Source organism: Pseudomonas sp. FH1 (assembly GCF_000510895.2).
GTDB lineage: Bacteria > Pseudomonadota > Gammaproteobacteria > Pseudomonadales > Pseudomonadaceae > Aquipseudomonas > Aquipseudomonas azotoformans_A.
Genome location: NZ_AOHM01000059.1, coordinates 1 through 42,545, shown reverse-complemented (window position 1 = coordinate 42,545; position 42,545 = coordinate 1). Strand labels below are relative to the sequence as shown.

36 protein-coding genes and 2 pseudogenes are annotated in these 42,545 nt (G+C 56.4%); 20 read left to right on the top strand and 18 right to left on the bottom strand.

Going from position 1 to position 42,545, the window contains the following annotated elements; genetic code table 11:
* Nucleotides 1-89: 89 nt before the first annotated feature.
* A complete protein-coding gene (pyrE, locus tag H096_RS19970) occupies nucleotides 90-734 on the bottom strand; it encodes an orotate phosphoribosyltransferase (RefSeq protein ID WP_010168197.1) in 645 nt (214 codons plus the stop codon).
* 82 nt (nucleotides 735-816) lie between these two features.
* On the opposite strand from pyrE, the gene H096_RS19965 reads away from it, so the two are divergent.
* A complete protein-coding gene (locus tag H096_RS19965) occupies nucleotides 817-1,596 on the top strand; it encodes an exodeoxyribonuclease III (protein ID WP_003195493.1) in 780 nt (259 codons plus the stop codon).
* A 58-nt stretch (nucleotides 1,597-1,654) separates the two neighbouring features.
* On the opposite strand, the gene H096_RS19960 is transcribed toward H096_RS19965, so the two are convergent.
* Both H096_RS19960 and rph read right to left on the bottom strand, forming a co-directional pair.
* Entirely contained in the window at nucleotides 1,655-2,023 is a 369-nt protein-coding gene (locus H096_RS19960) for a DUF4870 domain-containing protein (RefSeq protein ID WP_033901131.1), read from the bottom strand.
* Between the two features lie 22 nt (nucleotides 2,024-2,045).
* On the bottom strand, nucleotides 2,046-2,768 hold the full coding sequence (gene rph / locus H096_RS19955) for a ribonuclease PH (protein WP_003213280.1): 723 nt from the start codon (nucleotides 2,766-2,768) through the stop codon (nucleotides 2,046-2,048).
* 185 nt (nucleotides 2,769-2,953) lie between these two features.
* Here rph and H096_RS19950 point away from each other — a divergent pair, with 185 nt between their 5' ends.
* From H096_RS19950 to H096_RS19925, 6 genes are all read left to right on the top strand, one after another.
* On the top strand, nucleotides 2,954-3,817 hold the full coding sequence (locus tag H096_RS19950; protein WP_016975929.1) for a YicC/YloC family endoribonuclease: 864 nt from the start codon (nucleotides 2,954-2,956) through the stop codon (nucleotides 3,815-3,817).
* Nucleotides 3,818-3,827: 10 nt separating this feature from the next.
* Entirely contained in the window at nucleotides 3,828-4,448 is a 621-nt protein-coding gene (gmk, locus tag H096_RS19945; RefSeq protein WP_033901130.1) for a guanylate kinase, read from the top strand.
* A 167-nt stretch (nucleotides 4,449-4,615) separates the two neighbouring features.
* Nucleotides 4,616-4,879 carry a DNA-directed RNA polymerase subunit omega gene (gene rpoZ, locus H096_RS19940; protein ID WP_003176920.1) on the top strand — a complete coding sequence of 88 codons (264 nt, stop codon included), beginning with the start codon at nucleotides 4,616-4,618 and terminating at the stop codon, nucleotides 4,877-4,879.
* Between the two features lie 60 nt (nucleotides 4,880-4,939).
* Nucleotides 4,940-7,045 (top strand): bifunctional GTP diphosphokinase/guanosine-3',5'-bis pyrophosphate 3'-pyrophosphohydrolase, encoded by a 2,106-nt coding sequence (gene spoT, locus H096_RS19935; RefSeq protein ID WP_016975931.1) that lies wholly within the window; start codon nucleotides 4,940-4,942, stop codon nucleotides 7,043-7,045.
* Between the two features lie 22 nt (nucleotides 7,046-7,067).
* Nucleotides 7,068-7,448 (top strand): RidA family protein, encoded by a 381-nt coding sequence (locus tag H096_RS19930; protein WP_010566963.1) that lies wholly within the window; start codon nucleotides 7,068-7,070, stop codon nucleotides 7,446-7,448.
* A 56-nt stretch (nucleotides 7,449-7,504) separates the two neighbouring features.
* Nucleotides 7,505-8,248, top strand: coding sequence for a hypothetical protein (locus H096_RS19925; protein WP_033901127.1), 744 nt, complete (start codon nucleotides 7,505-7,507; stop codon nucleotides 8,246-8,248).
* A 31-nt stretch (nucleotides 8,249-8,279) separates the two neighbouring features.
* Here H096_RS19925 and H096_RS19920 read toward each other — a convergent pair whose 3' ends face one another.
* Nucleotides 8,280-9,137, bottom strand: coding sequence for an SDR family oxidoreductase (locus H096_RS19920; RefSeq protein ID WP_033901125.1), 858 nt, complete (start codon nucleotides 9,135-9,137; stop codon nucleotides 8,280-8,282).
* A 187-nt stretch (nucleotides 9,138-9,324) separates the two neighbouring features.
* Here H096_RS19920 and exbB point away from each other — a divergent pair, with 187 nt between their 5' ends.
* The 6 genes from exbB to H096_RS19890 all read left to right on the top strand — a co-directional run bounded on the left by exbB (nucleotide 9,325) and on the right by H096_RS19890 (nucleotide 16,098).
* A complete protein-coding gene (gene exbB, locus H096_RS19915; protein ID WP_033901123.1) occupies nucleotides 9,325-10,293 on the top strand; it encodes a tonB-system energizer ExbB in 969 nt (322 codons plus the stop codon).
* 6 nt (nucleotides 10,294-10,299) lie between these two features.
* Nucleotides 10,300-10,725 (top strand): TonB system transport protein ExbD, encoded by a 426-nt coding sequence (exbD, locus tag H096_RS19910; RefSeq protein ID WP_003195519.1) that lies wholly within the window; start codon nucleotides 10,300-10,302, stop codon nucleotides 10,723-10,725.
* Complete coding sequence (locus H096_RS19905; protein WP_016975935.1) at nucleotides 10,722-11,471, top strand: energy transducer TonB; 750 nt, start codon at nucleotides 10,722-10,724, stop codon at nucleotides 11,469-11,471. Before exbD ends, H096_RS19905 begins: the two co-directional genes overlap by 4 nt.
* A gap of 144 nt (nucleotides 11,472-11,615) precedes the next feature.
* Complete coding sequence (locus tag H096_RS19900) at nucleotides 11,616-12,536, top strand: hydrogen peroxide-inducible genes activator (RefSeq protein ID WP_016975936.1); 921 nt, start codon at nucleotides 11,616-11,618, stop codon at nucleotides 12,534-12,536.
* A gap of 8 nt (nucleotides 12,537-12,544) precedes the next feature.
* Nucleotides 12,545-14,620 (top strand): ATP-dependent DNA helicase RecG, encoded by a 2,076-nt coding sequence (gene recG, locus H096_RS19895; RefSeq protein WP_033901133.1) that lies wholly within the window; start codon nucleotides 12,545-12,547, stop codon nucleotides 14,618-14,620.
* 77 nt (nucleotides 14,621-14,697) lie between these two features.
* Nucleotides 14,698-16,098 carry an aminoacyl-tRNA deacylase and HDOD domain-containing protein gene (locus H096_RS19890; RefSeq protein WP_033901115.1) on the top strand — a complete coding sequence of 467 codons (1,401 nt, stop codon included), beginning with the start codon at nucleotides 14,698-14,700 and terminating at the stop codon, nucleotides 16,096-16,098.
* Nucleotides 16,099-16,229: 131 nt separating this feature from the next.
* Here the strand turns inward: H096_RS19890 and H096_RS19885 are convergent, their stop codons facing one another.
* The 6 genes and pseudogenes from H096_RS19885 to H096_RS19860 form a co-directional block, all read right to left on the bottom strand.
* A complete protein-coding gene (locus H096_RS19885; protein ID WP_010207528.1) occupies nucleotides 16,230-16,604 on the bottom strand; it encodes a hypothetical protein in 375 nt (124 codons plus the stop codon).
* A gap of 124 nt (nucleotides 16,605-16,728) precedes the next feature.
* Nucleotides 16,729-17,658, bottom strand: a complete 930-nt coding sequence (gene tagQ, locus H096_RS19880) for a type VI secretion system-associated lipoprotein TagQ (RefSeq protein WP_033901114.1) — start codon at nucleotides 17,656-17,658, stop codon at nucleotides 16,729-16,731.
* A gap of 84 nt (nucleotides 17,659-17,742) precedes the next feature.
* On the bottom strand, nucleotides 17,743-19,452 hold the full coding sequence (locus H096_RS19875; RefSeq protein WP_033901111.1) for an SUMF1/EgtB/PvdO family nonheme iron enzyme: 1,710 nt from the start codon (nucleotides 19,450-19,452) through the stop codon (nucleotides 17,743-17,745).
* A complete protein-coding gene (locus H096_RS19870) occupies nucleotides 19,445-20,629 on the bottom strand; it encodes an ABC transporter permease (protein ID WP_033901108.1) in 1,185 nt (394 codons plus the stop codon). Before H096_RS19870 ends, H096_RS19875 begins: the two co-directional genes overlap by 8 nt.
* The gene (locus H096_RS19865) at nucleotides 20,629-21,333 is read right to left on the bottom strand and encodes an ABC transporter ATP-binding protein (protein ID WP_033901107.1); all 705 of its coding nucleotides are present in this window, start codon (nucleotides 21,331-21,333) and stop codon (nucleotides 20,629-20,631) included. The genes H096_RS19870 and H096_RS19865 overlap by 1 nt, the downstream gene beginning before the upstream one ends.
* Nucleotides 21,333-23,222 (bottom strand): annotated as a pseudogene (locus tag H096_RS19860) (vWA domain-containing protein); the annotation flags it as partial. The pseudogene H096_RS19860 and the gene H096_RS19865, both read right to left, overlap by 1 nt.
* 112 nt (nucleotides 23,223-23,334) lie before the next feature.
* On the opposite strand from H096_RS19860, the pseudogene H096_RS34565 reads away from it, so the two are divergent.
* The 5 genes and pseudogenes from H096_RS34565 to H096_RS19840 form a co-directional block, all read left to right on the top strand.
* Nucleotides 23,335-23,637: pseudogene (locus tag H096_RS34565) on the top strand (transposase); the annotation flags it as partial.
* Nucleotides 23,638-24,176: 539 nt separating this feature from the next.
* Entirely contained in the window at nucleotides 24,177-25,082 is a 906-nt protein-coding gene (locus H096_RS19855) for a cation diffusion facilitator family transporter (protein ID WP_026136732.1), read from the top strand.
* A 567-nt stretch (nucleotides 25,083-25,649) separates the two neighbouring features.
* Nucleotides 25,650-26,324 (top strand): heavy metal response regulator transcription factor, encoded by a 675-nt coding sequence (locus H096_RS19850; protein WP_017736210.1) that lies wholly within the window; start codon nucleotides 25,650-25,652, stop codon nucleotides 26,322-26,324.
* On the top strand, nucleotides 26,321-27,739 hold the full coding sequence (locus H096_RS19845; RefSeq protein WP_017736209.1) for a heavy metal sensor histidine kinase: 1,419 nt from the start codon (nucleotides 26,321-26,323) through the stop codon (nucleotides 27,737-27,739). Before H096_RS19850 ends, H096_RS19845 begins: the two co-directional genes overlap by 4 nt.
* Nucleotides 27,740-28,474: 735 nt before the next feature.
* Nucleotides 28,475-28,696, top strand: a complete 222-nt coding sequence (locus tag H096_RS19840; protein WP_026136731.1) for a hypothetical protein — start codon at nucleotides 28,475-28,477, stop codon at nucleotides 28,694-28,696.
* Between the two features lie 240 nt (nucleotides 28,697-28,936).
* Here H096_RS19840 and H096_RS19835 read toward each other — a convergent pair whose 3' ends face one another.
* The 7 genes from H096_RS19835 to H096_RS19810 form a co-directional block, all read right to left on the bottom strand.
* Complete coding sequence (locus H096_RS19835) at nucleotides 28,937-30,337, bottom strand: glycosyltransferase family 39 protein (protein ID WP_017736207.1); 1,401 nt, start codon at nucleotides 30,335-30,337, stop codon at nucleotides 28,937-28,939.
* A complete protein-coding gene (locus tag H096_RS19830; RefSeq protein ID WP_026136730.1) occupies nucleotides 30,331-31,314 on the bottom strand; it encodes a glycosyltransferase family 2 protein in 984 nt (327 codons plus the stop codon). Before H096_RS19830 ends, H096_RS19835 begins: the two co-directional genes overlap by 7 nt.
* Entirely contained in the window at nucleotides 31,280-31,699 is a 420-nt protein-coding gene (locus H096_RS33415; RefSeq protein WP_081609224.1) for a GtrA family protein, read from the bottom strand. The genes H096_RS19830 and H096_RS33415 overlap by 35 nt, the downstream gene beginning before the upstream one ends.
* Nucleotides 31,700-32,328: 629 nt before the next feature.
* Nucleotides 32,329-32,655 carry a DUF2790 domain-containing protein gene (locus tag H096_RS19825; RefSeq protein WP_017736204.1) on the bottom strand — a complete coding sequence of 109 codons (327 nt, stop codon included), beginning with the start codon at nucleotides 32,653-32,655 and terminating at the stop codon, nucleotides 32,329-32,331.
* 156 nt (nucleotides 32,656-32,811) lie between these two features.
* Nucleotides 32,812-35,967 (bottom strand): CusA/CzcA family heavy metal efflux RND transporter, encoded by a 3,156-nt coding sequence (locus H096_RS19820; protein WP_017736203.1) that lies wholly within the window; start codon nucleotides 35,965-35,967, stop codon nucleotides 32,812-32,814.
* 24 nt (nucleotides 35,968-35,991) lie between these two features.
* A complete protein-coding gene (locus H096_RS19815; RefSeq protein WP_017736202.1) occupies nucleotides 35,992-37,248 on the bottom strand; it encodes an efflux RND transporter periplasmic adaptor subunit in 1,257 nt (418 codons plus the stop codon).
* A 67-nt stretch (nucleotides 37,249-37,315) separates the two neighbouring features.
* Nucleotides 37,316-38,539, bottom strand: coding sequence for a TolC family protein (locus tag H096_RS19810; RefSeq protein ID WP_218175546.1), 1,224 nt, complete (start codon nucleotides 38,537-38,539; stop codon nucleotides 37,316-37,318).
* A gap of 455 nt (nucleotides 38,540-38,994) precedes the next feature.
* Here H096_RS19810 and H096_RS19805 point away from each other — a divergent pair, with 455 nt between their 5' ends.
* Together H096_RS19805 and H096_RS19800 are read left to right on the top strand one after the other, a co-directional pair.
* Nucleotides 38,995-40,341 carry an OprD family porin gene (locus H096_RS19805; protein ID WP_033901104.1) on the top strand — a complete coding sequence of 449 codons (1,347 nt, stop codon included), beginning with the start codon at nucleotides 38,995-38,997 and terminating at the stop codon, nucleotides 40,339-40,341.
* 497 nt (nucleotides 40,342-40,838) lie between these two features.
* The gene (locus H096_RS19800) at nucleotides 40,839-41,513 is read left to right on the top strand and encodes a heavy metal response regulator transcription factor (RefSeq protein WP_017736199.1); all 675 of its coding nucleotides are present in this window, start codon (nucleotides 40,839-40,841) and stop codon (nucleotides 41,511-41,513) included.
* Nucleotides 41,514-41,770: 257 nt separating this feature from the next.
* Here H096_RS19800 and H096_RS19795 read toward each other — a convergent pair whose 3' ends face one another.
* The gene (locus H096_RS19795; protein ID WP_017736198.1) at nucleotides 41,771-42,007 is read right to left on the bottom strand and encodes a hypothetical protein; all 237 of its coding nucleotides are present in this window, start codon (nucleotides 42,005-42,007) and stop codon (nucleotides 41,771-41,773) included.
* Nucleotides 42,008-42,545 lie beyond the last annotated feature (538 nt).

The following is a 42,545-nucleotide window of genomic DNA, read 5'->3' as shown; positions in this document are numbered from 1 at the left end:
AAAAAGGCCCCGCTCAATCTGATTGAGCGGGGCCTTTTTATTTGTGGCGAGGGAGCTTGCTCCCGCTGGGCTGCGCAGCAGCCCAGAAATCAGACGCCGAACTGCTCGCGGTACGCCTTCACCGCCGGCAGGTGTTGCTTGAGCTGCGGATCATCCTCCAGGAACTGCAGCACCTGGTTCAGCGACACGATGCTCACCACGGGAATGCCGAAATCGCGCTCCACTTCCTGGATGGCCGACAATTCACCGTTGCCGCGTTCCTGGCGGTTCAGCGCAATCAGCACGCCGGCAGCCTTGGCGCCATCCTGGGAGGCGATGATCTGCATCACTTCGCGGATCGCAGTACCAGCGGTGATCACGTCGTCGATGATCAGCACGTCGCCCTTGAGCGGAGCTCCGACGAGGCTGCCGCCTTCGCCGTGGGCCTTGGCTTCTTTGCGGTTGAAGCACCATGGCAGATCCTGGCCATGATGTTCAGCCAGAGCCACGGCCGTCGCGGCCGCCAGGGGGATACCCTTGTAGGCTGGGCCGAACAGCACGTCGAAGGAAATACCGCTTTCAACGATGGCCGCCGCATAGAAACGACCCAGCTGAGCCAGGGCCGAACCCGAGTTGAACAAGCCTGCATTGAAGAAGTACGGGCTGGTGCGCCCGGACTTCAAAGTGAACTCACCGAAGCGCAAAACGCCGCGATCGATGGCAAAACGAATGAAATCGCGTTGATACGCCTGCATGAAAAAAGCCTCAGATACCACGGATTTAGCTAATTAGGTAGACGGCGTGTATCATACACGCACGCGATTTTTGGGGCCATTTATGCGGATCATCAGTGTGAACGTTAATGGTATTCAGGCTGCAGTCGAGCGTGGTTTGCTCAGTTGGCTGCAAGCCCAGAATGCCGACGTCATCTGCCTGCAGGATACCCGCGCCTCCGCCTTTGAACTGGACGACCCAGCCTTCCAACTGGATGGCTACTTCCTTTATGCCTGCGATGCCGAAGTGCCCACCCAAGGTGGCGTGGCTTTGTATTCGCGGTTGCAACCCAAGGCGGTCATCAGCGGCCTCGGCTTCGAGACAGCCGACCGCTACGGGCGCTACCTGCAAGCCGATTTCGATAAGGTCAGCATCGCGACCTTGCTGCTTCCTTCGGGGCAGAACGGCGATGAAGACTTGAACCAGAAGTTCAAGCTAATGGACGATTTCGCCCGTTACCTGGATAAACAGCGACGCAAACGTCGCGAGTACATTTATTGTGGCTCGCTGTACGTGGCGCAACAGAAGCTGGATATCAAGAACTGGCGCGACAGCCAGCAATCCCCGGGTTTCCTGGCGCCGGAACGCGCCTGGATGGACGAGATTGTCGGCAATATGGGCTATGTGGATGCCCTGCGCGAAGTCAGCCGCGAAGGCGACCAGTACAGCTGGTGGCCGGACAACGAACAGGCTGAGATGCTCAACCTGGGCTGGCGTTTCGACTACCAGTTGCTGACTCCAGGTCTGCGCCGGTTCGTGCGCAGTGCACGCCTGCCGCGCCAGCCACGCTTCTCGCAGCACGCGCCGCTGATCGTGGACTACGACTGGACACTGACCATCTGAGGTCTTTTTCCAGGCACAAAAAAACCGACATCGCTGTCGGTTTTTTTGTGGGCGCTCATTATTTGATCACACGCCAGGTCAACGGGTAGCGATAGGCGATCCCTTTGTTGGCCTTGATGCTGCCGATGATGGTCAGCACGATCGTGGCGATCGCCAGGGCAAACATCAGGAAAAACCCAACTATCGTGAACGCCAGTACGATGCAGGCTATCCAGGCGATGGCCACGGTGATCTGGAAGTTCAAGGCTTCCTTGCCCTGATCATCAATGAACGCGTCCTTTTCTTTCTTCATCTGCCACAGGATCAGCGGCCCCACGACACTGCCGAAAGGGAACACAAACCCGAGAAACGCCGCGAGATGGCACAACATCGCCCCCTGCCGTACTTCATAGGAAGGCATCGGCACAAGTTCTTGGTTGTCATTCATGGCGCTTCTCCTTGAGGCGGGCTCAGTCAGCCAGGGCGGCGTTCTGCAGCTCGAAGATTTCAGTCATGCCTTTCTGGGCCAGGGCCAACATGGCGTTCAAGTCGGCCGGCTGGAATGGCGCGCCTTCGGCGGTGCCCTGTACTTCGATGAAACCACCGGTGCTGGTCATGACCACGTTCAGGTCGGTCTCGGCAGCCGAGTCTTCCAGGTAGTCCAGGTCCAGTACAGGTTCGCCCTGGTACATGCCTACCGATACGGCAGCGATCATTTGCTTGAGCGGGTCACCGCCTTTCAGGCCGCCACGCTTCTTGATCACTTTGAGTGCATCAACCAGGGCCACCATGGCGCCGGTGATGGACGCGGTGCGGGTGCCGCCGTCGGCCTGGATCACGTCGCAGTCGACGTACAGGGTCACGTCGCCCAGCTTGGACATGTCCAGGGCTGCACGCAGGGAGCGACCGATCAGGCGCTGGATTTCCAGGGTACGGCCGCCCTGCTTGCCACGGCTGGCTTCACGCTGGTTACGCTCGCCGGTGGCGCGCGGCAGCATGCCGTACTCGGCGGTCAACCAACCCTGGCCCTGGCCTTTGAGGAAACGCGGCACGCCGTTTTCGACGCTGACGGTGCAGATGACCTTGGTATCGCCAAACTCGACCAGTACAGAACCCTCGGCGTGTTTGGTGTAGTTGCGGGTGATGCGGATCGAGCGGAGCTGATCGGCAGCGCGACCACTTGGACGTTTCATAGGGAGACACCTGTACTGAGGACGAAAAACTGCCGAGCATTATAGAGCCGCGAGCCGATTCGGGGCACTGCTAAAAAATCCGGTTACGAATGCTCGGGTTTGGGCGTGTCCGCCCCACTGCGCTACAATCCTGCGCCATCTTAATCATCAGCCCGTGTTTGCGGGCTGCAACGCGAGGTACCTCCATGGTGCACAGCATGACCGCCTTCGCCCGCGTCGAAAAAGCCGGCGTCCAAGGCACCCTGAGCTGGGAATTGCGCTCGGTCAACAGCCGTTACCTGGAGCCGCACCTGCGCCTGCCGGAATCGTTTCGCGACCTCGAAGGCGCCGTGCGTGAAGCGCTGCGCCAGGGCATTTCCCGCGGCAAGCTGGAATGCACCCTGCGTTTTACCGAAGAAACCACCGGCAAGGCCCTGCAGATTGACCGCGACCGCGCCGCGCAACTGGTCGCCGCCGCCGAAACCATCGCCGGTCTGATCAAGCAGCCGGCCGCGCTCAACCCGCTGGAAGTGCTGGCGTGGCCCGGCGTGCTGGTGGCCGATGCCACCGACCCTCAAGCCCTCAACGCCGAAGCCCTCGCCCTGTTCAACCAGGGCTTGAAGGAGCTCAAGGCCGGCCGTGAGCGCGAAGGTGCCGAACTGGCCCGCCTGATCAGCGAGCGCCTGACCGCCATTGAAGAAGACGTGGTCACCCTGCGTGAGCTGGTGCCGCAAATGCTCGCCACCCAGCGCCAGAAGGTGCTCGACCGCTTCACCGACATGAAGGCCGACCTCGATCCGACGCGCCTGGAACAGGAAATGGTCCTGCTCGCGCAGAAGAGCGACGTCGCCGAAGAACTTGATCGCCTGAGCACCCACATCCTCGAAGTGCGCCGCGTGCTCAAGTCCGGCGGTGCCGCCGGTCGGCGTTTGGACTTCCTGATGCAGGAACTCAACCGCGAAGCCAATACACTCGGCTCCAAGGCGTTCGACCCGCGCAGCACCACGGCTGCGGTCAACCTCAAAGTGTTGATCGAGCAGATGCGCGAACAAGTACAGAATATTGAGTAAGGCAACCTCCATGACCCACAGCACCGGCACCCTGTACATCATTTCCGCCCCTTCGGGCGCGGGCAAAAGCAGCCTGGTCAAGGCCCTGACCGACGCTGACGAGCAGATCCGCATTTCGGTCTCCCACACCACCCGCGCCATGCGTCCGGGTGAGGTGAACGGCGAGCACTATCACTTCGTCGAGCGCACCGAGTTCGTCAAGATGATCGAACACGGCGACTTCCTGGAGCGCGCCGAAGTGTTCGGCAACCTCTACGGCACCTCGCAAAGCCACTTGCAGCAGACCCTGGATGAAGGCCACGACCTGATCCTGGAAATCGACTGGCAGGGCGCCGAGCAAGTCCGCAAGCTGATGCCGCAGGCGCGCTCGATCTTCATCCTGCCGCCTTCGCTGGAAGCTTTGCACCAGCGCCTGACCAACCGTGGCCAGGACAGTGACGAGATCATCGAAGGCCGCATGCGTGAAGCCGTCAGCGAAATGAGCCACTACGTCGACTACGACTACCTGATCATCAACGACGATTTTGCCCACGCACTGGACGATTTGAAGGCGATTTTCCGCACCAATCAGCTCCAGCAAAAGCGCCAGCAACAGCGTTTCGGCAAATTACTGGCCGAACTGCTCGGTTGATTGGCTCTTCCCAAAACCGCTGCAAGGGCTTTACATTGGCACTTGTAGCGGTTTTGCGAGGGCCTGCGAAAAATCAGCGCTTCCCTAAACGCTGGTGATTTTTTAAACTGTTTAGTCCGCTCGCCCAACCGGGCAGCGCGCATCTTGCATTCGCTCCGAGGAATACCATGGCCCGCGTAACCGTTGAAGACTGCCTAGAACACGTGGATAACCGCTTTGAGCTGGTCATGCTCTCTACCAAGCGTGCCCGTCAACTGGCCACTGGCGGCAAAGAGCCCCTGGTCCAGTGGGAAAACGACAAGCCTACCGTTGTAGCCCTGCGTGAAATCGCTGAAGGCCTGATGAGCTACGAGTTCATCGCCAACGCCGAAATCGTTGAAGACGAACCGCTGTTTGCAGCGTTCGAGGACGAGTCCAACGAGGCCGTCTAAGCCTATGCCTGGTCGACGTAGCACGGCGCGGGGTCACAGCCAACGGCAGGAGTTCACACTTTGCCGAGCATAGACGCCCTCGCCGATCGCTTATCGGCCTACCTCGGCCCCGACCAGGTCAACCTGGTCCGCCGAGCGTATTTCTACGCCGAACAAGCCCACGACGGCCAGCGCCGCCGCAGTGGCGAGGCGTATGTCACCCATCCTCTTGCGGTGGCAAATATTCTGGCCGACATGCACATGGACCATCAGAGCCTGATGGCCGCGATGCTGCATGACGTGATCGAAGACACCGGCATCGCCAAGGAAGCGCTCAGCGCGCAATTTGGCGAAACCGTGGCCGAACTGGTCGACGGGGTCAGCAAACTGACCCAGATGAACTTCGAGACCAAGGCCGAAGCCCAGGCGGAAAACTTCCAGAAGATGGCCATGGCCATGGCCCGCGATATCCGCGTGATCCTGGTCAAGCTGGCCGACCGGCTGCACAACATGCGCACGCTGGAAGTGCTGTCCGGTGAAAAACGCCGGCGCATCGCCAAGGAAACCCTGGAAATCTACGCGCCCATCGCCAACCGGCTGGGCATGCACGCCATTCGTATCGAATTCGAAGACCTCGGCTTCAAGGCCATGCACCCGATGCGTTCGGCGCGCATCTACCAGGCGGTCAAGCGCGCCAGGGGAAACCGCAAGGAAATCGTCAACAAGATCGAAGAGTCGCTGAGCCATTGCCTGGCGATCGACGAGATCGAAGGCGAGGTCAGCGGCCGGCAGAAGCACATCTACGGCATCTACAAGAAGATGCGCGGCAAGCGTCGGGCCTTCAACGAGATCATGGACGTGTATGCGTTCCGGATCATCGTCGACAAGGTCGACACCTGCTACCGCGTGCTGGGCGCTGTACATAATTTGTACAAACCACTGCCGGGGCGCTTCAAGGATTACATCGCGATTCCCAAGGCCAACGGCTATCAGTCGTTGCACACCACATTGTTTGGTATGCACGGGGTGCCGATCGAGATCCAGATCCGCACCCGCGAAATGGAAGAGATGGCCAACAACGGCATCGCCGCCCATTGGCTGTACAAATCCAGTGGCGACGAACAGCCAAAAGGCACCCATGCCCGCGCCCGCCAGTGGGTCAAGGGCGTGCTGGAAATGCAGCAACGTGCCGGCAACTCCCTCGAATTTATCGAAAGCGTGAAGATCGACCTGTTTCCGGACGAGGTCTACGTGTTCACGCCCAAAGGCCGGATCATGGAGCTGCCCAAAGGCTCCACGGCGGTCGACTTTGCCTACGCCGTGCACACAGACGTGGGCAACAGCTGCATCGCCTGTCGGATCAATCGCCGTCTCGCACCGCTGTCAGAGCCGCTGCAAAGTGGCTCCACGGTCGAGATCGTCAGCGCACCGGGCGCACGCCCGAATCCGGCATGGCTCAATTTTGTGGTCACCGGCAAGGCGCGTACGCACATCCGTCACGCGCTGAAACTACAGCGCCGCTCCGAATCCATCAGCCTGGGCGAACGCCTGCTGAACAAGGTGCTCAACGGTTTCGACAGCGCCTTGGACAAGATTCCTACAGAGCGCGTGCAAGCGATGCTCCACGAATATCGCCAGGAAACCATCGAAGACCTGCTGGAAGACATCGGCCTGGGCAACCGCATGGCCTACGTCGTCGCCCGCCGCCTGCTCGGCGAAGGCGAACAGTTGCCAAGCCCGGAAGGTCCGCTGGCGATTCGTGGCACCGAGGGCCTGGTGCTCAGCTACGCCAAGTGCTGCACGCCGATCCCGGGCGACCCGATTGTCGGCCACTTGTCGGCAGGCAAAGGCATGGTGGTGCACCTGGACAACTGCCGCAACATCACCGAGATCCGCCACAACCCGGAAAAATGCATCCAGCTCTCGTGGGCCAAGGATGTCACCGGCGAATTCAACGTCGAGCTGCGCGTCGAGCTGGAACACCAGCGCGGCCTGATCGCCCTGCTCGCCAGCAGCGTCAACGCGGCCGACGGCAATATCGAGAAGATCAGCATGGACGAGCGCGATGGTCGCATCAGCGTGGTCCAGTTGGTGGTCAGCGTTCACGACCGCGTGCACCTGGCCCGCGTGATCAAGAAACTGCGTGCCTTGACGGGTGTGATCCGCATCACTCGCATGCGCGCCTAAGCCACATTACAAGGAGTCATTCATGACCAAGACTGTTATCACCAGCGATAAAGCCCCGGCCGCCATCGGCACCTACTCCCAGGCGATCAAGGCAGGCAACACCGTCTACATGTCCGGCCAGATTCCACTGAACCCAAAGACCATGGAACTGGTTGAAGGCTTCGAAGCACAGACCGTGCAGGTCTTCGAAAACCTCAAGTCGGTGGCCGAGGCTGCCGGCGGCTCGTTCAAAGACATCGTCAAGCTGAACATCTTCCTCACCGATCTGAGCCACTTCGCCAAGGTCAACGAGATCATGGGCAAGTACTTCGAACAGCCGTACCCAGCCCGCGCCGCCATCGGCGTTGCGGCCCTGCCAAAGGGTGCGCAGGTTGAGATGGACGCGATTCTGGTCATCGAGTAAAACACCCGGCGCAGCCCCCATAGGCTGCGCCGACTTCGTTTTAAAAGGATTTCATGATGCGCAAAGCGCTTGTAGCCTCATCACTGTTCGCCCTGTTGCTTGGCGGCTGCGCAAGCAACCCTGCCGACCGGGATGTGAGTGGCACCTGGATCAACCAGGTCGCCATCGATGCGGCGGCCAAGGGCGGCCCTTTGCGTGAAGCCTTGCAGAGCTTTGGCCCGAACCTCGAATGGGAGGTCAATACCAAGGCCTCGCAGGCACGCTACTACAACGGTTTTGAAGTAGCGGAAGGCAAGTTGCTGGGTGAAAAGTCCGGCGCCTGGAGTGTGGATTTCTACGGCAGCTCCGCCACCGAACTCAAGCGTAAAGGCAAACAGCTGCTGCAAGTGGCCAACGACAACGAGCCTGAACAGCTGTTCGCCCGCCCCAAAGAGCCCGCACCGGAAGGCGCGCCACTGGGCGCAAACTTCGAGCGCGCACTGTACGCCGCTTATATGGGGGGCGACTGGAAGATCCTCGACGGCTTCGGCAGCGGCGCCATCGTGCAATTCCAGGCTAACGGCAAGGTCGCCGGCCTGCCGAATGTCGATCAGTACTCGCTGTGCCTGGCGGGCGATTGCGCGTCCATGAGCGGTGGCTACGACAGCATCTGGCTGCAACTGAACGGCCAGGGCAACCCGTGGATTTTTGTGCGCAAGGGTAAGCAACTGGAGATCTTCCAGGCGATCAATACCGCGCAGGCGGATGAGGTGCCTTCGTTTACGCCAGGGCCTCGCCAGTGGCTGCTGGAAAAACAATGATAAAAAAGGAGCCCTTGGGCTCCTTTTTCATTTAACGCTGGCCTTCGAGGATCGCTGCATAGCCTTCCCGATAACTCGGATACGTCGGCGTCCAGCCTAACGCCTTGGCTCGGGCATTGCTGCATTGCTTGCTGCCAGCACGCCGCACACTCGCGTCATCAGCCCATTCGGTCACGCCCAGGTACTCACGCAACCAATCCACTACCTCGGCCAACGGCGCCGGCGCATCGTCGACGCCGATGTAGACCTTGCCCAGCGAACCGCCCTTTTCCACATGCCGCAACAAAAACGCCAGCAAACCCGCTGCGTCTTCCGCGTGAATGCGGTTGCCATATAAAGGTGGGTCGATTGCCACACGGTAGCCTTGGCGAACCTGAGTCAACAGCCATTCGCGACCCGGCCCATAGATACCCGTCAGACGCACAATGCTCGCCGGAATACCGTTGTTGAGTGCGACTTGCTCGGCTTCCAGCATCACCTGCCCAGAATAACCCTTCGCCTGCGTCTCCGACGTTTCGTCGACCCACTCGCCATTCTGCTGCCCGTAAACGCTGCTGCTGGACACAAACAGCAGGTGTTTCGGCTCCTGGCCGTAATCGCCCAGCCACTCCAGCACATGTTTCAGCCCTTCTACATAAGCAGCGCGATAGCCGGCTTCGTCGTGGTCTGTCGCTGCGGCGCAGTACACCAGGTAATCCACCCCGCCGATCGGCCAGGTGTCGGGGCAGTCCTTGTTGAACAGGTCGCCGGCGATGCCGATCACCCCGTCGGGCAGCCGCGAAATATCGCGGCGCAGGCCATGGACCTCCCATTCAGAGGCGAGCAACTGGCTGGCCAGCCGGCTCCCCACATCGCCACATCCGGCAATCACAACAGAAGGCGCAGACATCACAAAACTCCGTACTGAAAGGTCTAGGTTAGCCTTCGCAGATGACAGACGGCCAGAAAAAGCACAAATAAAGTTACTGTATTACTTCTGTTAACAAGAATTACTTGCAATAATAACCGCCCATTTGTCCTCGACCCTCTGGTCTGGAAGGACGATCACTCATTTTTTTCTCTCAGGTCCGGCCAGCATGACACGTAATACAACCCCCGCTTCGCCAACCAAGCTTCACAGCCCGTCCCGCGCCTGGCGCGCGATTGCTGCGCTGCTGTTCAGCGTACTGCTGGCACCGACCGCCGCATTCGCTGACGCCACCGCACCCGCTACCCCGGCTGCCGCCGAGCAAAACGCCGCGGCACCGGCCGCAGCGCCCGCCGCCGCCGACCCGGCACTGGCAGCTGACCCAGCCGCCGACGACACCGGTGTGGTGCTGGAAGAAGACAACACCCTGGGCATGGCCCATGACCTGTCGCCGTGGGGCATGTACCAGAATGCTGACGTGGTGGTGAAAGCCGTGATGATCGGCCTGGCCATCGCGTCGATCATCACCTGGACCATCTGGATCGCCAAGGGCTTCGAGCTGCTGGGCGCCAAACGTCGTCTGCGTACTGAAATCGTCCACCTGAAAAAGGCCACCACCCTCAAGGAAGCCAGCGAAAGCGCGACCAAGAAGGGCACCCTGGCCAATACCCTGGTGCACGACGCGCTGGAAGAAATGCGCCTGTCCGCCAACACCCGCGAAAAAGAAGGCATCAAGGAACGTGTTGCCTTCCGTCTGGAGCGCCTGGTGGCGGCCTGCGGTCGTAACATGAGCAGCGGCACCGGCGTGCTGGCAACCATCGGTTCCACCGCGCCGTTCGTCGGCCTGTTCGGTACCGTGTGGGGCATCATGAACAGCTTCATCGGCATCGCCAAAACCCAGACCACCAACCTCGCCGTCGTTGCCCCCGGCATCGCCGAAGCCCTGCTGGCGACCGCCCTGGGCCTGGTTGCTGCGATTCCTGCGGTGGTGATCTACAACGTCTTCGCCCGTTCGATTGCCGGCTACAAGGCCCAGGTATCGGACGCGTCGGCAGAAGTCCTGCTGCTGGTCAGCCGCGACCTCGATCACCTGCCTACCGAGCGCAGCTCGCAACCGCACATGGTGAAAGTGGGGTAATCGGCCATGGGCCTGCATTTGAATCAAGGCGACGACGAACTCGTCGAGAACCACGAAATCAACGTCACGCCGTTTATCGACGTGATGCTGGTGCTGCTGATCATCTTCATGGTGGCGGCACCGTTGGCGACCGTGGACATCAAGGTTGACCTGCCCGCGTCCAGCGCAAAACCTGCGCCTCGGCCAGAGAAACCGATCTTCCTCAGCGTCAAGGCGGACCAACGCCTGTTCCTGGGCGAAGAAGAAGTCAAAGCTGAAACCCTGGGGCCGGTGCTCGACGCCAAGACCCAAGGCAAGAAAGACACGACGATCTTCTTCCAGGCTGACAAGGGCGTGGACTACGGCGACCTGATGAGCGTGATGGATGCCCTGCGGGCAGCCGGCTACCTCAAGGTCGGCCTGGTCGGACTTGAGACGGCAGCCAAGAAATGATCACGACGCGCCACAAACTGACGCGTTATGGCACCAGCCTCGCCGTCGTACTGGGCGTGCATGCCGTCGCGATCGCTATCGCGCTTCATTGGTCCGCGCCGCGCACGGTGCAGTTGCCACCGGCTGCCATGGTCATCGACCTGGCACCGATGCCAGCCCCGCCGCCGCCAGCGCCGCCCAAGGTGGTAACGCCGCCGCAACCGCCTGCACCGGTGGAAGAGCTGCCCCTGCCGAAACTGGCCGAGGCGCCCAAGCCAACGATCCAGGTGCCCAAGCCGGTCAAGCCCAAGCCGAAACCGCAGCCGCCAAAACCGGTGGAGAAGAAGATCGAGCCGCCCAAGGAGAAACCCTCCGAGGACCCGCCGAGCGACGCTCCGCCGACCCAGGCACCGGCTGAAAAATCGGCCCAGCCTGTTCCAGGCCCGTCTCCGCAGCAGATCGCAGCGAAGGCTTCCTGGGAAGGCACCCTGCTGGCGCACTTGCAGAAGTACAAGAAGTACCCGCCAGGCGCCCAGGCCCGTGGCAAGGAAGGTTTGAACCGCCTGAAGTTCGTGGTGGATGCCGAAGGCAACGTGCTGTCCTACGAGTTGGTGGGCCGCTCCGGCAACGCCGACCTGGACCGCGCCACGCTGGACATGATCCGTCGTGCCCAGCCGCTGCCCAAGCCGCCGGCAGACATGCTCAAAGGCGGCAGCATCGAGATCGTTGCACCGTTCGTGTACAACATCGAGAAGCGTCGTCGCTGAAAAATGAAGGTGGTGAGGGGGCAACCCTCACCACCCTCAGCAAAATCTGCGTAACTCCCCGCTCAATCCCCAGCAAAGTTCTGATAACGTGCGTCTATCGATTGCAGCCGGTATGCTTGGCCCGCAACCTCATGGACGCCCGCTATGACTCTTACAGAATTACGCTACATCGTTACCCTCGCCCAAGAGCAGCACTTCGGCCATGCGGCCGAGCGTTGCCATGTCAGCCAGCCGACGCTGTCGGTGGGCGTGAAAAAGCTTGAAGACGAACTCGGTGTGCTGATTTTCGAGCGCAGCAAGAGCGCCGTGCGCCTGACGCCTGTGGGCGAAGGCATTGTTGCCCAGGCCCAGAAGGTGCTGGAGCAAGCGCAGAGCATTCGCGAACTGGCCCAGGCCGGCAAGAACCAGCTGACTGCACCGCTGAAAGTCGGCGCCATCTACACCGTCGGCCCTTACCTGTTCCCGCACCTGATCCCGCAACTGCACCGCGTCGCGCCGCAGATGCCGCTGTATATCGAAGAAAACTTCACCCACGTGCTGCGCGACAAACTGCGCAACGGCGAGCTGGACGCGATCATCATCGCCCTGCCGTTCAACGAGGCGGACGTGTTGACCCTGCCGCTCTACGACGAGCCGTTCTACGTCTTGATGCCCGCGTCCCACCCGTGGACGCAAAAAGACACCATCGACGCTGGCCTGCTCAACGACAAGAGCCTGCTGCTGCTGGGCGAAGGCCACTGCTTCCGCGACCAGGTCCTGGAAGCCTGCCCGACCCTGACCAAGGGCAACGACGGCGCCAAGCACACCACCGTGGAATCCAGCTCCCTGGAAACCATTCGCCACATGGTCGCGTCCGGCCTGGGTATTTCGATCCTGCCGCTGTCGGCAGTGGACAGCCATCACTACGCCCCTGGCGTGATCGAAGTGCGCCCACTGACGCCGCCGGTGCCGTTCCGCACCGTGGCGATCGCCTGGCGCGCCAGCTTCCCACGGCCGAAAGCGATTGAGATCCTCGCCGATTCGATCCGCCTGTGCTCGGTGGCCAAGCCAACGGCTGCGAGCTAAGCAACGGTATGACTGAGCTGTCGCAGGTGTCGGTGACGGCACTCAAGGGTGTCGGTGAAGCCATGGCCGAGAAGTTGGCCAAGGTCGGCCTGGAAAACCTCCAGGACGTTTTGTTCCACCTGCCCCTGCGCTATCAGGACCGCACCCGCGTGGTGCCCATCGGCCAGTTGCGCCCTGGGCAGGATGCGGTGGTCGAAGGCACCGTCAGCGGTGCCGATGTGGTGATGGGCAAACGTCGCAGCCTGGTGGTGCGTCTGCAGGACGGCACCGGTGGCCTGAGCCTGCGCTTCTACCATTTCAGCAATGCGCAGAAAGAAGGGCTCAAGCGCGGCACCCGCGTGCGCTGCTACGGCGAAGCGCGGCCCGGTGCGTCGGGTCTTGAGATCTATCACCCGGAATACCGCGCCATCACCGGCGATGAACCGCCGCCAGTCGACACCACGCTCACACCGATCTACCCGCTCACCGAAGGCCTGACCCAACAGCGCCTGCGCCAGTTGTGCATGCAGACACTGACGATGCTCGGGCCGAAAAGCCTGCCCGACTGGCTGCCGCTGGAGCTGGCCCGCGACTATCAGCTGGCGTCGCTGGACGATGCGATTCGCTACTTGCATCACCCCCCTGCCGATGCTGATGTCGACGAGCTGGCGCTGGGTCACCACTGGGCCCAGCATCGCTTGGCCTTTGAAGAACTGCTGACCCACCAACTGTCACAGCAGCGCCTGCGCGAAAGCATGCGCTCCCTGCGTGCACCGGCCATGCCCAAGGCCACGCGTTTGCCTGCGCAGTACCTGGCCAACCTCGGCTTTGCGCCGACCGGTGCCCAACAGCGCGTCGGTAATGAAATCGCCTACGACCTCAGTCAGAAAGAACCGATGCTACGGCTGATCCAGGGCGACGTAGGCGCAGGCAAGACCGTGGTCGCCGCCCTCGCCGCCCTGCAAGCGCTGGAAGCCGGTTACCAAGTGGCGTTGATGGCGCCCACCGAGATTCTTGCCGAGCAGCACTTCATCACCTTCAAGCGATGGCTCGAGCCGCTCGGCCTGGAAGTGGCGTGGCTGGCCGGCAAGCTCAAGGGCAAGGTGCGCACAGCGGCACTCGAACAGATTGCCGGCGGCGCTCCCATGGTAGTGGGCACCCACGCGCTGTTTCAGGATGAAGTGCAATTCAAGAATTTGGCGCTGGTGATCATCGACGAACAACATCGCTTCGGCGTGCAACAACGCTTGGCCCTGCGGCAGAAAGGCGTGGGCGGGCGCATGAACCCGCACCAACTGATCATGACCGCCACGCCGATCCCGCGCACCCTGGCGATGAGCGCCTACGCCGACCTCGACACCTCGATCCTTGACGAACTGCCGCCCGGCCGGACGCCGGTCAACACCGTGCTGGTCACCGACACCCGACGTGTCGAAGTGATCGAGCGCGTGCGCGGCGCCTGCGCCGAAGGGCGGCAGGCGTACTGGGTGTGCACGCTGATTGAAGAGTCCGAAGAGCTGACGTGCCAGGCGGCCGAAACCACCTTTGAGGACCTCACCAGTGCTCTGGGCGAGCTTAAGGTCGGGCTGATCCATGGCCGCATGAAGCCCGCTGAAAAAGCCGCCGTGATGGCCGAATTCAAAGCCGGCAACCTGCAACTGTTGGTGGCAACCACGGTGATCGAGGTCGGTGTGGACGTACCCAACGCCAGCTTGATGATTATCGAGAACCCCGAGCGCCTGGGCCTGGCGCAACTGCACCAGTTGCGCGGCCGGGTCGGCCGGGGCAGCGCCGCCAGCCATTGTGTGCTGCTCTACCACCCGCCGCTGTCGCAGATCGGTCGCCAACGCCTGGGCATCATGCGCGAAACCAACGACGGGTTTGTCATCGCCGAAAAAGACCTGGAGCTGCGTGGCCCCGGCGAAATGCTCGGCACGCGCCAGACCGGCCTGCTGCAATTCAAGGTCGCCGACCTGATGCGCGACGCTGACCTGCTGCCGGCCGTGCGCGATGCGGCGCAAGCGTTGCTCGAACGTTGGCCGGATCATGTCAGTCCTTTGCTGGATCGCTGGCTACGCCATGGGCAGCAATACGGCCAAGTGTGACGCCTGACTCACTTAGTCGACCAACAGTTGTATCAAGCTGGTTATACTTCGTGGACTGTAAGAAATTGGATCAGGCCATGTCAGAAGTTGCCCTCGCCACAGCCCCACTGACCGCCCCGCCGGTCATTCGGGCTCTGCTCGCAAAACTCGCCATCCCCTACACGGAAGTCACCGACCTACCGGGCCTGAATCCTGCGCGAAAGGTCCAGGCCGTGTTGCTGGAAGACGCGGTGGGCGCACTGATGGTGCTGTTCCCGCAGAACCAGTTGCTCGACCTCAACCGCCTCGCCGAACTCACCGGTCGCCGCCTCACGGCGGTGTCACCGGACCGCGTCGAACGCATGCTGGGCAAGCACGAACTGAGCTTGCTGCCAGGCCTGCCGCCGCTCACCAGTTCGCCGTGCCTGTACGAAGGCAGCCTGCTCAACGAGCCGAGCCTGCTGGTGCATTCGGGTGAAGCTGGCCTGTTGCTGGAGATCTCCAGCGACGCCTTCAAGACGATGCTCACCAAGGCCAGCGCCGGCCACTTCGGCGAGCCGTTGAGCAACATCCGCCCCAACCTCGACCGTCCCAATGATGACCGCGAGGAAATCACCCAGGCGATGCAGGCGTTCACCGCCCGCCGCATCCAGCAACGCCTGGAAGCGACCATCGAGATTCCACCGCTGGCCGACACGGCGCAGAAGATCATCAAGCTGCGCGTCGATCCAAACGCCACTATTGATGACATCACCGGCGTCGTCGAAACCGATCCCGCCCTGGCTGCGCAAGTCGTGAGCTGGGCCGCGTCGCCCTACTACACATCGCCGGGCAAGATCCGCTCCGTGGAAGACGCCATCGTGCGCGTGCTGGGCTTCGACCTGGTGATCAACCTGGCGCTGGGCCTGGCTCTGGGCAAGACCTTGAGCCTGCCCAAGGACCACCCGCACCAGTCCACGCCGTACTGGCACCAGTCGATCTACACCGCCGCCGTGATCGAAGGCCTGACCCGCGCCATGCCGCGCGCCCAGCGCCCGGAAGCCGGCCTGACTTATCTGGCCGGTCTGCTGCACAACTTCGGTTACCTGCTGCTGGCTCACGTGTTCCCGCCGCACTTTTCGCTGATCTGCCGTCACCTGGAGGTCAACCCGCACCTGTGCCACAGCTATGTCGAGCAACACTTGCTGGGTATCAGCCGCGAGCAGATTGGCGCGTGGCTGATGCGCTACTGGGACATGCCGGACGAGTTGTCCACCGCGCTGCGCTTCCAGCATGACCCGACCTACGATGGTCAGTACGCTGAATACCCGAACCTGGTGTGCCTGGCGGTGCGCTTGTTGCGCAGCCGAGGGATTGGCTCCGGGCCGGATGAGGCTATTCCGGATGCGCTGCTTGAGCGCCTGGGGCTGACGCGGGACAAGGCTGAGGAAGTGGTGGGTAAAGTGCTGGATGCCGAGGTGTTGTTGCGTGAGCTGGCCTCGCAGTTCAGTCAGGGCTGAATTTTTAGTCTGTTAGACCGCTATCGCAGGCAAGCCAGCTCCCACACTAGACGGCATTCCAAAGTTGGAACTCGGTCAAGTGTGGGAGCTGGCTTGCCTGCGATGAATCCACCTCGGCTCCCCTCAAAGCCCTACTTCTTTTTCTTCGGCTTCAAATACTTGGTCAACCCCTGGAACCAGATCACCAGCGCCGGGTTGCCTTTGATCTGGATCGACTTGTCCTGAATCCCCGTCATGAATGCCAGTTGCTTGTTCTTCGCCTGCATCGTGGCGAAGCCGTAGGCGGCATCTTTAAAGGCGATGGCGAATGCTGGCGACGGGTGAACACCCGAGCGGCTGGTGATGCGCTGGTCTTTGACGATGAAGTGACGGGCAACCTTGCCGTCGAGGGTCTGCAACTGGAACGCCAGGTCTTTATCGCCCAACTGTTGCTGGAAGGCAGGATTGGTGCGGCTGGCTTTGCCCATCATCAGGCCCAGCACCCACAGGAGAAGACGAAATTTCATGCACACGGCCTCGGTGTATTTATTGAGTGGCCGCAGCAGTTTAACGATTTGCAAAAAGAACGCCACCGATCTTGCGCATTAGCGGAAGATCGGCTGGCGTCTGACGCTTATAGCAGCATGTTGCTTAAACGTTCGGGCAAGGCACTGGCGCCCAGTCGGCCAGGTTAGGATCGCGGCAGGTGCCTTCGATCTGCGCCTTACCGGCGCTGGCAACCTGCTTGCTTTCAGCTTGCTTGGCCTGCACGGTCTGGATGCTCTTCTCGGTGGTCACCGCCTCTTTCGGCACGACCGGCAGGTCTTTTTTCTTCGCGACTTTCGGTGGAGTCTTGCCACCCTTCTTGGCCGGGACGACCGCAGGGGCTACGTCTGCCTGGGCCACGGTCACCACGTCATTACGCTGCACACCCACTTGTTGCAGATCTTTTTCGTAGGCCTGGGTGTAGTTGTTCAGGTCTTCGCTGGCTTTGCCGTTGACCGCGACGATCAGGTCATTGGATTCCTTCAGGCCGGACACGATTTCCGCCAGGCGCTTGCGGCCTTCGGTGTCGTTGACGGTCTTGGCCTTGCGGTCGGCCACCAGCTTGGTGAATGCGCTCTGGTAGCACTGCTGCGACGCTTTGGCGTAGGCGGTGCTGCGGTCGATGTCGGAGGCGCTTTTGTTGAAATCGGTGGAGTAGGAGGCAATGCGCTGGTTGTCATCGCTGATCTGCTTCTGACGCTCGGTGTAGTAACCCGCCGCGCCGCCGGCCAATGCGCCACCCGCTGCGCCGATGGCGGCGTTACGGCCACGCTTGTCAGAGTCGCCGGTCAGGGCGCCCAGCAGGGCACCGCCAGCGGCGCCAATGGCCGCGCCGGTCACGACCGACTTGGTCATGTCCGAATCGGTCGCGCGCAGGTGCTGCACCGGCTCGTAGCAGTTCGGGTAGTACTCGACCTTGGTGCTCGACGCGACCTTGGAGGCCGGCGACGTGGCGCAACCAGTCAACACAGTGCTGAAACCGGCCGCGATCAGCAGCAAGTGACGCTTGGAAACCGCCTTACGGGAAAAAAGCATAGGTGTGTTCTCGTTTAAGTTTGACTTGCCCAGCACGGCCCACCGCCGCCTGAGTCCCTTCCAAGCTCGCCATACAGCCAGCGCTCATCGCTGACCGCTCGCTGCGAGCAATTCCTTCAAGATCGTTGCCGGGTCGGCCCGCTGTTGCTTGCGGTAGTTGCCGACATGGCGAACGAACAGTGTTGCGCGCGTCACCAGGCTCTTGCCGAGCACCGGCTTGCGATCCAACTCTTCCTTGATCCGTTGAAACTGCGCCTGGATCACCGCATCGGTGTAACGCGTGCCGGTGGCCAGGTTGTCGATATAGATCGCCACGGCGCCATCGAGGGCGCTGCGACCATTGGCAATCGCCATGTCGAACAGCTGCGCGCTGGCCTCGTCCTTGTTGTCCAGGGACTGTTGGCGGCTCTTCTGCAGGTTGGCCAGGCGGATGTTGTAGTTGGCGATGGTTTCGGCCACCAACGCGGCCGACTGGATCAGGTTGCCCGCCGCCTCTTCGCGTTGCTGGGCGATCAGCGAGACGTTGCGCTTGAGCTCTTCGTTGACCAGCCCCAACTCGGCTTGCAGCTTGGGGTCGGCGCTGGCGGCGATGATGCTGTCCAGGCGTTTGGTCGGGTCCTGGGCGTCGTCGATGGCATCGGTGAGCGCGGCCAGACGGCCTTCTTTCTGCCACTGGGCGAACAGCTCCTTGTAGCGCGAGCGCGGCGCCGACAATGCGCCAATCGCCACGCGGAATCCGGTGGTCTCGTTGCTTTGCTCGGTACCGTCAGCGGCGAACAGCGGGTACTCGCGGCGCATGCCGGTGAACAGCGTGCCCTCGCCTTCCAGGTAGTTGCCACCCTTGACCACAAAGCCGCCGTAGGTGCCCTGGCGACGCCCGGCGTGCACCAGTTGGAAGGATTCCTGGACCATCTCTGCGGCGTTGCCGATCACGTCGAACAGACCAATCGGGTTGGGCAATTTGGTGCCGATAGGCATCAGGCGCGCGGCCTGGCCGGTGCCGCCGGCGACCTGGTTGAACACGGCGTAATCGCCGAGCGGGCCGTCGCTGTCGCTGCCTTCAGTGCGGCGCGGGAACAGGCGACCTTCCAGGTCCTGGCGGCTGACGGCATGACCGCCGCGCGCGGCGAACTCCCACTCCACTTCGGTGGGCAGGCGCACAAAACCGAGGCCACCGTCATCCGCCGAAGAACCGCGTCCGCTGACCGGCAGCAACTCACGGTGGTATTTCATCAACCAGGCGCTGTACACCGCCGAGAAACGCTCGGCCTCAAAGCGCGACAGCATTACCTTGGGCAAACGCCCGGCCATGCCGGTGGGCGCGTCGCACGCCGGCGCCGGCTCACCGCTGGCCAGAGACTGCGCCTGGGACATTACCTGGGCGTACTGGCGTGCCGTCACTTCGTACTTGCCGATGAAGTAGAGCATGGGCTTGAGCGGGGTCTTGGCGTCGGTCTTCGGCATCAAGGGCGCGATGACTTTGTTCCAGTCTTTGGGCAGGTCTTTGAGGGTGAACTGGCCATTGATGAAGTCGCGGCGGTAGCCGGAAATGAATGACTGCTGATAGCCCGCCTCGCCTTCGGCAAAGGGGTAGCCGAGGCTGATCTCGCGATCATCCAGGGTGCCCTGGGCCAGCACATAGGCGTAGCGGAACACCATGTTGCCTTCGCACGGCAGCGGCAGGCTGACGTCGCCTTCCAGGGGTTTTGGATTGTCGAGTTTGTCGCTTGCCTCACCGGCCCAGGCCAGCGAGGCCAGGCTCAGCGCCACACAGGCGCCCAGTAACTTATACATCTCTGATTCCTTCAGAAGCCTGGATCCGCGCCACTCGCCAACCACCACAGGCCGCCGCCATGGCGCTGACGCCCATGATTGCAACCAGGGCCAGGCCATAATGACGCGCCAACAGGTGACTGGCGTGTTCGCCCGGCACCTGCACGAATAACTGATTCAACGCCGCCTCGGCCACGCCATACAGGCCGGCACTGAGCACGGCGGCGAAGCCAGCGCTGTACAGAGCCTGCACCACCACAAACAGCAACAGCCCACCGGTGGAAAACCCCAACAGGCGCAACACCGACAATTCCCGACGCTTGCGCGCCACCGCGGCCAACGCCCCAGCAAAGATCGCTGCAAACCCTCCCGCCAACGCCAACCCGCAGATCACCCAGAACACAATCGACAGGTTGCGGCTCAACGACTGCACCTGCGCGATGGTCTGCGCCTGGGTCGACACCAGCAGGTTCTGCCCGGCGAAAAACACCCGCAGCGGTTCCACATCAGCGAGGCTGCGCGCATACAGGCGAAATGCCGGGTACACGCGTTGTTCACTCACACCGACCGCTTCACCTTCCCAGCCCAAGGCCGGTACTGCGCGGCCATCACGGTAATCTTCTGCGGCTTCCAGCAATTTCAAATCGGCCAACAATCCGTCACGGGCAAAAGCTTCCAGCGGCAATACCGCCAGCACCTGCAAGCGCGTGCGCCGGGCCTCGAAGCGCCCTGCTACTTGCCGCGCAAAACTGGCTTCCAGCCAATCCCCCGGCCGCGCCGCCAGCTTCTCGGCGGCGGTGTGGCTCAGCACGATCTGGTCCAGGCCCTTGGGCACCGGCAGACCCGCCAGCAAGGGATCACCCCAAGCGGTCGGCAGCATTTCCAGGGCCAAGGCGCCCACCTGCGCGGTCGCCGCAATTTGTCGCGTGCGCGGCAGTGCAAACGCCACATCGCTGCGCTGGCCGAGTTGCTCGATAAAGGCGCTGCTGAATCGACCACCGCCCAACGGAATAATTTCACGGGTGGCGGGGTCGGTCTGCAAACGTTCGGTCAAACTGCTAACCAGTCCAAATTTCAGGCCGAATAACACCAGCAACGGTGCAATGACCGCGACCAGCGCCAGCACCGAACACGCCGACAGCCAGGCATCGTTGCGATAGTCCTGCCAGGCCAGCGACGCCACCAGACCTATGCGCATCAGCACACCTCCCCGAGGGTCGCGGTGACGCCACCGTCGGTGTCGCGACGGCAACTGATGCGCCGCACCTGCAAGCCGCTGGCGCGGGCCAGGGGCTCGTCATGGGTGGCGATCACACAGGCGGCACGGTGTTCGCGCGCCTGGGCCAGCAGCGCCTGCATCACGCGCTCGGCGTTCAAGGGGTCGAGGGACGCCGTCGGTTCATCCGCCAGCACCAGTTGCGGCGCATGAGCCAGGGCGCGGGCACAGCTGACACGCTGGCGTTGACCCACCGAGAGCGCCGCCGGTTTCTTGGCCAACTGGTCGCTGATCTCCAACTGCTCGGCCAGGCGCGCCACGCTGCCGTCATCCTTCAAGCCCAACAGTTGCCGGGACAGGGCGATATTGCCGCGCACATCGAGAAACCCCAGCAAGCCGCCGGTTTGCAGCACGTAACCCAGGTGCTGGCTACGCAGCGCAGCCAGCGTGGATTGCTGATCACCGCGCCACAATCCGGCAATGTCCTGCTGATGAAATTCAAACTGCCCGACCTGATCCGGCGCCAATACCAGCGCCAGCAGATCCAGCAAGGTGCTCTTGCCGCAACCGCTGGGCCCGACAATCGCCAATTGCTCGCCCGCACGCAACGCCAGCGCCGGAATCACCAGGCTGTAGCGCTGGCTGCCGACACCCCGGCTCTTGTGCACCGCGTTCAAATTCAGCATTACGGCAAGGTCGACAACGGCACGCGGTACAACGCATCGCCCGGCTCGGCATCGCCGAAACGGACCCAGTTGGCCAGGTCATTGTGGAAGGTTTCATAGAGGCGGATCTTCGAGTCCAGCTCGTCGATGAAGTCTTCCTGCTCGGCCACGCTCAACGACAACCATAGGTCCTGGGTCATGTTCAGCGACTTGCTGCGGTACGGTAGGCCTTCCAGGTATTCGCCGAGGATGCCGCCGTCGGCCAGGTTGCCGCCCTTGCGCAGGGCCTGTGGGTCGCGGCTCATGTAGGCGGAGGCGCTGGCGATTTCCTGGAAGAAATCCTTGGGTGAAGTCTGGGTTTTGCGCGCTGCATCAACGATCAGTTTCAGCGACTGCTGCAGGTCATTGAGCTGCAATTTGGTCAGCATCACGCACACCTGGAACGCCGGCAGTGCCGGGTTGGTCAGGTCGCGATCGGCGGTCCAGGCGCTGACCAGTTGTGGCGCCTGGCTCGCGGTTTTACGCCCGAGGAAATCCATGTGCATGGCATAACCGACGGCAGCGGACTTATCCGCCAGACTCGGCGCGCTGTTCAGCAACGGCACCGGCTGTGGCGTGTTGCTGCGCACTTGATGCACGAGGTTGGCGAACACCGTACCGATCTCATCCACACGTTCACCGAGTTTGCGCACATCGCCACCGGGCACCGCCGTGTAGAGGTCACCGATCTGCGGGTTGGCGTCAGCGGTGAGGATGCGGTACTGGCTCTCGGCACCGGCATGGGTTTTCTTGCCGGCGTCGGTACGCAGGTGCAGGGCGTAGATCTTGATCTGCTTGCCCAGCGCAGCCTGGCGCACCTCGGCTTCGTTCATCTGGGTGGCGGCGAACGGATCGTTCTTGCGCAGCGCGCCGGCATCGGTGACCAGCAGGATGATGCGCCCGCCATAGCCCGACCAATCCATGCCGTCCACCGCCTGCATCACCCCGGCGAACGCGTCTTCGTTGAACGAATGGCTGGACACGGCGGACGCCTTGACCTGCCGCGCCATGTCGAGGAAACGTTGCGGGTCGCGGCCCTCGTCGAGGGTGATCAGGGTCTTGGCGACGTATTCCAGGCCAGGGGTTTTCTTGATGCTGCTGCGAAAGCCCACCATGCCGAAGCTCACGTTGTCCAACTCGCCGCGTTCGCCGATGCGGGTTTGCAGTTCGTGCACCACGTCGCGGATCTGGTCGATATAGGGCTGCATGGAAACGGTGGTATCGACCACCAGCACAACCGCCGTGCGAAAGGCGTCGGCATTGGCCTTGATCACCGGCGTCGAGGGCTTGGCGGCCGCGCTGCTGCCGGGATCGATGGAGGCCACATTGAGCAACTGCACCGGCTGGCCGTTTTCGTCGAAGCTCTCTTTGGAATCGAAGATCGGCAGCAGGTAAAACTGGTTTTGCGGCACCGCACTGGCGGTCGGTTCCAGGGCCAGGATCTGGCTGTTGTCCTCACTGTTTTTCTGCGCCTTGGCCAGTACGCCTTTGGCGGCGGTCGGGTCAGCCAGCAGTTTTTCCACTTCAGCGGATTGGCGCAGGAACATCACCGGCGCCCGACCCGAACGCTCGGTGAACTTCAAGACCAGGCTCTGCTTCCAGTCGCTGACCTGGGACGCAGGCAACCAACCATCACTGCGGCCATCGGTGGCGGCGCCGACGCGCACCCAGGGGCTGCCGTCAACGTCTTTGCGCTGGTAGACGTAGAGCACGGAAAACGCCGGCAAGGCCTTGCCCGGCGCACTGCCGGCGTCGGTTGAAAGCTTGGCGCCGGGTTTGCTGAGGACGCGCTGGAACAGGGTTTTCTTGCCTGCCATCAGCAACGGACGCTGGCCGCCATCCACTTCTGCCACAGACGGCGCCACTGGCGGCACAACCACCGGACGGTTACCATTCCGTCAGGCATCTCAGTAGTCAGAACTCCTGCCTGCCTAGATTGTTGCCGTCAGAGTTTTCGCTTTGGGTGGGTTACCAACCGCTTACCACGCACGAGCCTGCTTGGGCGGATGGAACGGCAAGCTGGTCTGCGATGACTTTGCCGGCTACAAGGCAGGCTTTGAGCTGGGCGTTACGCAGATCGGCTGCATGGCCTATGCCCGCAAAGTTCTTCGACTTGCATGCGACCAACAAGAGCTAGATCGCCGAAAAAGCACTGCCCTACATCGCGGCCTTATACGAAGTTGAACGAGAAGTCTGTGAGCTGAAACCGGGTGATCGACAGCGAATACGGCAGGAAAAGCAACGCCAATCACCGACGCACTTCATACCTGGATGACCTCCCAAAGATAGCTTGTGCCTGAGGGTTCGGCCATCGCCAAGGCCCTGGATTACAGTTTCAAAAACTAGATAGCGCGGGCGGTACTGTGCCCATCGCTTACTCTGAGAATTTAATAGCAGCGTAACGCCCAGTCTTTATTTAAAGCACGTAGCGATTTATACCTAATCCTGGCTGGTAGCGTATGGGAGTCAGGAATATTCTGTGAGAGCCTAAAGTTTTCCGACAATTTTAGTGTAGCCACTCACTCATAACGACACGATGACCGCGTAATTACAATCCCGACAGAATCCCGCCTAGACCTTTTGATTTCGCCTGAGTCGCCTTATGATCAAAATCAGTAGCAATCTACCACTTGAAACGTAGCCACCGTTTAGCATGGCGCTTAAAACTCAGCATTCGTAAAGTCGTTATTTTATCCTATACCTGACCAAAATATGATTTTTTCTAAAAGTCGGCGAACAGAATACTTAATTAAGCTATATTTAGGAAACACGTAGCTCCATAGCAGGGCAAGTGTGCGTCCTCTACGTTACGGAAGGAGAAGTATGTGGCATCTAATCACTCTCATGGCGCTGCAGCGCTAAGTGAAGGTCACCAGAAAAAGCTAGTCATGGCACTGGCCTTGACAGGCAGCTTCATGATTGCTGAAGTGATCGGAGCATGGATTACTGGCAGCTTAGCATTGCTGTCCGACGCGTCGCATATGCTTACAGATACTGCCGCCCTGATGATTTCGTTGATTGCGCTTCAAATAGCCAAGCGGCCAGCAGATCAGAAACGAACTTTTGGCTATGCTCGCCTGGAAATTTTAGCATCCACATTCAACGCCCTATTGCTCTTCATGGTGGCTATTTACATTTTGTACGAAGCTTATCAACGCTTCCTAATACCTTCTGAGATCGCAACCGGCGCGATGATGTGGATCGCTATTGGGGGCCTTGTTGTAAATCTGATATCGATGCGCTTGCTCTCCTCAGCGAGTAATGAAAGTCTGAATGTCAAGGGAGCCTATCTCGAAGTTTGGAGCGACATGCTTGGGTCATTGGGCGTGATAATTGCCGCACTTATAATCCGGTTTACGGGTTGGAGTTGGATCGATACGGTCGTCGCCGTAGCGATCGGAGTATGGGTGCTGCCGCGCACTTGGCAGCTAATGCGCGAGAGTTTGGGAATCCTTATGGAAGGGGTTCCTGGCGGCCTCAACATTAAGGAGATCGAGTCGACGATTCTACGTGTCGATGGTGTCACAGACGTTCATGATCTACATGTTTGGGCTGTAAGTAGCGGTCGCAACGTACTGACGTCGCACGTTGTAGTTCGCGACTCAGTAGATCGAGATGCTGCGCTAGCAGATGTAATCAATGCGGTAAGTCATGCGTTCGACATTCACCATTGCACAATTCAAATGGAGAATACGGACTTCCATAAGGACACTCCAATTCCTCCACACTAGTCAACCTAGAAAAATTAAATCGTAGGATTAATATTGAAGGCGTCAGCACCAAAAATTTAGATTAATTTTGGCTCATTACTTAGCGTCGAGAGACAGGTCAATTAAAAATTATTTTATTGTCACGTTGCGTTAGCAACAATGCCACCAGCTGAAGGTTACAAAACTAAAATATTGGCACGTTAAGCAGGAATATAATTTTTACTCGGATCGATTGATGCCAAATCACAATGGAACTGACCAAAAAAATATCCAGCGGCTCTCGAGCAGAATAGTCTGGTGCATCCGCCAGTCGTGGCAGTGCTCAACTACCTGATTGATCAAAGCTATGCTGCACCAATAATTTAAATCGCCACAACTTTCAGTGGCCTTGCGATCAAATTAAAAATTTGTAATTTTTCGCCAAAACCCACTATTTCGCGTTAATATTTGAGCATCCTGAGTTGATCACGGCGTATTGATATAGGTAGAAATCACCACATGCCAAGCACGCAGAGAAACTTTAAACTGGCCTTAAATCACGATCAGGGAGAGCTCGGCCCACTCCTTACTCACACCTTGAGATAAGTTATGCGCGTACTAGTTGTGGAAGACGAGATTAAAACCGCGGAATATATTCAGCAGGGTCTATCCGAAAGCGGGTACGTCGTAGACATTGTACACAATGGTGTTGATGCTCTTCACTTGTTCAATACGATTGTTTATTCGCTCGTACTCCTAGATGTGAACCTCCCTGGCATCGATGGTTGGGACCTCTTGGAAACTATCAGAAAAACTAGCCGGGTTCGCATCATCATGCTGACTGCCCGCGGACGCATTAATGACAAGCTTAGGGGCTTGGATGGTGGTGCAGATGATTATCTCGTCAAGCCCTTTGAGTTCCCCGAATTGCTTGCTCGCATCCGGTCACTGCAAAGGCGTGGCGATGAGCTTGTCGAGAAGAGCACACTTATAGTTGCGGATTTGGAATTGGATTCCTTGCGCCACAGAGTATGCCGAGGAGCGACACGCATTGATCTCACCACAAAGGAATTTGCTCTCCTGCACCTACTAATGAGCAGAACAGGCGAAGCGCTTGCCCGTTCGCAAATAATCTCGTTGGTCTGGGACGTAAATTTTGACTGCGATACTAACGTCATTGATGTCGCCATCCGGAGATTGCGCTCAAAAATTGATGATCCATTTGAGACCAAGCTCATACACACACTTCGAGGCGTCGGATACGTGTTGGAGGAGCGTACATGAGGCCTTTCAGCCTCGCTGTGAAGGTGGGATTCAAAGTTGGAATGATGAGTGCGGCGTTGCTGCTTCTTTTCGCCACCTTCGGTTATCTGATGGTGAGCCAAGCTCTTGAGAGAAACGCCCGAACCGACCTCGAAGTGAAAATGGCAGGCATGGCTCACAACCTTTCCGCAATCACTGCTATTTCTGGTGTAAATGCAGACGCCCACCAGCTTGTTGACTTGGTCATGGGGCATAACAATCTTTACGTCAGCATCTTCGAATCGACACAAACTCTAACTCCATTGCTCTCGATAGGCTCGAAGCAAGTCAACATGGAAGTGCACAAATTCCAGCCTACCGAACAGGCGGAGCAGCGAGAGTGGCGCGACTCGACGGGCCGCCCGCTAATGAGCGCCTCACGAGTCATGCGCTTAGGCGATGGAACCGAAGTTAGTGTATTCATGACCATGGACCAGTCATCTAACCATGCCCTTCTTGATGCGTTGCTCACCTGGGCATTAATGGTGTCGCCTCTTATTCTCATGCTGATCTTGGCAATTGGGTGGTGGACTGTACGCAGAGGACTGCTCCCCCTCACCAAGTTCCTGAAGGTCGCCTCAAGGATTTCCACCGAGAGCCTTGAGCATCGCCTTCCAACAAAGGGGATGCCGGCAGAACTTAAGAATCTCGCCGATGGAATTAACATCATGCTGATGCGTTTAGACGACGGAGTTCAGCAGCTTTCGCAGTTCTCTGACGACCTTGCTCACGAACTGCGGGCACCACTGTCTAACCTGATGGGTAAAGCTCAGGTCGCGTTAACCCGGGAACGATCCCTCCCTGAGTATAGAGAGGTCCTAGAGTCGTGCACAGAAGAGCTACATCGCATGAGCCGGATGGTTTCCGACATGCTATTCCTAGCCCAAGTCAGCCACCCAGCGTCAATGGTAGAGTTCGGAAGCGTATCTCTAATCGACGAAACTCAGCGGGTCTGCGATCTGTTCAGCATTTCGGCCGAAGAAGGTGAGATACAGCTCCAGATCGCAGGAAGTGGAGACGTGGTGCATGGTAATCAGATAATGATTCAGCGAGCCGTCTCGAACCTGGTCTCGAACGCGATCCGCTACTGCCCTCGTGGTCGGACGGTTTACGTGAAGGTTCAACGTGGTGCTGACGGCGCCACATTGAGTGTTGGCAATCCGGGACGTGGGATCGCCAAGGAACACCACGCGCATTTGTTCGAGCGATTTTACCGGGTGGACAAAAGTCGAGCACGAAGCGAGGGTGGCACCGGTCTTGGCTTAGCTATCGTTCAGTCAATCATGATTTTGCATCAGGGTTCGGCAAGCGTGGAAGTTACGGATCAGAATTTCACTTGGTTTCACCTTAACTTCCCCGAAGTTCAAATGAAACAACAAGAAATGAAGCCAGCTTAGCTCCGTGTAACGAAGAAGGCCCGGTTATAGATGGGCCCCCTTCGCTCTAGGTGCAGGTGCGAATGCCTGAGACGTAGCCGACGCGTGGGTGCTCAAGGACTCACTGACGTTATGCGAGAAAAAAACTCTATCGCCAGAATCCTCACATGGCGCGTAGAAAACCGACGGTCTCTGAACTTCAGACCGAATAATTCGCAACCGTTGCTTTTGCCTAGCGCTCAACGATCAGAGACCCCGCTACACTCTGCAGAATTTGAAATGCTTCGAACTGTAAGTCGATCTCGACGGCATGAGGCCGCACCTTCTCTCTTGCACCTTCCCCCGGAATATGCGGCGGAGATCGTAAATTCATGGAAAAAAATCAATTGATCTCCCCCCGACCGCGTCGCGCGCCCTAATGTGAAATGAAAGCTCACTTAGCTGTAAATTGAGTCTTGATGCATGGGCGAAAATCAAAGACTTCTGCCACTCAGGGCTCTAAAACGAACATGATTAGCTCCTTGGCAAGCAAGAAAAGCCTACAGTGTTAATGCACCGGATATCAAAATTGAAAATTAATAAAAGCCCCAGCTCTTCATCGTCTTTTGTTATCGCCTGGAAGACTTAAACCTTCTCGCCAAGCGTAAAATTACGAAATTGTAATTATTAACTCACCTTGCCGTTAGCTTCGTAATCCTAGACTAGTAACCAACAAAGGATGCTATCAAGGCAGACCTAGTGAATATCGAGGCTTCAATGAAATTCGTAAAATACTTCTCTATTGGCAGCCTGCTAATTGGGCTTACAGGTTTCGCGTTTGCTGAAGATGGTTTCGAGCGAACTAAGCAGTTCAAGGAAAACTTCCGAGCCGAACAGGCTCGCTTGTGGGGCCCTGACTCCTCGGAGCAAGGTAAACAGAAAGTTGCTCAAGAAAAGCAGGAAGAGCGTCAGGATCGTCAGGAGCAAGCCGACAACTAATAGGCGGTTAGATGTAAAATGACGATTCGTATCGACGAAAAGCCAGATTAATATCTGGCTTTTTCTTACATTTAGTGTTAGCTATTCCAGCGGTGATAGACGGAACTACTCAGATACAGAGATTATCTCTAAGACTTATTGTTCTTTTAAATCTGAAATAACGTCACGCTTTGAGTATGTCCTTCATCGGATGATCATTTTCGATTAGAGCCCGCTACGCCATCTGCTGCAAAATCTTCACTATCTTGGCCCAGTATTCTCCCAACGACAAAGAAGCAGTAGGCTTGCGTTCGTTTCGGTAACTCTTACGCAACCTAGGCCTGTAGGCAGATCAGCATTGCTGTCGCGCAAACGCCTGGAAAGATAGAAAAAGCTGTTGCGAGGCCACTCATCAGGATCTTTGATGTTTTCGGACATTCCCCTACTATAAAACTCAGAAGAATACGAACGACGGCCAGGATAGATCAGGGCACCCGATTGAGCCGACTGTGCTTTGAACCAGGCGTCAACCACATCTCGCTGGTTTTGAGGGCGTTCGTCTAGTACTCCAGCGTAAATGATACCTGCGCCCACAATTGGCAGCAGGAAAGCGCTCGCTGCAGCAGCCCGGCTGGTATAAAGGCCGACTTCACTGATTCGCCCTGCAAGAAGCAGCGCCCAGGCGGGTAGAGCCGGGAGCAGATAGGTCCAGAGAATGTTGCCAGAGAACGTGAAGAAGAGAGGCGTGGCCAATGCCCAGAGCCACATATAAGCCTCGAAACGCCGCATCGATGCTCTTCTGCGAATCATTAGAGGCAGGAAAAATGCCCAAGGCAACAGCGACAGACCGAGCTGGATCCAGATGGTGCCATATGGCTTGGCATGTGCACTGCCATATAGGTCCCCAGCCCAATCACTAATTACATATCGGCTCCAGTGTTCACCAACAAAAAAATATTCCATGAACCCAGGCGTCTTTATTTCGGCCGCGACATACCAAGGCACAGAAATACCGAGCATGAGAATAATCCCGGTTACCCACGGAAGCATCATCATCCGATTCCATTCTTTGTGGATGACGATCCAGGCGAACGCCGGCATGCCCATCAACACCAGTGTCAGTGGTCCCTTAGCGAGTAAGCCCAAGCCAAGACCTAAGAACATCAGATAGGCATCCGCTTTGCCTGCACACTTCATCCAACGCCAAAAACCATAGCTAGCAAGCAGTATCGAGAACGACAGAACAGGGTCAGTCAGTACAACACCACTGGATACCAGGCCCAGTGTCGTGCTTGAGAAGATGATGGCTCCCCAGATGCCAGCCCTGCGCGACATCTCCTGGGTCGCGAGCTTAATGATGATAAAGCAGCTTGCTAGGTGAAGTAGCCAAGCTGGAAATCGGGCAGCGAATTCGTTGATACCGAATAACTTCATGCTCGCTGCCTGAGTCCAGAAAGACAGTGGCGGCTTACCCCAAAACGGTACTCCATAATCGAACATTGGGGTAATCCAGTCATTCAGTTCGACCATCTTGCGTGCCATTTCGGCATAGCGTGCTTCGGACGTATCCATCAGGGGATATGCTCCCAGCCCCAGAAGACGTAAAAGCAGAATCGAGATTAGGATCCACAGCAGTGTCCGCTCGTTTTTCAAGTTCAGCATTTCTTACTCTCGATCGAGGAAACCGGAGGGTGAATAGTCACGGGGGTTGCTTTGTTATTGCTCTTCAAAAAATAAAGCGGTCGGCGTTTGACTTCCGCGAGCGTCACACCCAAGTACTCGCCCACCATGGCAACCCCCAAGCACATAAATGAAGCCATTCCGAGCAGCAAGTGATGGATGTCGAAGGAGCCTGCCACGAGCGCTGCGAGCAGGAAACAGATACTGGAGACGAAGAAGCCGAAGCTAATGAGGCTGAATATACGCAGCGGCTTTCGAGAGAAACTGAGAACACTTTCAATGGCTAGATTGAACAGCCCAGCGGCGTTCCATTTGGTATTACCCGCATGACGAAAAGTGCGATTGTAGGGTAGCTCTATGGTACGAAAACCCACCCAGCCGATCAGGCTCTTAAGAATTCTGGAGCGTTCGTCTAGCGCTCTCAATGCAGCCAATGGCGCAGGGCCAATCAGACGGAAGTCACTGACATCCGCCGGGAGATCAACTTTCTCCACCAGTCGCTGCATGATCCAGTAGTAACTGCGCGCACTCATGCGCTTTAGCAAGGAATCGCCGGTTCGCAAGTCGCGTTGCATGTTCACAACGTCGTAACCCATCTGCCAGTGGTGCACCATGCTCGTAATGAGTTCAGGCGGGTCCTGCAGGTCCACGTCAATAAAGATCAATGCGCTACCGCGCGCGTGGTCGATGCCTGCACTTAACGCAGCCTCTTTGCCGAAGTTTCGGCTCAGGAACAGGCAGCGTACATCAGATCCATCCTGATAGTGGCGAAGTAAGTCTGCAGTACGGTCATTGCTTCCGTCGTCGATATAAAGAATCTCGCACGAGACAGGCAAACACCTTACGACGCGGGTGATGCGCTTGTGAAATTCGGGAATGGTTTGCTCTTCTTGAAAGCAGGGCACCACAATGGTTAACAAAGGATCAGGGCGTTCGGAAAGCCGATGTAATGTCTGCATGATTGAATGTCCAGAAACGGTGTGCGATGAATCCGAGCGCAGTTAGGATTAACGTCACCAATATCTGGGATATAAACGGTGACAGGTCAATTTTAATTAAGACCCACATGCCCATTCCATTACCGAGGTTTGTCGCCAACGAAATCAGCAAAAACCTAATGGGTTGAAGCTTACAATCTCCCTTCGCTATAAAGCAGAGCCTTTTATTACCAACATAGCTAACAAACGCGCCTAAGACGCCTCCGCTAACGCTGGCCAACACTGGATCAGCAAACCCGCTCGCGACCAGTGCAAGGAAAACAGAGTAATGCATTCCCGTTGCAATAGATCCGACCCCTAGATAACGAATAAATAACGCTACAATAGGCAAGTTTTTATTTTCCATCTGCGAAGCTTAAGGAGTTCAAAGTGAAAAAAAGTGAAAATTACATGTGATTTCAGAGCTGAATAACTTCAACATGACTCGAAAATTACAATTTTGAAAAAAACAGATAATCCATATCACAAGTATAGATACCCCACATTACCCTGCTGCGAGTTGAATGGGTGACCACATAGTAAGTTTGTCTATCGCAGAGATTAGTTAGTGCAGAGAGACTGGAATCACAATTGTACGCTTCTAGGATTTCCCACATACCACAAGCTTCCAATTTACTCCACAGGTCGAAGTCTTAGAAATACACTGCCCCAATCATTCGGCCTCGCCAATTTTAGCCGTCTTAATATCAAAATATTCAAAAGGTTAAGTACCAAAAGCTCACTCTGAGCAAGCTGCGATCAGGTTAATCTAGGGAAAGTTACTATTGCTTAGCCATCAGGAGGGTCAACCAGATGTTATGAACTCGATCGTTCTGAATGCAGGTGTTCCAACCAAGTATATTAGCTATAACGTATTAAGGCTTGAGGGCGAGTAGCACCGTCGGTGCAACAATTTTTGCCTAGTACCACTCCAGGCGCCTTAAAAAACGCCAGGCATTGCCTGGCGCTTATTAAATGCCTAGCCATTCAAAAAATTCAGCTTTTGTTATTCGGGCATTGCGAGAATACAGAATAGCGAATCGTCTTGAGTTCACCCTGGGGGTCTTCGTAGCTCATCAATCGTGAATAAATCTGGCAAGTACGAGGGTCCTGGGATTGACGTACGAATTTCTCTACATCAATCTTCATGCCGTATTTATAGTCGACAATCTCTGGCATAGGCTTGTTATTTTTTTTCGCGTAGGCAGCCACGGCACTTTGGTGCTCCTGGATGTATTCCATCTGCTTCTTCTCCGAAAAAGTAGTGGCTTGCGAAGTCATAGAGCAAAAAACAAGTGCAGCTGCAACAATAAGCTTTTTCATAAGTTTCTCTCGATATCAATGTCACTGGATGCAACCTTATCAATTCATAGGCATCACCGGCATGACGGAAAACTTACAATTTTGAAAGGTGAAATATCGACCCTATAAAAACGAAAAAGCCCACAACTGTTGTTGTGGGCTTTTGTTTATCGGCTATCAGCTTTCTGCTTCATCGCCGTCATCATCCTTGCGATGTGCCCATTGATACAGAGCAGGCAACACCAGCAAGGTAAGTGCGGTGGAGGACAAGATACCGCCGATCACGACTGTAGCCAGCGGCCGCTGAACCTCTGCACCGGTACCGGTTGCCAGTGCCATAGGTATGAATCCCAGGGATGCAACAAGGGCAGTCATCAGCACTGGCCGTAATCGAGTCAATGCGCCTTCATCAACTGCGTGACGTAGGGTACGCCCTTCCTCACGTAGTCCGCGGATAAAGGAAATCATTACCAAACCGTTCAACACAGCTACACCGGAAAGCGCAATGAATCCGACCCCTGCCGAGATCGACAGCGGGATATCCCGCAGCCAAAGCGCGACTACGCCACCCGTGAGTGCGAATGGGATCCCGGTGAAGACCAGCATGCCATCCTTGAGGTTGTTGAACATCAAGAACAACAACGTCATGACCAACAGCAAAGCTACCGGAACAACTACCTGCAGACGTTTGGCTGCTGACTGCAGTTGCTCGAACTGACCACCCCACGTGGTCCAGTAGCCAGCGGGAATCTCCACGCCGGTTGCCAGAGCACTGCTCGCTTCTTCAACAAACGAACCAAGGTCACGCCCCCGAACGTTTGCGCTGACCACAACAACACGCTTACCGTTCTCTCGGCTTATCTGGTTCGGACCTAGCTGCAGATCCAGGCTAGCCACTTGGGACAGCGGAATGAAGCCGATTTGATTCGCCCCTTGTGCCGCATTCGGCGGCACGGGAATCAGCAAGCCGGACAACCCCGCTACATCTGTACGCAGTGTTTCAGATAGACGTACCACCATATCGAAGCGGCGATCGCCCTCATAAAGCGTGCCGGCCTGACGACCACCTACTGCGATTGCAATCGCATCTTGCACTGCGCCGATGTTCAGGCTGTAACGTGCTGCCTTCTCCCGATCAATATTGATGGTAAGTACAGGCAGGCCTGTAGTCTGCTCTACCTTCACCTCCGAAGACCCCTGGACACCCTTTAATGCAGTGGCTATCTTCGCTGCTGTTCGATTTAGAACGTCCATGTCATCGCCGAACACCTTGACGGCCACGTCACTGCGGACACCCGAAATGAGTTCGTTGAAGCGCAGTTGAATAGGTTGGGACAACTCATAGTTGCTGCCAGGCACACTTGCTGCAGCTTTCTGAACTTCAGCAATTAGCTCTTCACGCGATCGATTGGGATCTGGCCACTGGTCTTTCGGCTTCAGCATCACGTAAGCGTCTGAGATATTCGGCGGCATTGGATCGGAAGCAATTTCCGCTGTGCCGGTACGGGCAAACATTCGCTCGACCTCAGGCACCTGCTCAATGACGGCTTTTTCCAAGCGCTGCTGCATGTCTACGGACTGAGTCAAGCTAGTCCCCGGTACTCGTAAAGCCTGCAGCGCAAAATCCCCTTCACTCAGACTCGGAATGAACTCACTGCCCATTCGGCTCGCGAGCACACCACTTAGAACGACCAAGGCTATGGCGGCGGAAAATGCGATGCTTCTATGCTTAAGCACCCACTGCAGAACGGGAGCGTAACGCTGCCGTGCAATACGCATCACCATCCCCTCTTCTTCCTTGACCTTGCCTGTGACGAACATGGCAATTGCCGCAGGAACAAAGGTTACGGAGAGAATCATCGCGCCGACAAGTGCCATCACCACGGTAAATGCCATGGGGTGGAACATTTTTCCTTCGACACCGGTGAGTGCAAAGATCGGCAAATACACAACCATGATAATCAGCTGACCGAAGATCAAGGGGCGGCGAGCTTCCCGTGCAGCTGCAAAAACCTCGTGAAAGCGCTCGGCTTTGGTGAGCATCCGCCCATGCTTGTTTTGTGCATGAGCCAGGCGCCTGATTGCGTTCTCGACAATCACTACCGCCCCATCAACAATGATGCCAAAGTCGAGTGCGCCAAGGCTCATCAAGTTGGCACTGACCTTGTTGTTGAACATGCCTGTAAACGTGAACAACATGGACAACGGGATCACCATGGCAGTGATCAGTGCCGCACGGATGTTACCGAGGAACAGGAACAAGATAACGATTACAAGAATCGCCCCTTCAATCAGGTTCTTCTTCACTGTCGATATGGCTTTTTCAACCAAATTGGTACGGTCGTAGACGGTAACGGCAACAACGCCCTTGGGTAGGGTACGGTTAATGTCAGCCAGTTTGGCTGCAACAGCTTGAGATACTGTCCGGCTGTTTTCGCCGATCAGCATGAACACCGTACCCAATACAACCTCTCGACCGTTCTCAGTAGCAGCTCCAGAGCGGAGCTCTTTCCCGATGCTGACTTCAGCGACATTGCTGACTCGAATCGGCACGCCATCGACACTGGTAATCACAATATTGGCGATATCTTCGATACTGCCTACCTGGCCGGGTGCGCGGATGAGCAACTGCTCACCGCTGCGCTCGACGTAACCGGCGCCAACGTTGGCGTTGTTGCTTTCCAAGGCAGCGACCAGATCATTAAGAGTCAGCTTGTAAGTGGCCAGACGTTTCGGATCCGGAGCAATCAGGTACTGCTTGGCATAGCCACCAATGGTGTTGATCTCGGCCACACCCCGGACGTTGCGCAATTGTGGCTTGATTATCCAATCCTGGATCACGCGCAAATCAGTTGGTGTATAGGCCGTACCATCCTCTTTGACAGCGCCTTTCTCAGTCTCGACAGTCCACAGGAAGATCTCGCCGAGACCCGTTGATACAGGCCCCATCACTGCGTCTACGCCATCCGGCAACTGCTCCTTCGCTACCTGCAGTCGCTCGTTGACCTGTTGCCTAGCGAAGAAGATGTCGGTGCCGTCTTCAAAAATGACGGTGACCTGAGATAGTCCAGAGCGAGAAAGGGAACGAGTCTGCTGAAGGCCCGGCAAGCCAGCCATTGCCGTTTCAACTGGAAAGGTAATTCGCTGTTCGGTTTCCAACGGAGAGTAACCAGGAGCAGCAGTGTTGACCTGAACCTGTACGTTGGTAATATCTGGTACTGCATCAATAGGCAGCTTTTGATAGCTGTAGACACCGATACCGGCCATGATCAGCACGGCTATCATTACAACGATGCGCTGCTCAATGGCGAATCTTATGAGACGTTCAAACATGTGGAATGATCCTGTCAGTTCGCATCAGTGACTGTGCTCGGCACTAGCCTTGCCGAGCTCGGACTTGAGCGTGAAGCTGCCACTGGCTGCCACTTGGGCGCCGGATTGGAGGCCTTCGGTTATTTCCACATAGCCACCTGCACGGCGACCAAGCGTTACCGTGCGAGTGTCAAATCCCTCAGTGGTCCTGACGAATACCGCAGGCTTTTCCTCAACGGTCTGCACTGCGGATTCTGGAACGGCTACGGCCACCCGATCAGTCTGTGAAGTGACCGCGATGCTTACGAAAAGGCCTGGTCGCCAGGCTCCATTTGGATTGGTCAGCGTGACGCGAACGGTCGCTGCACGGTTCTGCTCACCCAGGAGGCTGCCTACATAACCAACCTTGCCGTCCACCTCAGCCTTCATGTCAGGCGAAGAAACCTTTACCGCACGGCCTGTCACAACCTTCCCCAAATCGCTCGGAGGAACTGCGAAGGTTGCCCACACCTGATTGAGGTCTGAAAGAATGAAAGCGTTGGTTGCCTCGCTGACAACCTCACCGACGGTCAGGTGCTTCTCCACGACAACTGCGTCGAAGGGCGCGCGAAGCTCGTAGCGGTTACCGCCGGCAGAATTGACCGATGCCCCGATAGCTCCGACCTTTTGCTTAGCATTGGCCAAGGATATATCTGCCTCTTGCAACCCTTGACGAGCCTGGAGGTAATCCTGTTCGGCGGAGATTTTGTCCTGCCACAACTGTTTCTCGCGGTCGAAGGTCAAACGTGCCAGTTCTACACGTCGTTGAGCGGCTTGTTGCTCACTGCGTAGATCGGAGATCTGTTGACTCGCAATCACCGCAAGGACTTGCCCCTTCTTAACCGACTCTCCGAGGTTGGCCTGAACGCTTTCTACAACGCCAGGTACGCGAGGCACGACATGCGCTGTATGGTCCTCGTCAAACCGTATCTCGCCAGGAAAAGTCACGACGGTGCTAAGTTCACGGGGAGCCGCAGCTTCGAGGACGACACCGGCAGCCTTGATCTGCTCAGCGCTAAGCGTCATCTTGCCTTCTTCCTCCTCTCCCTTTTCGCTGTCGCTGTGGCCCTCCTCACCGTGGCCATCATCCCCCCCCTCTTCAGCGGGTGCTGCGGCAATCTTCTTATGCTCATGGCCGTCCTCAGCGCCGTGTTCGGCATTACTGGCTGGCGGCTGCTCAGAACTAGAGTTCCAGGCGAAGCTGCCAAATCCAAGGGCTGCCACAGCGACTACCGCCAGTGCGATCTTACGTTTGTTGTCCATTGTTACTCCTGCTGATCGTAGGTAGCGGCTTATTCAAAGACGCGTACCGAGGAAAATGTCTAGGCGTTCAGCGAAAACTGGCATTCGATCCGACGTCGCCATAAACCCTTTCCACCTGCGCACGCGCATTGGTTGCAGCCGCCAACGAGTCGAGGTACTGGCCACGAGCGACTATCAAGGTGCGCTGCGCATCCAGCACTTCGATGAAGCCGAATTTGCCCATCTCAAATCCACGCGTTGCGGTATCCACGGCCAGTTGAGCTGAAGGCAGAATCGTCTTGTCGTAAGACTCGACCTCTTGCATGGCGGTAGCCCACTGGTTAACTGCGGTTTGGGTTTCGGAGCGTAGCCTTAGCTCTACAGCGTTTCGTTGGTCTCGGGCCTGATCTGCGCGGCGAGAAGCGGAAAGAATGTTGCCCTGATTACGATCAAAGAGCGGCAAAGGCATCGACAGCCCCACGAGGTTGACCCGCTCGCGAACAGACCGGTCATATTGGCTACCCACACTCACAGTGAGATTCGGGATACGTTGGGCCTTTTCCGACCCGAGTGAGGCATCGCTCTTGTCTATTTGAGCAAGCGCCTGTCGCATCTCTGCAGTTTGATCAAGCTTCGCCAATAATTCTGCGGCCTGCGGCGGAATGCCGGGAGATAGGTTTGGCGAGTCCAGACGATCAAATGCAGTAGCCGAGCTGCCTATTACCTGGGCCAATTGCTGGTAAGCCGTTGACTTCGCTGTTTCAGCGCGCCTTACCTGTAACTTGGCTTCAGCCAACTGCACCTGGGCGCGCGTAGCCTCCACCGGTGAGGACTTACCGGCGCGCACCCGACCATCGACTATGCGCAGACCGCGTTCGGTGAGCTCCAAAGATTGTTTTGCCAGGTTCAAGCCTGTCTGAGCCCTTAAGGCGGCGTAGAAAAACTGGACAACATCCGCACGAAGACCATTGACTCGTCGGTCCAGCTCTAGCTGCGCGACGGTTTGACCGTAGGTGGCAACTTCGATACGAGCACTTCGTTTGCCACCCAACTCTAAAGGCTGACTAAGGGTGACTGTGGTCGTGCTTGTATTACGACGGGTGTCTTCCACGTCATACGAAATTTCAGGATTAGGGATGAGTCCCGCTTGCTTGCGAACTCCTTCCGAGATGCCGATTTCCTGACGCGCAGCTGCAAGATCGGGGTTAGCATCCATTGCAGTGGAAAGCGCTTCGGCCAGGCTAATACTCTGAGCAAATGCGGCTGGCACGATCGCTCCTGAAAGGAGCGTACAGAATGCAATGGCTCTCAAGGGAAAGACAAAGACAGAGGTTTTAGATAAAACGTTGTGATTATACCAGGGCACTTTATGGTCCTCGTGCACAAACTTTGATAAAGCTTGGCGAGAACGTATTTACAGCCGCCAAGCTCCACTGGATCAGGTGATGGCACTCTAATCAGCGATCGCTATCAGTGGGGTGGCTGTAAAATTACAATTTCGTTAGAAAGTACGTTCGACATTAAAATTTCCCGCCCAGTTGCGCACGGGACAAGCTATTGAGTAAATCAGTCCGCAGCTACAAAACGTCCTTAAATACGACAGATAACAATTAGATTGCCAAATTGTAATTTTTCTATCACCAATCCGTTATCTTTGATCTGCAACTATCATGTCAGGTCCTACGCAGGTGCCCGGCCGGGCCACAAAAAAAATATAGCCGTGTCGGTAAATCAAAATAAAAGCTGCCGTAATCAAAGGGGCATCAAATGAAAATTAAAGTACCGTTGTGTGTGTTGGCAGCTTCTGCTTTTTCCATAAGCTATACAGCTATAGCAAACGCGGAAGATAAGTCATCAGAAGGTTTTATTGACGGTAGCAGCCTCACTGTTTTAAACCGAAACTTCTATTTCAATCGTGATAATCGCAGCTCTTCTGCGCCAACGTTCAATAGCGGCAAGGGAAACACCAACGGATATTCTGAAGCTTGGGCGCATGCGATAATTTCTAAATTCAACTCGGGCTTCACCCAAGGCACCGTCGGCTTTGGTTTAGATGCCTTCGCTATGATCGGCCTCAAGCTCGATACAGGCGATGGCCGTAACGGCGGCCGAAGCTCCTTCGATGTGTTGCCAGTTGATGGAAAGGGCCAGGCCCGTGATGAATACACGAAGGTTGGGGGGGCTGCCAAAGTCCGCCTGTTCGATACCGTAGTGAAATTGGGTGATGTCTTCCCAGCGATACCAGTCGTTGCATCAGGAGACGCACGTCTACTGCCAGAAAGCTTCCGCGGTGTAACGGTTGAAAACACCAGCATGCAAGGCCTCACCCTGCAGGGTGGTAGACTACACGCGATGAGCCAACCACTATCCAGCGACCTGAACGATAACTTCGTGACCTTCTATGGCGGCCCAGTCAACTCGCCTTGGATCGGTTACGGTGGCGGCGATTACAAGGTCAACGACAGTGTTACTGTAAGTCTCTATGCCAGCCAGCTAAAAGATGTATGGAATCAATACTACGCCGGGACAAGCGTCTCCTACCCGCTTAGCAATGATTTGACCCTGATCAGCGGCTTTAATTACTATAAAGCTGTTGACGAAGGCAAGAAACGTTTGGGTGAGTTCGATAATAATATCTGGAGCGCCAAGCTCGGCGTCAGGTATGGTGCACACACCCTCGCACTGTCGCATCAGCGTAACAATGGCGATGACGATTTCGACTATTTACGTCAATCAGACTCGATATTCGTCGACAACTCAATTCAGTACAGCGATTTCAACTCGCCAAAAGAACGCTCTTGGATGCTGCGCTACGACCTAAACATGACCGACTACGGTATTCCAGGCCTTTCGTTCATGACTCGCTATGCCAAAGGCTCTGGCGCGGACTACTCTAATGCCAATCAGTTTTACATGCGTACCGATGACAATGGCAATCCGCTCACCAATCAGAAACGTTGGGAGCGTGACATTGAGGTTAAATACGTAGTGCAAACAGGAGCTGCCAAAGACCTTTCTTTGAGATTGCGCCAAGCAAATACACGAGCAACTGCTTTCGAATCGGATTTGGATGAAGTGCGCCTGATCGTTGAATACCCACTTTCGGTACTATAAGCCATTGCGTTGCTCTGCTACTCCTCCAGCCGGAACTTCTGAAAAGCAAATCGCTAGTTCAACGAATTCACCTTGAGTTGCTTAAATGCTCCTTTGGTAAAAGGTGAATATTTTACGCCCTTCGGGGCGTTTTTTTTTTACTAAAATTCCAATACCTGTTCAAGGATGTGCATGGCATCCCGATGGAGTTCATGGCTGCACCAGTGGCCCACGTCCTCAACGTGAGAGTCGACCCCATCATCTGAACGGAACAGAGCGCCCACGACAAATAGAACAACCCAATATTTCATAAGGTAAATTCACCTAATGGGGGAGGGTCCGCAATTGACAAACCCAGATGGCGACACATTAACCTGCGAGGTTATCAAGCGTATTGCTTAACAATTACAAGTTCGTTATTTAAGCCACGGACAGTTAGTTTTGATTTACCATTCCCCCCAATGATGACTGCGCACTTGCGTGGTTAAAACTGCTGAGTAATATCGAGACAAAATCCAATGCGAATTCTGGTAATTGAGGATGAAGTAAAAACTGCTGAATATGTACGCCAGGGCCTCACTGAGTGCGGATATGTAGTGGATTGCGTACATACCGGCTCTGACGGGCTATTTCTGGCCAAGCAGCACATGTACGAACTCATTATTCTAGATATCAATCTTCCAGAGATGGATGGTTGGCAAGTTCTAGAACTATTACGACGGAAAGATTGCTCTTCGCGTATTATGATGCTCACTGCCCGCAGCCGACTAATCGATAAAGTCAGAGGTTTGGAGAATGGAGCTGATGACTACCTAATTAAACCCTTCGAATTCCCCGAATTGCTTGCTCGAGTTCGCGCATTGATGCGTAGGTCGGATAGTGCTGCATCTGTAGAAATTATTCGCGTAGCTGACCTTGAGTTGGATCAAAGCCGCCACAGAGCGTTCAGAGATGGTCAGCGTATAGACTTAACAACAAAGGAGTTTGCTCTGCTGCACTATCTAATGCGGAATACGGGCATTGTTCTGAGCCGCACACAAATCATATCTCAAGTGTGGGATATGAATTTTGACTGCGACACTAATGTCGTTGAGGTTTCCATAAGAAGACTTAGAGCCAAGATGGACGACCCTTTTGAGAGTAAGTTAATTCACACACTTAGAGGCGTGGGATATGTTCTAGAAAAACGCTAGATTTACATTATTAAAAATAATGAACGTGCGAATAATATTTGATGCTTTCAAATAATGCCCCGTTCAAAATCCTTGGTAGCAATATAAAGCGCTCAAATTCAGACTATTAAAAGTGTTCGTTCAGGAGGGTGTTTTTAGCAGAGCAGTCAGGAAAGCCTTAAATTTTAATATGTCGCCAAATTCATGCTCCCAAGTGGCGCTCCGCAGATTCACTACTTTGAGATTGACATCATCGAAATGGCGCCGCCATAGGGCAATTACTTGTCGAATACTGCAGAGAAAATCTTACTGCCGCCTTGTTGTTGGTCTTGTAAAGACCTGTAAGCCTTCAGCCACTTCCCGGCCTCCCGCTCAGCTCTTGTTCTCTCGAACAGCATCTGGGTCTGAGACTCAAGTGCTAACTCAAAGCGCTTCTTAAGATCAATGTTTTCTTGTTTTATCTCTTCAATTTTTTTTGGCAGCCTCACCACGTTGAGGCAATTTTCTTTTTCCATTTTTTAAAACTATATCCCTCACTTAATAATATTTAGTATTTGATCAAGCTATGAGGGATCGAGACCTACCAGTCTCGTCGTCTACGGCGGACAACGTGAATTCTACCTTGGCTTTGCGCTGCATTTCTAAATTTTTATGATTACGGGGCACGTTGTTTACCAGCCTCTCAAAAGCATCGCTTATAATATCAAGCTCGTCAATAGAGCGTTTTCGAAAATTAGTCATTGATATTAAATTGCCGCCTATTCCGACTAATTACCCAAAGACAAAATCCTTATAGTTTTTCGCCTGTTCAGCCTGTTTACGGATAACAGCGAATGAAGATTCACTCTTAGGCATATCCGAAGTCAAGAAATTCGAATATTCTGAATATCGATATTTCCAGAATGATAAATGGCTTCTGTTAATAATAAAAAATTGACATCCTAAACATACGCTAAGCTGCTGAGTTTTATAATTAGGTGCTCTACCTATCGGGGCCTTCTTCCGCTGAATCGCCCCGGGTTTCCTAGACACTCTCCAGGCTCGCTGCGTAAC

Coding starts and splice junctions, on each gene's coding strand:
- pyrE (WP_010168197.1), bottom strand. CDS start 734: ATGCAGGCGTATCAACGCGATTTCATTCGTTTTGCCATCGATCGCGGC.
- H096_RS19965 (WP_003195493.1), top strand. CDS start 817: ATGCGGATCATCAGTGTGAACGTTAATGGTATTCAGGCTGCAGTCGAG.
- H096_RS19960 (WP_033901131.1), bottom strand. CDS start 2,023: ATGAATGACAACCAAGAACTTGTGCCGATGCCTTCCTATGAAGTACGG.
- rph (WP_003213280.1), bottom strand. CDS start 2,768: ATGAAACGTCCAAGTGGTCGCGCTGCCGATCAGCTCCGCTCGATCCGC.
- H096_RS19950 (WP_016975929.1), top strand. CDS start 2,954: ATGGTGCACAGCATGACCGCCTTCGCCCGCGTCGAAAAAGCCGGCGTC.
- gmk (WP_033901130.1), top strand. CDS start 3,828: ATGACCCACAGCACCGGCACCCTGTACATCATTTCCGCCCCTTCGGGC.
- rpoZ (WP_003176920.1), top strand. CDS start 4,616: ATGGCCCGCGTAACCGTTGAAGACTGCCTAGAACACGTGGATAACCGC.
- H096_RS19930 (WP_010566963.1), top strand. CDS start 7,068: ATGACCAAGACTGTTATCACCAGCGATAAAGCCCCGGCCGCCATCGGC.
- H096_RS19925 (WP_033901127.1), top strand. CDS start 7,505: ATGCGCAAAGCGCTTGTAGCCTCATCACTGTTCGCCCTGTTGCTTGGC.
- H096_RS19920 (WP_033901125.1), bottom strand. CDS start 9,137: ATGTCTGCGCCTTCTGTTGTGATTGCCGGATGTGGCGATGTGGGGAGC.
- exbB (WP_033901123.1), top strand. CDS start 9,325: ATGACACGTAATACAACCCCCGCTTCGCCAACCAAGCTTCACAGCCCG.
- exbD (WP_003195519.1), top strand. CDS start 10,300: ATGGGCCTGCATTTGAATCAAGGCGACGACGAACTCGTCGAGAACCAC.
- H096_RS19905 (WP_016975935.1), top strand. CDS start 10,722: ATGATCACGACGCGCCACAAACTGACGCGTTATGGCACCAGCCTCGCC.
- H096_RS19900 (WP_016975936.1), top strand. CDS start 11,616: ATGACTCTTACAGAATTACGCTACATCGTTACCCTCGCCCAAGAGCAG.
- recG (WP_033901133.1), top strand. CDS start 12,545: ATGACTGAGCTGTCGCAGGTGTCGGTGACGGCACTCAAGGGTGTCGGT.
- H096_RS19890 (WP_033901115.1), top strand. CDS start 14,698: ATGTCAGAAGTTGCCCTCGCCACAGCCCCACTGACCGCCCCGCCGGTC.
- H096_RS19885 (WP_010207528.1), bottom strand. CDS start 16,604: ATGAAATTTCGTCTTCTCCTGTGGGTGCTGGGCCTGATGATGGGCAAA.
- tagQ (WP_033901114.1), bottom strand. CDS start 17,658: ATGCTTTTTTCCCGTAAGGCGGTTTCCAAGCGTCACTTGCTGCTGATC.
- H096_RS19875 (WP_033901111.1), bottom strand. CDS start 19,452: ATGTATAAGTTACTGGGCGCCTGTGTGGCGCTGAGCCTGGCCTCGCTG.
- H096_RS19870 (WP_033901108.1), bottom strand. CDS start 20,629: ATGCGCATAGGTCTGGTGGCGTCGCTGGCCTGGCAGGACTATCGCAAC.
- H096_RS19865 (WP_033901107.1), bottom strand. CDS start 21,333: ATGCTGAATTTGAACGCGGTGCACAAGAGCCGGGGTGTCGGCAGCCAG.
- H096_RS19850 (WP_017736210.1), top strand. CDS start 25,650: ATGCGCGTACTAGTTGTGGAAGACGAGATTAAAACCGCGGAATATATT.
- H096_RS19845 (WP_017736209.1), top strand. CDS start 26,321: ATGAGGCCTTTCAGCCTCGCTGTGAAGGTGGGATTCAAAGTTGGAATG.
- H096_RS19840 (WP_026136731.1), top strand. CDS start 28,475: ATGAAATTCGTAAAATACTTCTCTATTGGCAGCCTGCTAATTGGGCTT.
- H096_RS19835 (WP_017736207.1), bottom strand. CDS start 30,337: ATGCTGAACTTGAAAAACGAGCGGACACTGCTGTGGATCCTAATCTCG.
- H096_RS19830 (WP_026136730.1), bottom strand. CDS start 31,314: ATGCAGACATTACATCGGCTTTCCGAACGCCCTGATCCTTTGTTAACC.
- H096_RS33415 (WP_081609224.1), bottom strand. CDS start 31,699: ATGGAAAATAAAAACTTGCCTATTGTAGCGTTATTTATTCGTTATCTA.
- H096_RS19825 (WP_017736204.1), bottom strand. CDS start 32,655: ATGAAAAAGCTTATTGTTGCAGCTGCACTTGTTTTTTGCTCTATGACT.
- H096_RS19820 (WP_017736203.1), bottom strand. CDS start 35,967: ATGTTTGAACGTCTCATAAGATTCGCCATTGAGCAGCGCATCGTTGTA.
- H096_RS19815 (WP_017736202.1), bottom strand. CDS start 37,248: ATGGACAACAAACGTAAGATCGCACTGGCGGTAGTCGCTGTGGCAGCC.
- H096_RS19805 (WP_033901104.1), top strand. CDS start 38,995: ATGAAAATTAAAGTACCGTTGTGTGTGTTGGCAGCTTCTGCTTTTTCC.
- H096_RS19800 (WP_017736199.1), top strand. CDS start 40,839: ATGCGAATTCTGGTAATTGAGGATGAAGTAAAAACTGCTGAATATGTA.
- H096_RS19795 (WP_017736198.1), bottom strand. CDS start 42,007: ATGGAAAAAGAAAATTGCCTCAACGTGGTGAGGCTGCCAAAAAAAATT.